We start from the raw sequence: 55,125 nt of genomic DNA, 5'->3' as shown, positions 1-55,125 counted from the left end.
GCCGACGAAAGCCTCATGGAGAAGTCGGGCGTCATGCTCTGCATCCAGGCTGTCTCGTCCTGCCCATGCCTTGATCACCGTCTTCAGCGCGAAGCTCGTCGCGGGATCCGCGAGCAATCCCGGCAACGTCGGGCGATCCGGGTCGCCATTCTCACCCACGACCCCGGCTCCTCGCCGCCGGCGGCGCCCCCGTCCGCACCTCGGTGATCTGGGCCTTGGCCCAGGACCGGAGCAGTCCGCGCGGGTAGTAGGGCCTGGAGCGGATATGGCGGCACGGCGGCCCGTTGGACGCCGTCGACCAGAGGCGCGCCAGGGTCGCGGGTTTGAGCCGGACGCCCAGCAACGCCAGAAAGGCCGAGGCTTCCGCACGGGTCAGCAGATCGTCCTCACCAGGCGACGCTGCGGATTCCAGGCTCGAGACATCGGGGATCATGACGTCGCCCCCTCTGACCGGCACTGGCGCGAGTTCGTGATTGATCGACCCGCGCTCAGCGCGAGGTAGCAGTCGATGCGCGGCGCGATCGTGGCCGGGATCGGCGACGACGCTGACAAGGACGCGGGTCTTCGGCAGAGGTCCCAGGCGCTAGTGTCCGCCATCGTGGATGCAGCGAACGCCCGGCTTGCGGTGCACATGGCCGCGCCCAACCTAGATGACGCCCAGACCAAGGAGGCGCGTGAATGCGCCCACCTGATCGATATCGCCGGCAACGAAATGTACTTCGCGACCGGCGAAGCAGCAGGCAAACGGGACAGCGATCCTGAGCACGGCCATGCTGGCCTCGACGTGTTCTTCCGTGAGAACGCCGATCTCCTGAAACGGATCAGCGCCTACGCGACGCCCCACACCACCTACTATCTGCTGCAACTCGTCGAGCGTCTGGTGGATGTGGACCCGGCCGGTGCCTTCGATCTCGCGGCCAGCTCCCTGCGGGCCGGACGCCAGTCGGGCTATCAGAACGAGTCCCTCGGCGTCGATCTGCTCGTCAAACTAGTCGGTGTGTTCCTCGCCGACCATAAGGAAATCTTCGAGGACGCCGATCGCCGCGCCGCGCTTGTCGATTGTCTGGAGACCTTCCTGGAAGCGGGATGGCCGGCGGCGCGCCGTCTGCTCTACCGACTGCCCGAACTCATCCAGTGAACCGGGCCACGCTGCTCAACCTGTTCAAGCAAGGCCTCGGTGATCTGCTGGAGGCGATCGACCACGCGTTGGCGAAGCCCAACCGCGATCCCTATGCGGTGGCCGATCCCGAGCGCCGCCCGCATGAACACGATACGCGGCTGCTTTTCGTTGATGAGCTGCTGGGCCATCTCGGCTGGAAGCGCGGCGCCGGCGGCAACGTGTTGGAGGAGGCTCGCCTCCAGGACGCCACCACGAAGTTCATGGACTACGTCGGCGTCGTCGATATCGCGGGCAAACCGCTGCTGCTGGTCGAAGCGAAAGCCTGGGACAAACCCTTCGTCTCGGCGCGCGCGGGGGGCGCGTTCGCCAGCGAAGCCGACCTAATCGTGGCCGCTATACAACACGTGCGGGATGGAAAGTCCGAAGAGACGTCGCCCGCGATCGCCGAATGGCACAAATATCTTCGCCAGGTCGAAGGCTATGTCCGCACCCTCAAAGAGCAATACGGACACGACCTGCCGCGGGCGATGATCGTCAGCGGCGAATGGCTGGTGGTGTTCAAGCGGCCGGGCGAGACCTTTCTCGGCGTGGCGGTTCCCGCCGATATCGCGGTCTACCGGCGCGAGGAGTTTACGGCCCAGGCGGGGGATCTCTTCAAGCTTCTCCATCGCTCATCGCTGACGCAAGATGCCCCGATCCCCTTGCGCCCCACGCAGCTTCGACAGTTCATCGAACTGGGCGATATCGCGGGTGCCTTTCGCGGCGTGCATATGGTGTCCGCCAGTTGCGGGATGTCGTCATCGGGCGCCTCGCCATGGCGGAGGTTCTCGGGGGCGACGTCGAGATCGCCGAGGCGCACGACGATCTGACGGCGCGTCTGCGCAGCGGGCATCGAAGCTGGGGACGCCGAGGCGGCGGCTCTTGAAGCGGAACGGGTCATGGGTCTTCTCCCGCCGGTTCGGCGGGGCCTATCCCCGCCCTGCCGGCGCCCCGCTCCGCCCTTCCTCCTCCTCCCGCCCGGTCGCCTCCGCCGCCGCCTCGTTCCAGTCCCCGAAGGGCGCCGGCGGCAAGCGGACCTCGGCGGACGTCCCCCCAGCCCGAAGACGCCTGCATAGTTCAGCGGCCGCAGCCTCCCCGGCCGGGCCGCGATCACCCGCGATCAGAACGCGACGAACTCCCGAAGGCGCAGACCAGCGCGCCAGGTTTCCGGCCGACAGCAGGGCCCAGCCCGGAAGACTGAAGCGCGCCATGGCCGAGAGCGTCGTCGCCACCCCCTCGCTCACGACCATCTCCGCCTCCGGCGGAGAAAGACGCACCGCTACGCCCGCCGGCGCCGATCCAACCGTCTTGCGAGGAAGCCGGATGCGACGCGACGCCCGCCCGTCCAGATCCAGATAGGCGATCTCCACGGCGCTGATCGCATCGTCAGGCGTACGGACCGCCGCGATCAGAGCCGGACAGGTCGGGCCGGTCGGGCGAAACACTGAAACTGGCGCTTCCGGGTGGCGACGCAGATCGTCGGGAAGGGAGTGAAGGCGGACGCCGCGTAACCGGAAATAGCGCAGGCAGAGATCGTCCTCCGCCAACGGCAGGGCGTTGGCCCAGAGCGCCCGGGCGGCGGCTATCCGACGGCGCGGCGACGCCCTCGGGGCCACGGCCGGCACTGACCCGAAGCCGGACGCCGTCGCGCCGGTCAGGCGGCCTCCGTCATCGATCAGACCCAGGTGGTGAAGATGGGCGCGAACGTCGCGCCAGTCGGCCGAACCAAAGCTATGGATCACAAGCCGATCGCCGTCGTGCAGCAGGGAGACGGACCGGTCCGCCTTGCTGTGGCCGGGCGCCGGCACGTTGGCGCTTCGGCCGCCGTGATGGAGGTCGCCCCCCAAGACGACGACGATGTCGCCAAGGCTCATGGCTCGGTTCTGGACGCGGGTCATGACGGGGCCGCCTCACATCAGGCCGAGTGCGCGAAAGCTCTTCGTGCCTTCCCGCCCGACGACCACATGATCGTGGACCCGTATGTCGAAAACCCTGGCGGCCTCGATGATCCTGCGCGTCATGGTGATGTCCGCCTGCGAAGGCGTCGGATCGCCCGAGGGATGGTTGTGGACCAGGATCATGGCCGAGGCCGACAGCTCAAGCGCCCGTCGCACGACCTCCCGGACGTAGACCGGCGCATGGTCGACTGTCCCGTCGGCGCGAAGCTCATCGCGCATCAGGATGTTGCGCTTGTCCAGGTAAAGGGCGCGGAACTGCTCGCGCGGCGCATGAGCCAGTGACGCACGAAGATAGGTCATCAAGGCGCTCCAGGAGGACACCACCGGCCGCCGGCAGGCCTCATCCCGCGCCATGGCGAGGGCCAGTGCGCGAACCCGGCCGAGATCGGCGACGGCGCGGGACGACATGCCCGCGCGCGCCAGGGTGACAGCGTCCGCGGCTCCCACCCCGGCCAGGCCTCCGAACTCGTCGATCAGGCAAACCGCAGCCGCCCTACCGGATCCGGGAAAGGCCCTGTCTTCCAGAAAGGCGGCCAACAGATGAAGGTCTGCCGCCTCCTCGGACGGCGAGATTGGGGTCGTGCGGTCTATTGCGGCGAGCGGGGACATGGCGACTTCCTCTCTAAGCTCCCTATCGGAGCGCCCCCCGCGAGCCCTTCCTTCCCTCCTTGATCAGGCTCCGGTCACGCCTGGTCCGCCATCAGGATCACGGCCTGTTCACCAGTGCGCCCTAACCTCTCCGGGATGTGGATTCCCGGGTCAGTGCGCCGCGTAAAGAGACGACCACGCCGTGACCGGCGCTTTCTGGTCGCGACAGGCTTGATCGCGGCCGTCGCCTTCTTCGCCACCCTGAGCTGGCCGCGGCCGGACGTCCGGCCGCAAGCCCCCCAGCCCGTAGCGGCCCTGGCGCTGGCGAGCCCGACGACGTCGGCGACCGGAGCCGCCGCCTTCCTCTGCGAAGTGGCCCATGTGAACGACGGCGACACGCTGCGCTGCAAGGACGGCGTGAAGGTCAGATTGCACGCCGTCGCCGCCCGGGAGGCGGACGAGACCTGTTCGCCCGGCCATCCCTGCCCGGCCGCCAGCGGCGCTTCAGCCACCGCGGTCCTGAACCGGCTCGCAGCCGGAAAGACACTGACATGCGAGCCGACAGGCCGTAGCTACAAGCGGGTCACAGCCATCTGCCGGACCGCGGACGGCGAAGAGATCAAGTGCGCCATGGTGCGTAGCGGGACCACCCTGATCTGGGACAGGTTCGACAGGCAGCGTCCGCTCTGCAGACAATGATGCGACGGTTCGGCAAGCGCCCGCTCTGGATGAGATCAGGCGCCCAAGGCGAAACTCCCCTCCCGTCCCCTATCGCGTCAAATTCGCCTTCTCAGCGCGCCGTCTCGCCCAACGTCTTGGCCAGAAACCGTCCCGCCGCGGCAGCGCCAGCCGCCTGTAACTCGTGCCCTCCTCCCTCGACGGGGAAAACTTCGACCGGCACGCCGGCCTCGGCCAGAGAGGCGGCGGCGGCCTGCCCCTGGGCTGGGTCAAGGCGCTCTTCACGCTCCCGTAACATCCTCTGCCCGGCGCTCAGGAGCGGCCTGACGTCCCTGCCGGATGTCCGACCTGCGCTTCGGTCGTCGCCGCGGCCGGAACCGGTTCAGCCAGAAGACATAGACGCGAAGCCGCCGAGAATGGTGACGTACACAAAGCTGGTCGTTTCCTTGGTCATGGTCATTCTCCCTCGAGTTCGATTTTCAGGTCGTGGAGCAGGCTGAGCCGCTGGTGTTCGAACTTCCGAACCCACCGCTCGTAGACCTCGTGCAGCGGCACCGGGTTGATGAAGTGCAGCTTTTCGCGACCACGCTTGACCGTGCTCACCAGATTGGCCGCCTCCAGTATTTCGAGATGCTGGGTGGCGGATTGCCGGGCCATATCGAGGTCTTCGCTGAGCTGTCTGAGCGTCTGCCCGTTTTTTTCGCAAAGCCGGTCCAGCAGTCGCCTGCGGGTCGGGTCAGCCAGCGCCTTGAAAACCTTGTCAGCGTCCATCGTCCTCACCGTTCAGCTAGGACCATAATAGGCAGGCAAATACCTGCATGTAAATGCGGGTCTTGCCTGGCGGGGCAGGGGCCTGCCCCTAGTCCCGGTCGGGAGCGCCCAGCGGGAAGTAGTGGCGGAAGCGCCGGGCCTCGTTGACCGCCCGGGCGAAGGACGGCCGCTGCAGCAGGCGCGCGCGGTAGGCCAGGAGGTTCCCGTATTGCTCGGGAACCCTCCGCTTCGTTTGGCGTTGGGGGCTGGCACCGTCGCCCAAATCAAGGAAGCTTACACTCAGCGTGAGGCTGAGTGGGATGCCTGAAGCGACGCGTCTGTCGCTGCCCAAGGCGGCTGCGACTAGAGACTGGAGCAATGGTGAAGGGCAGAGTCCGCTTGCGACAAGCGCATTGGACGCGAGCGCGCGAAAGCAGGACCAACGCATAGGCGCCTTGAAGCGCGCGGATGCCGACTCAACGAAGTCGCGGAAGGCGACGAAGCTCTAGCCTCGAAAGAAAGAACAGCGCTGAAACGCCCTGAACCGACCTGACAATCGCAGGTCCGTTGTGTCCCATATGTGTCCCAAATCAAGGTCGAACAAAGTTCGCCTAAGAACACCATCAGCATCAAACTGATTTGTAAGCGGAAAATGGTACGCCCCCTCGGGCTCGAACCGAGGACCCTCTGATTAAAAGTTTGGCAAGCGCCCTCCCCGCTAGCTTGTCTCAGTTTGTTCTAGCTTGATAAGTCATTTAAAATCAGATGATTGAGCCGTTGTAAATTTGACGTTCCTTGTCCATGCTGTCCGCAGCTTGCTAGCATTGTGCTAGCTTTTGGGTGCGAGGGACCGGAATGGTGAAGCTAACCAAGACCTACATCGATGAAGTGAAACCGCCCGAGAAGGGCTTTGCCATGCACTGGGATGACAAGGTCGCGGGCTACGGCTTGCGGGTCACTGCCGGGGGCGTGCGGAGCTTCATCGCCCAGGGGCGCGTGCGCGGGAAATCGGTCATCGTGACGATCGGCCGATACGGGCTGTACCCCGAGGACAAAGCCCGAAAACGCGCCCAGAGCATTCTGCAAGGGATGCGAGAAGGCATCGACCCTCGGGACGCCAAGAAGGCCGACGAGGCGATGCGCGTGACGCTTGGAGAGGTATGCGAGGCCTATGTCTCCCGGCCGGGCAAGCTGAAGGCCAGCACAAGGACCGAGTACAAGCGGCACGTGGACAAGGTCTTCGCGGCCTGGAAAGACAAGCCCATCGTCCAGATCACTGAGGACGACGTGCGCAAGCGCCACCGGACGCTTGTGGAGGGGGGGCTGGATGGAAAAAAGGGCGCTCCGGCCAGCGCCAACGCCGCGATGGTTACGTTGCGCATCCTGCTCAACTTCGCGGGTCGGCAGTACCGGCGCGGCGACGGGACGCCCCTGATCCAGCGGAACCCCGTCGAGGTGCTCAAGGATCACTGGGCGCCGATGGGATCGCGCACGGACCGCTACATCGACCGACGGAGGATCGGGGAGGTCTGGAACGCCCTGCATGAGGCTCGTGCCAACGCCAAAGACCACCACGCCCTGGCCAGCATTGATCTGACCCTGTTCCTGCTGCTCAGCGGGGCGCGCCGGGACGAAGGAGCCACCCTCACGTGGGATCGCGTCAATATCGACGATGAAGACCCCTCAAACTGCTGGTGGCATCTGGACGAGCGCAAGCGGGGCGAGCCCCTGTGGCTTCCGCTGTCGTCGCAGGCCGTCGCGGTGCTGAAGGGACGACCACGGCTGAAAGACAACCCTTACGTCTTCCCGTCCTGGAGCAAGACCGGCCACGTGACCGAGGCGCGCGCGCCTATGGAACTGGTCAGCACGGTGGCGGGGAAACATCTGAGCCTGCATGACCTCCGCCGCACTTTCACGAACATCGCCATGCGCGAGTGCCTGATCGAAAAGTTCAGGACGGACCTCCTCACCGGCCACAAGCCCGTGCAAGAGGACGTCACCGCCCGCAACTATCTCGACTTGGCCCGCCTCGAATGGCTCCAGCCCGAGGTGCAGAAAATCGGCGACTGGATCGAGCTTCAAGCGCGGGTGGCCGAGGCGAAGGCCAAGGGCGAAAACGTGGTGCCCCTACGCGCATAACGGACATCCCAGCTTCCAAGACGGGTGGTTAGTTGCGCTTTTTCTATATACCGTTGTTTCTGGACATAAAGGAGCAGACATGACGGCGTTGAATCTGGCTCTCATCATCGCCCTTACGACTCCTTCGTGGCAGGACTCGATCAACAAAGACGGATGGGTTCAACTGCGCGCCACGGATGAGATCGTCATGCTTTTGAAGAAAAGCAGTGCGCCCTCCTCGTTTTGGTTGAGGACCGAAATGCCGGAACGGTCAGCGATGGTCCTCATGCGCTATGATTGCGCAGCTTGGACGCTGCAAATCGCCCAGTCGTTCTCTTACTCTCAACCCAATATGACTGGAGATGCTGTCGCTTCATCGACTGTCACCGCTGCCGATGTTCCCCCACCCAACTCACTTCTAGACTCGCTATTGAAAATAGCTTGTTCAAATTAGTTACTGAATGTCAGCAATGGGTCCGATTTTTGGGTTTAGTGCTGATACCGAAAGCGGGCGTCGTAGCGGTGGGCGAGTACCCCTGGCCCTTATCGCCGGCTGGGGCTGATTAGCCGCCGCTACAACCGGGGAGCGGGGAGGCCAGGGGTAGAGTCGCCCCGCAATGAAAGCGGCCATGCGCGCTGGTGCGACAGCGTGTTTGACTACGCTATCGAGTTGCGCCTACATTGATAACGTAGGGCCTTGATGGCTGAGGCCATCTCCGTCCCGTTCCGGCATATGCTGGACAGGGCATTGCTTCCCGTAGGAAGCGGCGACTTACTCAATCCAAACTTGGAAGGACTTGAGTCGCCATGAACTTGAATGCTCTGAATAAAGCTACCACCTTCAGCATTGACGATTTGATTGCCGTCTACGAGATCGTGGATTGCTGGGCGAAGGAACGCGCCGAACTTCGTCACGTCGGTAAGAACGTTAGCATTGTTGGCGCGATGGTAGAGCCTCGTTTCTCAAAGTTGGAGCTTCTGCTCGCCTTTGAGGCGACGCTCGACAGCATTATTCTTGATCAGCTGAACTGAGAATCTTTCCCGCTCGCCAAACCGGCGGGCGGGATTCTATCAAGCTTGGCTTAGAGGCTATGCGTTTGCGCAAGCTATGTTAAGCTAACACCAACCAAGCCTTCCACCTGTGGGAGGATGAAATCCCCGCCACCGCTTGGGTTCTCCGCGGCTAACGCTCGCACGCAGGAGATCAACGGTGAGCGCCAACAGCATGACCCTGGAACAGCTTGCGGAGCTGTTCGGCTATACGCCCAAAGGGCGCCCCCTAGATACGAAAGAGGTCGCTGAAATTCTCGGCGTCCACCCCAATACGATTGACCAGTATCGGTTCAGGGGTGATGGCCCGCGCCATTTCAGCCCGCCCGGCACCCGCCGCGTCTGGTACGCCGAACGCGACGTGCTGGCTTGGCTCGCCTCAGGGGCCCGCCACAGCACCAGCGACACCGTCGTCGCAGCCTAAGACCCGCAAACCCTGAATACCTGTGTCGATCATGGGGAAATGGAATGCGTCCAGTCGGTTCGCGGCCACTGGTGATGAGTCTCCTAGCCCGTCACTAGCCCCATTCGAGAAACGCGGCCGAGCGATGAATGCGCCCAGCCGCTGAAATTGAACTCGATCCACGCAGGGAGCCACCAGCAAACCCATTGAGATTGAAAGCCGATGACCACGCAAATTATGGGGCAGCCCCCCGAAGGTCCGCAACCTGCCGCCCTTTCCGCACGGATGGCGCAGTGGCGTCGAATTCCCGCTGAACTGCGGGAACGCCCCCAGTGGGCGATTGCGGTTGGCGACAAGCGCCCTCAGACGCCGAGCGGGCGTCCTGCCAGCGTTTCCGACCCTTCCACGTGGACGGACTTTAGCACGGCCTGTGAGGCAGCTTCGAGGGCGGGAGGCGAAATCGGCTTCATGTTGTCGGAAAACGACCCGCTCGTCGTAATCGACATGGACGTGAAGGATGACACGCCCCCGGACCATATCGACGGCTACGAGCGTCTGGCGGAGGCGTCTGGCGGATATGTCGAGCGGTCTCGGAGCGGGCGCGGACTACACGCCTGGGTCGAAGGGCATCTTGAGGGTGGCGGTTGTAGGCGGGACGGCGTTGAGGTCTATGATCGCGCCCGCTTCATGATCTGCACCGGCGACGTGCAAACCGACCGACCCATCCAAGATGCACAGCCCTTGCTTGACGTCCTCGTGGAGAAAATGCGGGGGCGAAAGAGCGTTTCTGAGCCGCTAGACGACGGCCCCGAAGCTGAAACCGACGAGGTAATCCTTGAACGCGCGCGTTCCGCCGCAAATGGGGCGCGCTTCACCGCTCACTTCGACGGAAATTTTAACGCCATTGGTCATGTCGACCATAGCCGCGCGGACATGGCGCTTATGTCCATGCTGGCCTTCTATACCCGCAATAACGACCAGTTGAGGCGGCTGTTCTTGGTGTCAGCCTTGGGACAGCGGGACAAGGCAACCAAGCGGCAGGATTACATCGACCGGACCATTCGGGCCGTTCGAGCGTCGCAGGCGACTGGCCCCACCATCGAGCATGGGCGGGAGGTAGCGCTGGCGCTCATGGGAGCGGCGTTCCTTCGGCTGGCTGGCGCGAACCCGCCGGCCATGGTCACGACTGACGACACCGGCCACGCACTGCTCAAACGTCACAGCATCGACTGGGAACAAGGTGACGATGTGGAGGTGCCAGACCTGATTGGCGGGCTAATGGCTGATGAAGATGTGACTCTCCTCGGCGGGCACGGCGGCGTCGGGAAATCGTTCCTGGGGATGCAGATGGCTGCAGCCGTGGCGGCGGGAGATGACGTGCTGAATCGCCCGACGCGGCAGTGCCGCGTGCTTTACTATTCCGCGGAGGATGGGCGAAAGCGTCTCACGCGCCGCCTACGAAATCTCGTCGCGCAGTCCGGCTATGACGCATCCGTTCTGCGCGAGAACCTTCGCGTCGTGGACGCCAGCGAGTTGGAGCCGCTGTATGGCGAGGTTGTTGGGGAAGCCGGTAGTCGCTTCGCCAAAATTCTTGGTCCCCGAACGGACTTCGCCAATCTACAAAAAATGGTCGAAGCGTTCGATCCGCAACTGGTCGTCATCGACGGGGCGTCGGACACATTTGATGGTAACGAAATTGCCCGCCGAGAGGTTCGGGCTTTCATCAAGCTACTTCGGCGCATTCACCCTCAGCGTAAGGTTGGGGTTCTCATGCTGGCACACATCGACCGATCCAGCGCTCGGGGCAATACCACGAATGACGACGGCTATACGGGCAGTTCCCAATGGCACAACTCGTGTCGCCGCCGGCTGTTTCTTCAGCATGTGGTGAAATACGAGTATGAGGACGGTGAAAAGGTTCCTGTCAGCGAGAGTTTCGTCTTGCGTGTGATGAAGAACCAGGACGGCCCGCCTGACCCAGATATGGAATTGGTGCGGGGGCCGTGTGGACTATGGCACCTCGGCAAGCACGCCCTCGGCGACCTCAGCCCTCAGGACGACTCCGCCCATGTCGAGACATTGCTGACGCTGATCGGCGCCTACTACGAAAGAGGCTCGTACATGAGCACGTCGTTTGCGCCTCAGGCGACCACAGGTGTCTATCTGACGCTGAAGGATGATCCGCAGTTTCCACGGGGCCTGAGCCGAAAGCGGACCGAAAAGCTTGTTCGCCAACTGGAGCGGGATGGGCGGCTTGTGAAAGAAGAATACCGACGCTCGAACAGATCGGCGAGCGAACGCTGGGCGGTGGCGTAAAGGCACAAAGTGCACAGGGTCGCGGGCGGTGTCGGTCGTGCAGCATGTGCACTGTGGCCCGCCAGGGGCACACACAGTGCCTGGGGGTATAAGGGGGGAACACTGTGCGCGCCCAACCTGTGCCCCCCGGCTTTTGTCCCAGAGAGGCGCTTGGCAACCAAGGCACTAAGCGGGCGCTGGAGCCGGGCTTGCACGAGCCGCGTGCAGAGCGGAGCACCCCCTCCGCCGCCGCTGAAGCGCGGCCGGCTAGAGGCCGGCTAGAGGCCCCCTAGAGGCCCGTCGTTGCCCCCGCGCGTGGTCACCGTCTATCCAGCCCTGCCATTCGCCCCCATCCATCGACCCGCAAATGTCGAGTATGGCGCTCTTGCTGGAAGCTGAACAGATGTATCCCCCTGTTCAATAATAACTTTGCCCCACTTTTGCTTGCTGAACTTCAGCGTGATCGCGTACCGTAACAGCAAGTAGCAAGCCAAGAAGAGGGTTTTCTAATATGTCAGAAGGCATTGACACCCGAGTTACTCCGTCTCTTCATCCTGACAACGTGAAGGAGGTCGACGGGTACGACGAGCAGACTGCGCCCTATGTCAGTCTCGCGGAGACGGCTTTCAGCGAAGCCTACATCGGGATCGGGCAGGTCCACTCCGCCCGCGAGAAGGCGCGCACGAACCCGACGTGGAACGAAGCGCAGCAGACAATCCATACTCAGGAATTCGCCGACAAGGTTTTCAGCCGGATCGCACGCCAGATGGACGGGGCGATGGCGAGCCTCGACAAGGGCATCGCCGCGCTGGAGGCGCAGTTGAGCGCCCCGGTCACGTCCGTGGCCGCCCAAGGCGTTGCCGTAGAAATCCGCTCGCACGTAAAGGCGCTGCCAAACAACAAGCGGCTGGGCTTCATCCAGAGCGCATTGGCGGCAGGGGACGCGGTGACCGTCTCGTCCGTCCTGGGGGCTCCTTCCTACCTTTCCGGCCTAGACTCCGGGATGCAGGGCGCGCTGCTGCGCCAGTGGCATGAGCGCAATAGCCCCGAGGTCGCCAAGCGCGTCAGGGCGATGAAGGGCGCACGCGATCTCATCACCAACCGGGGCGGGCTAGTGTTCGCGGAGTTGGAGAAGGCCGTCGGCGCCCCGCCCGACAAAGCGAAGGCGCTTCGCGAGGCGAAGACGGCCGCCGAAAAGGCGTTCGTGTTCCGCGACGCTTGATCGGGCGCTGTTGAGATCAGGATGCCAGCATGACCGAGCAGCACGACCAGAACGGTCCTGAGGCGCAGAAACCGGCTCGTATGTGGGAAAGGGGCGGTCCCAGCCCTAACCCGAAAGGCAGGCCGCCGGGCATCGTGGACAAGCGTACCAGGGTCTCGCAGGCCCTATTGGACGACGCCCCCGCTGTGGCCCGTGTGGTCGTTGACGCGGCCCTAGAGGGCGACATGCAGGCGGCGTCGCTGGTCCTGTCCCGCATAGCCCCCGTCCTGCGTGGCCAGATGGAAAAGGTCGCCTTCGAATTCGACACCACCGCGCCCGTGGCCCGGCAAGTTGAGCAGGTGCTGGCAGCTGTGGCCCGCGGTCAGGTGGCCCCAGACGTAGGCAAGCAGATCATCGACGCCGTGCAGGCGCTCAGCACCATCCGCGCCACCGAGGAGTTGGAGGCGCGGCTAGCTGCGCTTGAACAGAAGGAACTGAACAAATGAACAGCTGGATCAATCCAAACCGCATCGTCACCGCCGAACCGCTGCCAAAGGACCTAGCCTTGCTCACCTTCGTCGATGGGAAGTTCGTCGCCCTCCACTCGCCCGCCCAGCATGAACGGGTGACGGCCCACGCGAAACAGATCGCAGAAAAATGCGGGCTGCCGGTAAAGGTGCTGCCAGCCACCCTGCCCGAAGCGCTGAACTTCATGGGCAGCAGCCTTGAGGAGTTTGTCGCCATCGCCTTTGAGGGCGAGCAGGAGCTGCGGGCGTGGGTCGTCCAAAGCCTAAAGGGGGTGGTGCGCGACGAAAACGACGGGGCGGTGCGGCAGGAGGCCTACGACATGCTGGTGGGCATGGGCGAATGGGAGCCCTGACCGTGCGCCCGCCTGTACGGGCCGCGTTGGGCCGGGACTGACCACATGGCGGCCATCAGATCCATGCTGGCGAGAGTAGCCAAGCTTGAGGTGGAGCAGGTGCCACCTCTGCTCGCCAAATTTGGCGGCGAAGAGGGCTGGGCGGCGTTTGAAGCCGAAACGGAGGCGGGGATCGCTGAGGGCCGCTACGACAGCCGGGACATGCCCGTGGTCGTGCGTTGCTTCCGGCGGTGGATACGGCTTTAGCGCCCGACAAACTGTGAGGTGAGCAGGAGGGGCGGCACGAAAGTGCTACCGACTTGATAGACCTTCCAAACAGTCTCCGCTGTGTCAGCCCAGCCTTTTGCGCTTTGAACGCCGTCTTTGAACTTGATAATTATCGAAGTCAGTCCCGATAGAAGCGCTCGCGGGTCGAACGCATCCGGCATGTCTTGGTTTTGGACCACCTCATAGACTTGGAGCACTTCGCGAAACGCTGAGAGAACATAGCCCGCGCCCATCCACCCGATGTTCTCCAGTTGGAAGCGAAACAAACCTAACCCATCTAGGATGGCTTGCCGCACGAAAGGTGGCGCGTCACTCGCCATGGCAACTTCATCGCGATAACGGACTATGAGAGCGATTAGCTCGGCAATCTCCTCGTCATTGAGTCTCGGATAAGCGACGAACTGGCGAACAGTTGGAGACAGAAATTGAATCGGCTGTCCGTGATCTTTCATCAAGGTCAACCCGTGACCGGAATTATTCCAAGAGTTCACGAGCGCACTACCAGCGAATGCTGATCGGAAACCTTCCAAGTGATCTACGGCGTCCCGGATGTGGTCTTCATCCATCGCCGAACGCTGAACGATGGTGGCGACCTGCTCCGCTCGCTCCAGTATACACGCAATGATCTTATAGAAAGACGTGGACCACGGCGCAACGCCGAACGAATTAGCGAGAAACTGGGCTCCCTTAGCGTCATTACCCTTAGTGAGGCGCTTAGCTATCTCGCCTAATTCGCGAGCCGGATCAGTCATGCTTGCCATTACGCACTCTTTCTATTCTGGCGTAACAATTAAGGGTGCAGGCTTTGAGCCAGATAGTCTCGGATCTCATAAAGATTCACACCGAAATTCTCAGCATCTTCTGGCCGAACGACTATCGTCAATCGAGGGGCAAAAACTCTGCCTCGCGAGCCTTCAGCAAACGATTGCGCAATCCGCTCTACCATCTTCTTTCGCGGATAACCCGTTCGACCTCGGCCCGTACCCATCACTGAAATCGATAACGGCTTCAACTCACCGCGCGCGGTGATGAAACGCCACAGCGACTCCAAGGCGTCCTCAATCTCTCGGAGTGACGAACTAGCTGTGCCGTCCGCGCTGAGCCGGGCCATAGCCACGAAATAGAACGTTCGGCCGTGAGATTCCACACGGGCGACTGTTCCGATGGGGTATTCCTTAGTCTTGCCCGGAGCATCTTGCCGTTCAACGTGCTCAATGCCTCTCAACTGGCGGTCAAGCTGCGCGTCGATAGCGCTAGTGTTTGAATTAAAGAACCGCGTTGCGACCTGTCCCTGCAGGCTTTCTGTAGAAATCAAGCCGTTCGCCATATTGGTGTCAAATGTGGTATTCGCACTAACGACAACATCGTTGTCGCCAAAGAATAAATCCCCTATCCGAACCTCAATAACATAATCCCTATTGGGAAGCTTGTACGCAATCCGCGTGATTGGGCGCCTGCTTATAATCACATAACCGATAGCCACCGCGATCAGAGGAAATATTGCAAACTGACTATACTGGTCACGCGTATACAGCTTGAAGAAGTCAAACACCTCCATCAGGAGATACAAGCCACCTACAGTCGCCAGAATACGGGCCGCCGCTGGCGGCGAGAAAATCGCGTGACGCCAGAAGGACCAAGTCGCCATGGACCTGAGGAGATATGGCATTTTACAAGCCCAGTGACGTATAGACGCTGTCGTTGAAATGGTAGGGACCGGTCTCTCCCGATTTCATGTACGCGTCATGGCTGCCAGGCCAATTATTCAGCGCATAGGTAATAATCTTTTCGCCAAATGGAACGTATATTGCCAATGCAGATTTAAGTGATGGCGGGCAAAGTTCGTCGATGCTTCGTTGCCCGTTCAGATTCACAGCAATTATTGGCAAACCCAATCGAATTGCAGTCTCGATTTCCCATCTAACGAACTTGGTAAGGTATCGAGTGCTTTCACCAATCAGTATGATGAACAATTTAGTGTTAGCAAATCGCTCGCTCAGCTGGCGTTTTATGCTCTCTTCTTGGCTAGTGTCACGGGCAGTGTTGAGATCATGAGCGTTGTGAAACTCAAAGTCGAACCGCTCGTTCGCGGACCAAGCGGTCATGAGGCGGTAATAGCTCATGTCTTTGTCGCCATCGAAGGCGATATACGTCTTATTACGGTAAGCCATGGTCCCCCGACCGTCTGCAGCGCCAAAGGTCGGCGCGTTCAAACGCCACGATACCGATAACTGCGTTCGGGGCGCAATGGCGAGACAGCTTCTTAGACCGCGTCGCTGGCTAGCATAACGCTATGATTGATGAGCGGCGTCTAACCACGCCGCACTCGCCACTCAGCTAAGCTACTATTTTTATTGGGGAAAAATGGTACGCCCCCTCGGGCTCGAACCGAGGACCCTCTGATTAAAAGTCAGATGCTCTAACCAACTGAGCTAGGGGCGCACACTCTTTGAAATCAACCACTTGGGTTGTTTCTCGCCAACAAGCGCAGCGCCTGTTTGCGGAGGCGGTTTCTGGTTCATTCGCGGATGGAGGTCAAGGGCCGCAGCGCGGGAAGATGCGCATTTTGTGGGGAAATCGTACGGACCACGGTTATGTCCCCCGCCTGAAAGAAGGTGACGCCGCCTCGCCGTTCCGGTTTAGCTTGGCGGCATGGGACCTCTGGCCGGACTGCGCATCATCGAATTCGACGGCCTGGGGCCGGTCACCTTCGCCGGGATGGTCCTGGCCGACATGGGGGCCGAGGTCCTGCGTCTGACGCGCGGCGGCGCCGCCCCGGCCGCCGTCTTCGACGATGTCGGCGGCGAGGTGCTGCATCGCGGGCGAACCGCCGTGCCGGTCGATCTGAAATCACCCGATGATCGCGACCGTGTGCTTGCCCTGATCGAAAGCGCCGACGCCCTGATCGAGGGCTTTCGTCCCGGCGTCATGGAGCGGCTGGGTCTGGGCCCCGACATCTGCACCGCGCGCAACCCCCGCCTGGTCTATGGCCGCGTCACCGGCTGGGGCCAGACCGGGCCGATGGCGGATCAGGTCGGCCATGACATCAACTACATCGCCCTGTCCGGTGCCCTTTATCCGATGGGTGCGGGCGACCGACCGCCCCTTCCCCCGCTGAACCTGATCGGTGACTACGGCGGCGGGGCCATGATGCTGGTCAGCGGCGTGCTGGCGGCCATGCTCGAGGCCAGAAGCACCGGGCGCGGCCGCGTGGTGGACGCCGCCATGACCGACGGCTCGGCCCTGCTGACCAGTCTGTTCCACGCCCTGCGTTCGCGGGGCCTATGGAGCGACGCGCGCGAAGCCAACCTGTTGGACGGCGGCACGCCCTTCTACCGCTGCTACACGTGCAAGGATGGCGGGTTCGTCGCCGTGGGGGCGCTGGAGCCGCGCTTCTACGCGGCCTTCATCAACGGTCTGGGCCTGACGCCTGACGAAGCGCCGCAGTTCGACCGTTCCAACTGGCCCGCTCTGCAGGCCCGGATCAAAGCCCTGTTCGCCACGCGCGACCGCGACGACTGGGCCGCCCATTTTGCTGGGACTGAGGCCTGCGTCACTCCCGTCCTGACCATGGCCGAGGCCGCCGCCCACCCCCACAACCGGGCGCGCGAAACCTTTGTCGAAGCCGGAATCACTCAACCCGCCCCGGCCCCCCGATTCGCGGAGGCGGCCGCCGCGATCAGCGCCGAACGCCGGGTTCTGCCCCTGGATCGGGCCTTGGCCGACTGGGCCGAGCCATCCGTTCTCGACGTGTCCTAAAAGGTTCAGTTGCGGTTCATTCTCCTTCGGTAAACAAAGGACCGGAACCCTGCGCCCCAGTCGGCGTTTGCCACCCCACAAGGGGGAAGAAGTCAGATGAACCAGTTGATTATGAAACGTTTGCTGTTGGCGACCGGCTTTGGCGCCGCAGCCCTGCTCGCTTCCTGCGACGAGCCGCGCCAATCTGAGTCCTACGAGGTCCAGATCGAGGCGCCGGCTGCACCCGCCGCCGAAGAAGCCGCTGCGCCCGTCGCGGCCGAAGCCGAAGCCGCCCCTGCGACCGACGCGCCAGCTCCGGTCGATACCCTGCCGCCCGAACAACGCACCTCGGAACAGACGGTGCAACCCGAAAGCGATACGCTGTTCTACTGATTCCGCCTGAACGGCGTCCGCTCCCGGTTTTAGCGTCCTGAACCAAGGCTCCAGTTTGACGTCGCGGCCCTCTCTTCTTCTCGCCGGTGTGGCGCTCTGGGTCGTGTGCGGCCAAGCCGCGCTGGCGGCCGAGCCCAAGGCCCAGATCCGCGGCGAGATCGACGCCGAACTGCGCCGTCAGCTGGAACAGGCCGTGGGTCAGGTCGACGCCGCCCCGGCCAACCGGTTCGAGGCGCGCCGCCGCGCGCGCAGCGCCCTGGAAGCCGCACAGGCCCTTCTGCGCTCCGAAGGCTATTATCAGCCCACGCTTCAGGACGACGTCGAAGGCGAACAGACGCCGGTCGCCGTCGTGACCGTCACACCCGGCCGTCGCTTCGCCCTGGGGGAGACCAAGGTCAATTGGGTCGCCCCGGTCCCCGACGCCGTGACCGCCGAGGTCGTGACCAAGAACATCGGCCTGACGCCGGACGAGCCGGGCCGCGCCGCCGACGTCCTGGCCGCCGAAGGCCGCATCGTGGCCGGCCTGACGCGCGAAGGCTACGCCGACGCCAAGGCCGAACCGCGTCGCGTCGTGGTCGATCACGCCAGCTTCACCGTCCAGCCCAATTTCAATATCGCCTCGGGCGCTCTGGTGCGTCTGGACGGGGTGCAGGTCCGCACGCGCGGCTCGACCAATCCCGACTGGGTCGCCGGCCTGGCGCCGTGGAAGGCGGGGGATCGCTATGATCCCGAGGACGTGGCCGAGCTGGAGCGCCGCCTGCTGGACACCGGCGTCTATGACGGCGTCAACGTCTCCCTGGCCGCGCCGGATCAGGCGACGCCCGAAGGCCTGCGCCCTGTCGTTGTCGGCCTGTCCGATCGCGCGCGCAGCCTGCTGGAAGCCGGCGCCACCTATTCAACCGCCGAGGGCGTCGGCGTCGATGTCTTCCAGACCCGTTTCAACCGTCTGGGCCGCGCCGCGACCGTGAAATACGGCGGCCGATACGCCAGCATCGACAGCCGCCTGGGCGGCGAGATCAGCCTGCCTCACTGGCGAAAGCCGGGGCGAACGCTGCGACTGTCCTCCTACCTCGTCAACGAACAGACCGACGCCTATGACCGCAGCGCCGTCAGCCTGAACGCCGACCTGTCGCAACGCATCGGCAAGACCTCCTTCTTCACCTATGGCCTGGGCGTGGACGCGGGCCAGTACACCGAAAACCGCTTCGATCCGGTCACCCAGGCCCCGATCACCTTTGACCGCGACCTGGCCATCGTCACCGGCCGCGCCGCCGCCTTCATGGATCGCTCCAACGATCCGCTGGACCCGACGCGCGGCTTTCGCCTCTACGTCTCGGCCCAGCCGACCGCCGTGGCCGGCGAAGACACGGTCCTGTTCCTCAAGACCGAGGGCCAGGCCACGGCCTATCTGCCCCTGCAGGACGGCGCCGAGACCGTTCTGGCGGGCCGCGCCCGCCTCGGCTCCATCATCGGCGGCGAGGAACTGACCGTGCCGTCGGATCGCCTCTTCTATTCCGGCGGCGGCGGCTCGGTGCGCGGCTACTCCTATCAGAGCATCAACCCGCGCCTGCCCGACAACACCCCGCGCGGCGGTCTGTCGCTGTTCGAAACCTCGATCGAGGTCCGCCACGACATCGGCGCCAAGTTCCAGGCCGTCGGATTCATCGACGCCGGCGCCATCGGCTTCCAGGAAACGCCCAACTTCAACAACATTCGCTACGGAGCGGGCGTCGGCGTGCGTTACAAGCTCCCGTTCGGCCCCGTCCGGGCTGACATCGCCATTCCGCTGGACAAGCGCGAGGGCGATTCCAACTTCCAGCTCTACATCAGCATCGGCCAGGCGTTTTGACCGACACTCCGCCTCACGAACCAGAAGCGGAAGCCGCCGACACGCCGGCCAAGGCGGAAAAGCGCAAGCGCACACGCCTGCAACTGATCGCCTTCGTCAGCGGCATCGTGGTCGCGGTCTTGCTGGCCCTGACCATCGTCCTGGCGGTCGGCGGACGGATGTATCTGGTCTCGGATTCGGGACGTGAGCTGATCACCAGCTTCGTCGCCGGCAAGAAGATCAGCCGCTATGGCCGCATCAACGTCGAGGGGCTCAAGGGCGACCTGTTCGACGACTTCACCCTGGGCCGCGTCACCATGACCGACGCCGAGGGCGTCTGGCTGGAGGCGACCAATGTCCGTGTGGACTGGTCCTACTGGCCGCTGGTGATGCGCCGCTTCCACGCCAGCGAGATCAGCGCCGACCAGATCCGGATCATCCGGCGCCCCCTGCTGGAACCCCGCACCGAACCGGGCGGCCCTCAGGCCATCTCCGTCGATATCGACAAGTTCCGCACCAACGTCGAACTGATGGAGGACTTCTCCAAGGAGTACGGTCGCTGGACCCTCAGCGGCGACGCCGAAATCCCCCGCAAGGGCGACAAGGTGGTCAACGTCGACGCCTTCAGCCTGAACCGCAAGGGCGATCACCTGTTGCTCAAGGCCGTCATCGGCAAGACGCCCGAGGATCTGCGCGTCAACCTGCGCGCCGGAGAGGCCCAGGGCGGCCCCATCGCCGGGGCGCTGGGCTACTCCCCGGACAAGCCCTTCTCGGCCGTCGCCGTGGTCAACGGCGAGATCGTCAACGTCGAGGTCAAGACCGGCGACTTCATCCCCCTGTCGGTCAAGGGCCGCTACGGCGAGGACGGGGCGCGCATCGGCGGCGCCGCCGACTTCTCGGGTTCCGATCTGCTGGCCCCCTTCGTCGAGCGCATCGGCCGCACCGCCCGCTTCGGCTTCGCCACGACGCCCGACAAGACCCGCGAGGGCTTCCAGGGCGTCGCCTGGACCCTCAGCGCCGACAACATCCAGTCCCATGCCCGCGGCCTGATCCAACTCAAGGATCGCAATGCGCCCGACGGGATCAACCTGACGATCACCACCCCGTCGCTGACCCGGCTGGTGGGCTACACCCTGGCCGAGGCCACCACCTACACCGGCGTATTCAAGGGCGACGCCAAGGCCTGGACGCTGCAGGGCTCGGCCAGCCTTCAGAACGCCGACCTGGCCAGCTACCGGGCCGCCCGCATCTCCGGGCCGCTCGACATCGCCGTGAACAAGGGTCAGTTCGACATCACCACCGACGCCCGCGCGGTCGGCGGCTCGACCGCCGGCATCATCGGCGCCTTGCTGGGCGCAACGCCGCGCGTGCAGCTTCAGGGCTCGCGCACTGCTGACGGCGCCTATGTGCTTAGGAAGATCGATGGTCGTGGCCAGGCCCTGACCCTGACCGGCTCGGGCGGACGCAGCCTCACCGGCGGCCTCAGCTTCCGCGGCGTCGCCGACATCACTGACATCTCGCGCATCCGTCCCGGCGCCAAGGGCTCGTTCAGCGGCCCGATCCAGGCGGGCAAGGCCCGTGGCAAGACGCCATGGACGCTCAGCTTCGACGGGCGCGGCTCAGGCATGAGCATCGGCATGGACGAACTGGACCGTCTGCTGGGCCAGACGCCGCGTCTCAAGGCCGCAGGCTCGTGGCGCGGCGGCGTCCTGGCCATCGACAACAGCGAACTGACCGGCGCCGCCGGGCGCATGGGCGCCAAGGGCCTGATCGAGGGCGGCAAGCTGCGCCTGGCGCTTGACTGGGACGCTCGCGGCCCGTTCGGCGTCGGCCCCGTGGCCATCGACGGCGCCATGAGCGGAAACGGCGCCCTGACCGGCACCCTGGCCCAGCCCCGCGCCGATTTGCGCGCGGCCTTCGACAAGGTCTCCGCCAGCGGCCTGGTCCTGACCAACGCCGACCTGATCCTCAGCTTCCGCAAGGGCGCTGACGCCTCGGACGGCCGGATCGTGCTGAACTCCGGCTCCAACTACGGCCCGGCGCGGGCCTCCGGGAACTTCTTCCTCGGCGGCAAACAGCTTCGCCTGTCCGATGTGGACGTCAACGCCGGCGGCGTGACCGCCCAGGGCGCGATCGCCCTGTCCAACAACTACCCCTCCAGCGCCGACCTGACCTTCACCGCGCGCCAGGGCGCCTTCCTGGCCTCGGGCGAGGCCAATGGCCGGGTGCGCCTGACCGACGGCGGCGGCGATCAGAGCGCCGTCCTGGACGTCACCGGCCGCAACGTCCGCCTCGCCGGTTCGACCTGGGTCGTGCGCAACCTATCGCTGAAGGGCCAGGGCACGCTCGAGCGCCTGCCCTTCACCCTGTCCGCCGATGTCGGCGGCGCCACTCCGGTTCAGTTCAACGGCACGGGCGAGTATTCGCGCCAAGGCCCGGCTCAGTCCGTCACCCTGCGGGGCGGCGGGCGCGTGCGCGAGGTCGCCTTCACCACCCGCGCCCCCGCCATCATCGCCCTGAACGGCGACGGACGCGTGGTCCGGGTCGATCTGGGCGTCGGCGGCGGCGTGCTGACCGGCGAGCTGCGTCAGGACAAGGACGGGAGCGTCATCCAGGCCGACATGAGCAACATCGAGATGGGCTCGCTGACCCCCGACCTGCGCGGTCAGATCACCGGCCGCGTCTCGTTGCAGGGCTCGGGCGACAGGCTGAACGGCTCGGCCAACGTCGACCTGAAGCAGCTGCGCAGCATCGACGCTCCGCGCGGCCTGGCCGTGGACGGCGCCCTGAACGCTGACCTGACCGACAACATCCTGCGCATCCGCGCCCAGGCCAACGACGGCACGGCGGTTCAGGCCTCGGCCGACGTCAGCCTGCCGGTCGAGGCCTCCGCCGCCCCGCTGCGTCTGGCTGTCGCCCGCACCCGCGACATGTCCGGCCAGGTGGCGATCAACGGCCAGATCCAGCCCATCTGGGACCTCTTCCTCGGCGGCGCCCAATCCCTGTCGGGTCAGGTCAATGCCCGCGCCACCCTGGCAGGGACGCTGAACGCCCCTCGCCTGAACGGCCGTATGGACCTGACCCAGGGCGCCTTCCGCGACAGCGCCACCGGCCTTCGTCTGGAAGGCGTCACCCTGGCCAGCCGCTTCGACGACAGCCAGGCCGTGATCGAGCGCTTCGAGGCCGCCGACGGCCTCAAGGGCACGGTGACCGGCAATGGCAATCTGGGCCTGCGTCAGGGTTCCGGCTCGACCCTGCGGCTTGAACTGACCCGCTTCCGCGTCATCGACAACGACATCGCCGAAGCCCGCGCCAACGGGGTGCTGACGGCGGTGCGCGGCGCCGACGGCAATATCCAGCTGAGCGGCGACCTGAACATCGACGAGGCCAATATCTCGCCTAACCTGCCCGGCTCCAACGGGGTGGTGAAGATGGACGTGGTCGAGATCAACCGCCCCGGCGGCGATCCCGTCGAGACCGAAACCAAGGCGCGCGGGCCGCAGATCGGCCTGAACCTGAACCTGACCGGCCGCGAGATCCATGTGCGCGGACGCGGCCTGAACGTCGAACTGACCGCCGACGCCCGCGTGCGCGGCACCATCGCCCAGCCTCAGCTCACCGGCACGGCCAGTGTGGTGCGCGGTGACTACGAGTTCGCGGGCAAGCGCTTCGTCTTCAACGACAGTGGTTCAGTCAGTCTCTCTACCGATCCGGCCCGCATTCGCCTGAATCTGGCCGCGGTGCGCGAAGACCCGACCCTGACCGCGACTATCAAGGTCACCGGCACGGCGGCAGAGCCCAAGATCGAGCTGACCTCGACCCCCTCCCTGCCCCAGGACGAAATCCTGTCGCAGGTCCTGTTCGGACGCTCGGCCTCGCAACTGTCCGGCTTCGAGGCGGCGCAACTGGCCTCGGCCGTGGCCTCGCTGGCCGGCGGCGGCGGCTTCGACGTCATCGGAAACCTGCGCGAACTGGCCGGTCTGGACCGCCTGTCCTTCGGCGGCGAGGCCTCCAGCCTCACGGTCGCCGGCGGGCGTTACATCACCGACGACGTCTATCTGGAGATCATCGGCGGCGGCGAAGGCGGCGCGGCGGTCAACGTCGAATGGCAGGTGCGCCGCAACCTGGCCGTCAGCTCCAAGTTCGGCGGCGAAGGCGACGCCAGCCTGTCGATCCGCTGGCGCCGCGAAAGCGACCGCCCCGGCGGCGGCGCGGCGACCGACCGGCGCCGCAACCGCAGCCGCTAGGCCTTCTGCTTCATCCTCCCCACTCGTGGGGAGGGGGACCGCGTAGCGGTGGAGGGGGCGACGCGTCCGATCCACCTCCCCATTTCATGGGGAGGAAGGGAAACGCGCTACAAAACTTCCAGCACGCACTCCACCGGCCGTCCGATGCGGGCGCCCTTGTCGCTCTGGACGATGGGGCGCTCCACCAGCACCGGCTCGGCGATCATGGCGGCGCGGATCACGTTGTCGGACGCCCCGCTCTCCAGCAGTTCGCCCGTCTTGGCCTCGCGCCTGCGCAGCAGGCCCGACAGACCGACGCCCGTCTCCCTGGCCAGCCGGTCCAGCGTCGCCGCATCCCAGCCGGTCTTCAGATATTCGACCACCACCGGCTGAACGCCCTTCTCCTGCAGCAACTCCAGCGCCTTGCGCGAGGTCGAGCATTTCGGATTGTGGAAAAGGGTGACGGTCATCAGTAGGTCCGTTTCAGTTTCTCAAACAGGCGTCCGCCGCGGAAGGCAGCGACATACATGGCGATTGTCACGAGATTGACGAGCCACATCAGCGCACTCACGAAGTCAAACCCATACTCGATCGACGTGCCGATCCTCAACAGAGCGCCGAGTCCGCCCAACAGGCTGTAGGCCATGAAGGCGAGCATGATCGTTGGAATCAGCCAGGTCGCGCGGCGCCACTGCACCACCGCCAGAACAACGTAGAGAACCGCGATCACTATCATGGTGAGTTGCATGAACATGGGCATCACGCCCATCATGGCGTCCTGAACGGCGAGTTGCTGCTCGGAGATGTCTTGGCCCCTCTGCTGTGCGGCCAGCGCCTCGGTCAGCGCCTCGGTTTTCGGCATGCTCAAGAGACCGACAATCGACTGCACGACGCCAATCCCTAAGGCGACTGCCCCCACGCGCGCCGCCCTCTGCGCCTCGGCCATGCCGCGCGGCGGCGTGAAGGGATTGGCCGCCCGCAGCCACAGCTTCGCGGTCCGGTTCATCGTCACACCCTCCCGTTGGAACTTACTTCTTAGAGGGAAGCGGCGCCGCAGCAAACTGCGCCAGCGCCGCCGATCCGCGCAAGCCGCCGATATGCAGGATCGCGCAGGCCAGCATGGCCGTCGCCGCGATCATTCCGCCCCAGGCCGGCACGCCCGCCACGCCCAGCGGCGCCCCGACCATCAGGCTGACACCCGTGGAGCTCAGCTCATACAGGGCCCAGGCCAGGCCGAAGACCGGCAGGATGCGGTTGGGCCGCCGCCATTGCACCCACCCCAGACCCCCGGCGATCAGGGCGAAGAAGATGGCGAACCCCGTCGTCGCGCCCCGGAACTCGGCATAGGCGGCGTCAGAGGCGTACCAGACCAGCCCCGCCTGCATCAGCCCCGCCGCCGCCCACAGCCAGAAGGCCACGGCGCTGAGGCGCGCCATCGCCGCCGCCTTCGAACCCGAATCGACGGGACCGAACGGATTGGGAAAGCTGAAACGACGGTTCATGCGCGACTCCTCGACTGCGGCGGCAAACCTATCCCGCACGGCCCCGCTTTCCCAAGGCCGTGAGCGAGAAACCGCCCCGCCTTCACCTTTGCCTCGCCCCCGTCTAGGGTCCCCGCCATGCGGATCGAACCTCACGACCAGGCTGTCCTCGACCATGTCGCGGCCCAGGGCGACGTGATCGTCGCGCGGACCGTCGACTGGGCTCATATCAACTCCGGCAGCCGCAACGCCGCCGGTCTGGCGCGCATGCTGGACGTGCTGGAGGCCGAGGCCCGCCGCCTGCCCGCCGCCGTCGAGCGCGTGCCGACGAAAGCCTCGACCACCGTGGCCGACAGCGGCGCCGTGATCCCCGAGACCTACGCCGACTGCCTGACCATCACCGCCCGGCCCGAGGCCCCGATCCAGGTCGTCCTGACCGGCCACTACGACACCGTCTTCCCCGCCGACAGCGCCTTCCAGCGCGTCGTCACCCGCGCCGACGGCGCCCTGAACGGCCCCGGCGTCGCCGACATGAAGGGCGGCATCAGCGTCATGCTGGCAGCACTCGAAGCCTTTGAAACGCACCCGGACAAGGCCCGTGTCGGCTGGACCGTGCTGCTCAGCCCCGACGAAGAGATCGGCTCGCCCGCATCGGCCCCCCTGCTGGCCGAACTGGGCGCGCGCGGCCACGTCGGCCTGACCTATGAACCGGCCCTGTCCGACGGAACCCTGGCCGGCGAGCGCAAGGGCAGCGGCAATTTCCACCTGATCGTCACCGGCAAGGCCGCCCACGCGGGCCGCGCCTTCCACGAGGGCGCCAACGCCGTCGCGGGCGCGGCCATGATCGCCGCCCGCCTGCACGGCCTGAACGGCCAGCGCGAGGGCGTCACCGTCAACGTCGCCAAGATCGCCGGCGGCGGCCCCCTCAACGTCGTCGCCGACAACGCCGTGGTCCGCTTCAACGTCCGCGTGCCGGATGCCGAAAGCTCAGCCTGGATCGATCAGACGGTGCGCGCCATCGCCGCCGAGCCCCCCTTCCCCGGCCTGACCATGGATCTGCACGGCGGCATGACCCGCGCGCCCAAACCGATGGACGCGTCGCAAACCGCCCTGTTCCACGCCGTCCGCGACGCGGGCGAACTGCTGGGCCAGACCATCGCCTGGAAGCCTTCGGGCGGCGTCTGCGAGGGCAACAACCTGCACGCCGCGGGCCTGCCCAATGTCGACACCCTCGGCGTCGTCGGCGGCGAGATCCATTCGGATCAGGAGTTCGCCTGGCCCGCCAGCTTCGTCGAACGGGCCCAACTCAGCGCCCTGATCCTGTGCAAGATCGCCTCGGGCGAGATTGACGCGTTGAAACTGAAACAGCTCCGACTGGAGACCATGTAACCGCATGCTCGTTGTTCGCCCCGCCGGTCCCGCCGACCTTCACCACCTGCTCGAACTGGCCATCCTGTCCGGCCCCGGCTTCACCAGCCTACCCGAAGACGCCGATGTCCTGAGCGAGCGTCTGGACCTGAGCCAGGCCAGCTTCGAAGGCCGCGTCCCGCCGCAAGAGGCCTGGTACACCCTGATGCTGGAAGACGGCGACACGGGCGACATCGACGGCATCGGCTCGGTCAAGGCGACGGTGGGGCTGAAACGGCCCTTCTTCTCGTTCCGCGTGGTCAACAACACGGTCCAGTCGCCCTCGCTGGGCGTGAAGCTGAACCATCAGACGCTCGTTCTGGTCAACGAATGCACCGGCTGGACCGAGGTCGGCTCGCTGTTCCTCAAGGCCGACCGTCGCAAGGGCGGCGCCGGCCGCCTGCTCAGCCAGTCGCGCTACATGCTGATCGGGGCCCAGCCCGACCTGTTCGCCGACAACGTCCTGGCCGAACTGCGCGGCGTCTTCACGCCCGACGGCTACTGCCCCTTCTGGGACCATGTGGCGCACAAATTCTTCCCCATGGACTTCGACGACGCCGACCGCATGAGCGGCTCAACCGACAAGCAGTTCATTCTCGACCTGGCGCCGCGCCACCCCATCTACATCGACCTGCTGCCCGAACCGGCCCGCGCCGTGATCGGCAAGGTCCACCCCCAGGGCGTGCCCGCCATGGCCCTGCTGGAAAGCGAAGGCTTCCGTCCCAACGGCCTGGTCGACATCTTCGACGCCGGTCCGACCGTGGCCTGCGGCCGCGACAACATCCGCACCGTGCGCGACGCCCGCGTCCTGACCGCCCGGATCGAGAAGGAGGTCGAGGTCGAACTGCCCTCCCTGGTCTCGACCGACAGCGTCGCCGCCTTCCGCGCCGTCCGCGCCCGCGTCCTGATCGACGGCGATCTGGCCCGCATGACCCCCGACGTCGCCGCCGCCCTGAAGATCAAGGACGGCGCTGTCGTCCGCGTGAAATCCTGAACCGAGTAGCCGCCATGACCCGCTTCGCCTCCACCAACCCCGCCACCGGCGAAACCGTCTGGGAAGGCGAAGCCGCCACCACCGAACAGGTCGGCGCCGCCCTCGAGGCCGCCCGCGCCGCCTTCCCCGACTGGGCCGACCGCCCGCGTCAAGACCGCATCGACGCGGTGAAACGCTATCAGGCGGTGCTGAAGGACCGCGCCCCCGAGATGGCCGAGGCCATCAGCCGCGAAACCGGCAAGGCCCTGTGGGAGACCAAGACCGAACTGGCCTCGATGGCGGGCAAGGTCGACATCTCGATCCGCGCCTATGACGAGCGCACCGGCGAGCGCAGCAGCGAAACCGCCTTCGGCCGCGCCACCCTACGCCACCGCCCGCACGGCGTCTCGGCCGTGCTCGGCCCGTTCAACTTCCCCGGCCACCTGCCCAACGGCCACATCGTCCCAGCCCTGCTGGCGGGCGACACCGTGGTGTTCAAGCCGTCCGAGGAAACGCCCCTGACCGGCCAGTTGATGGCCGAATGCCTGGACGCCGCCGACCTGCCCAAGGGCGTGTTCAACATGGTCCAGGGCGGGCGCGACACCGGGGCGGCCCTGCTGGATCAGCCCATCGACGCCCTGATGTTCACCGGCTCGGGCGCGGCAGGCGCGCACTTCCGGCGCAAGTTCGCCGACGATCCCCACGTCATCCTGGCGCTGGAGCTGGGCGGCAATAACCCGCTGGTCGTCTGGGACGCCGCCGACGCCGAGGCCGTCGCGGGCATCGTGGTCCAGTCCGCCTTCGTCACCACCGGCCAGCGCTGCTCGTGTGCGCGCCGCCTGATCGTGCCGGAAGGCGCGGCGGGCGACGCCATCGTCGAGGCCGTGGCCGCCATGTCCGACCGCCTCAACTTCGCCCCCTGGGACAGCGATCCCGAGCCCTACGCCGGACCCCTGATCTCGGAAAAGGCGGCTCAGGCTGCCCTGCAGGCCCTGCAGCAACGCATCGACCTGGGCGCCAAGGTCATCCGCGCCTCCGGCCCCGTCGACAACCTGCCCGGCGCGTTTGTGAAACCCGCCATCATCGACGTCACCGGCGTCGCGGTCGAGGACGAAGAGATGTTCGCCCCCTTCCTGCAGGTGCTGCGCGTCCCGACCTTCGACGCCGCCATCGCCGCCGCCAACGCCACCAAGTACGGCCTGTCCGCCGGTCTGGTCAGCGACGACGCCAAGCACTGGGACCGCTTCATCAACCGCATCCGCGCGGGCGTGGTGAACTTCAACCGTCCGACCACGGGCGCGGCGGGCGACATGCCCTTCGGCGGCCTCGGCGCCTCCGGCAACCACCGCCCCAGCGCCTTCTACGCCGCAGACTACTGCGCCTACCCCGTCGCCAGCTTCGAGGCCGGCGCGGTCAAGAACATCGAAAGCGAAATCAAGGGACTGCGGGGATGATTGAAGCTGGTCCGTTCAACAAGAAGGAACGGATCAAGCCGGGTGCCCATGCGCGCGCCCGGCGCCTTCGCACCGTCCCGACGTGGACCGAGGCGAAGCTGTGGGAGCGACTGCGCAAGCTCGACATCCGCATCCGGCGTCAGGCCCCGATCGGCCCCTATGTCGCGGACTTCGCCTGCCTGCGCGCCCGGCTGGTGATCGAGGTTGACGGCGGCGTCCACAATCTCACCGACGTCGCCCTGCGCGATCTGAAACGTGATGCTTGGCTGGCCATCGAAGGCTACCGCGTCCTGCGCATCGACAGCCGCCGCATCCCCGGCGACCTCGACGCCGTCGTCGCGGATATCACCAACGCCATCCGCCTCAAAGCCCCCCTTCCCCTCGAGGGGGAAGGGGCCGGGGGATGGGGTGAAGCCGCGCCGCATCAGGTCATAGCGCAAGAGGCGCGGTCGCGTCTCCCGCGCACCACTGACAACCCCCCTGCCAACACCCCCACCCAACCCTCCCCCCTCGAGGGGGAGGGCTCATGAGCATGAAAATGAAGGCCATCGAAGCCAATGCCGACGGTCTGATCGGGCCGACCCACTCCTATGCGGGCCTGTCGCCGGGCAACCTCGCCTCCAGCCTGAACAAGGGCGAGGCGTCGAACCCGCGCGCAGCGGTGCTGCAGGGCCTCGACAAGATGAAGACCCTGGCCGACCTCGGCCTGCCCCAGTTCGTCCTGCCGCCGCATGAGCGGCCCAACATCCCCTTCCTGCGCGCGCTCGGCTTCTCGGGGAATGACAAGACCGTGCTGTCGAAGGCCTGGCGCGACGCCCCGGCCTTCGCCGCCGCGGCCTGTTCGGCCTCGCCCATGTGGGCCGCCAACGCCGCGACGGTGACGCCCAGCGCCGACGCCGCCGACGGCCGCGTCCACTTCACCCCGGCCAACCTGCATACCAACCTGCACCGCTCGCTGGAGCACCAGCAGACGAAGCGCGCGCTGGACGCCCTCTTCCCGGACAAGGCGAAGTTCGCCGTTCATGACGCCCTGCCCGCCGTGGCCCATCTGGCCGACGAAGGCGCCGCCAACCACGTCCGCCTCTGCGCCACGCACGGCGGTCGCGGGGTCAATCTGCTGGTCTGGGGCCGCGAGGCCTTCGAGCCCTGGGACGGCCGCTTCCCCGCCCGCCAGACGCGCGAGGCCAGTCAGGCTATCGTCCGCCGCCACGAAGCCGGCCGCCCCGTCCTGGCCCAGCAGTCGCGCGCGGCCATCGACGGCGGCACCTTCCACAATGACGTGGTCTGCGTCGGCGCCCTGGACACCCTCTTCTTCCACGAGCTGGCCTTCGAGGACACGGACGCCACCAAGGCCGCCATCCGCCGCGCCGCCGACGGCCTGTTCGAGCCTCAGTTCGTCGAGGTCTCAAACGCCGACCTGCCGCTGGCCGACGCGATCAGCTCCTACCTGTTCAACTCCATGCTGATCCAGGTTCCGGGCGAGGATCGCCTGACCCTGATCTGCCCGACCGAGACGCGCGACAACGCCCGCAGCCATGCGGTCGCCGAGAAGATCGCCGCCTCGAACGGCCCCATCGGCCGGGTCGAATACGTCGATGTGCGCCAATCGATGCGCAACGGCGGCGGCCCCGCCTGCCTGCGCCTGCGCGTCGTCCTGACCGAGGACGAACTGGCCGCGACCAACCCGGCCATGCGCCTGACCGACGAACTGCATGGCGCCCTCAGCGTCTGGGCCCTGCGTTGGTATCGCGACAGCCTGACCGCCCAGGACCTGGCCGACCCCGCCCTGCTGGACGAGACACGGGGCGCCCTGGACGAACTGACCGGAATCCTGGGTCTGGGAACGGACTTCTATCCGTTCCAGCGCGACTGACAGACCTCTCCTCCCCATGAAATGGGGAGGTGGATCGACGGCGCAGCCGACGAGACGGAGGGGCCGCTTGGACATGGAGGCCCCTCCACCGCTCCGCGGTCCCCCTCCCCATGAAATGGGGAGGAAAGTGGAACCGGCATCATAACTCGCGCCAGAAAGGCCTGACTTTTCAACCCGCGCCACTCCGCAATCGCCAATCAGCGCGCCTGCCCTTCGCCGTGCGCCATCATCCCCTCCCGAGCCGCGCCAGGGAGGAGATTTCAGACGATTCAGACGAATTGGACTCTGTTTTTCAGCCAGCCTTCATCAGGCCGCGAACCGCCCGCCCTTGGATGCATAGGCCTGCGTCCCGCGCGTATAGACGGTGTCGCTCGGCAGGACGGCCTCGATCGGCAGGTCCTCGGCGCCCTGCAGTCGCTCATAGATCGGCCCGAAGTCCTGCAGGGTGGCTTCCTTCAGTTCCTCGATGCTGTCGATGACGAAATAGACCTGCTGGAAGTCGTCGATCCGGTAGAGGGTCTTCATGACCCGCTCCAGATCGAAGCCCAGACGGTTCGGCGAGGCGTCCTCCAGGCTGAATACGCTCTCGGTCGCCGACGACACGATGCCCGCCCCATAAATCCGCAGGCCGTCGGCCTCCTTCATCAGGCCGAACTCGACCGTGTACCAATACAGACGCGCCAGCTTGTCCAGCATCCCCAGCGACGCCGCGCGCTGCCCGCCCTTGCCGTAGGCCTCCATATAGGCGGCGAAATCGGGGTCGGTCAGCATCGGCACATGGCCGAAGACATCGTGGAAGATGTCGGGTTCCTGCAGGTAGTCCAGCTGATCCGGCTTGCGGATGAACTGACCCGAGACGAAGCGACGGTTGGCCAGGTGGTCAAAGAAGACGTCCTCGGGCACCAGTCCGGGCACGCAGACCACGGTCCAGCCGGTCAGGGCCTGCAGCTTAGGGTTCATCACCTCGAAATCGGGGATGCCGCCGGTGTTGAGGTCCAGCGCGTCCAGCCCGCGCATATAGGCCTCGCAGGCGCGCCCCGGCAGGATCTTCATCTGCCGGGCATAGAGGGTGTTCCACGTCTCATGCTCGACGTCGGTATAGGCCGCCCAGTTCTGAGGGATGGTCCAGTCGGCGGCGGCGCCTTCGGGCGGGGCTTCAAAGACGTGTTCGAAATCGGACATGGGAACGCTCCTCTCGGCTCTGACGGCCGTTGCGGGCAGATTAGCGCGCGAACTGGCCGTCGTCACGCATGGCTATTGCAGCGTTTGCGAACGCGGCGCGTGACGGCCCTGGGCGTCGATGGTGAACCACTCCCGCTCGGCCTCGGGCGACAGGGGTTCGATCTCGGGCGTGGCCACCAGGCAGTCTTCGGCGGCGTAGGCGATGACCCCGCCCTCCGTGTCGGCGATCAGGATGCGATAGAAGGGCTGGTCGCTGGCGACCGCGCCCGTCTCTGCGGCCGGGCCTGCGTAGGTGGCGTCCACATCCATGACCAGGCCGTGGAAGGCGTGGTCGCGATGCCGGACGATCTGTCCGAGGCCGAACCGGGCTGTGTGAACCTGGGTCATGCGACAACAATACGCGCCGCTGGTTGAAGCGGATGCATCCGCGCCGTTCATCTATGCGACAGAATGTCTTGGCTTGGACATAAAGCCCGGTTTAACCTGACGGAGACGGGCGCCGCTTCGGACCGCCCACATGAAAGCTCGGCCCATGCCGGAGACCCCTGGCGCGCCTGCACGGCGCGACGCGCGGTCCCAGCCCAGGAAGTCCCGTGATTCCGGGACTTCCGGTCGCGATGCGCCCCTCTATGGCGCGCTCGACCTGGGGACCAATAATTGCCGTCTGCTGATCGCGCGCCCGTCGCGCGACGGGTTCCGGGTGGTCGACAGCTTCAGCCGCATCGTGCGGCTGGGCGAGGGCCTGTCCCGCACCGGGCGTCTGGACGACCGCGCCATGGATCGGGCCTATGACGCCCTGGCCTTGTGCGCCGAACGCGTGGCCCGCAAGGGTCTGGACGCCGGTCGCCTGACCGCCGTGGCCACCCAGGCCTGCCGCGCCGCCGACAATGGCCAGGCCTTCATCGACCGGGTGCGTCGCGGCACCGGGCTGAAGCTCAAGATCATCGACCCGGCGGAGGAAGCCAGCCTGTCAGTCGCCGGCTGCCTCAACCTATTCGATCCGCGCGTCGAAGCGGTGCTGGTCATTGATGTCGGCGGCGGCTCGACCGAGCTGTCGTGGATGATGCGCGGCGCGCGGGGCTTCGAAAACAAGGGTTGGATGTCGGCGCCGCTGGGCGTCGTCACCCTGGCCGAACGCCACCCCGAACCTGTCGGAAACACCGAGGCCTGGTACGAAGCCATGGTCGCCGACGTCGGCGCTCATCTGGCTGCAGGCGGGCCTAGCGACGAGCGGGTGCGCGGCCTGTTCGAGAGCGGACGGGTGCACATGGTCGGCACCTCGGGGGCCATCACCAGTCTGGCCGGCATTCACCTCGGCCTGCGCCGCTATCAGCGCGATCTGGTCGACGGCCTGTGGATGACGCGCGCGGACTGCGAGGCGGCGGCGGTGCGTCTCAAGCGTCTGGGCCCCGCAGGTCGCGCCGCCGAAAGCTGCATCGGGCCCGACCGCGCCGATCTGGTGCTGGCGGGGGCCGCGATCCTTGAGGCCGTGCAGCGCGCCTGGCCGTGCGAGCGGGTGCGCGTGGCCGACCGGGGCCTGCGCGAAGGCCTGCTGCTGCAAAGGATGCGCGAGGACCGCCAGAAGCCCCGCCGACGCCGTCGTCGGGGCCGCTCCAATGGTCAGGCGGCAGGCGCTCCGGCCACCTGAACCGGCAGATCGATGTCGCAGACCGAGAAGTCGGCGCCCCTGGCCTGACGCACCGCCTCAGCCAGTGCGCGGAACTGCGACGAGGCCGTATCCAACACCCGCGCCGTCGGCCGCTCGGCTTCGGGCAGGTCGGACGCCACGCGCACCCGCGTCATGCGATCCGGTTCGGCGACGATGCCGTCCGGTTTGGGGCTGAACTTCAGGGCGCGCACCACGTCCAGACCCGACACGACCCGGCCCCAGATGGTGTAGCGCTTGTCCAGCGAGGGATAGGGCTGACGCATCAGGAAGAACTGGCTGTTGGCGCTGTCCGGCGCCTCGTCACGCGCCATGCCGGCGACGCCGGGGCAATAGAGGCCCCAGGCGTGAACCTTCTTGTCCGCCGTCGTGGCCATATAGGCGTCGGGCTGGGTCTGGACCGGCAGGGAGTGCAGGAAGCCCAGCACGGCGCCAGCAGGCGCGGCCACGGCCGTAAACGGCGTCTGGCTGTCCCGACGGAAGGTGAACTCGGCCTTCAGGTCGGGATAGGGGCTCTGGCCCTCGCCAGTGCCCAGAGGGTCGCCGGTCTGGGCCATGAACTGGTCGATGACCCGGTGCCACAAAAGGTTGTCGAAGAAGCCGCGCCCGGCCAGCAGCCGAATGCGCTCGACATGGCCCGGCGCAACCTCGGGGGCCAGCTCGACCAGGATGCGGCCCTTGTTGGTGTCGATCACCAGCAGGTTTTCAGGCGCCACCGCCCGCCACTCGCTCGCAGAGGCGGCAGGCGCCGCAACCGGCGTCGCCTCCTGCGCCCATGCCGATCCAGCCAGAATCAGGACGGACGCCGCCGCCAGACCTATTGAAAAGCGCATCCTCGTCCCCTCCCCCAAGATGGATAATCAGCCGCCGGTGACCTCGACCACCGGCTGAACGTCGCAGATGCCGAACTGGGCGCCGCGTGCGGCACGGGCGGCCTCGACGGCGGCGTTGAAGGGCGCCGAGCCGGGCACGGCCACACGCACGCTCGGGCGCTGCCCCTCTGGCAGGGCCGAGGCCAGTTGCACCTTGGTCATGACGTCGGGGTCGGTCACCTTGCCGTCATCAGCGTCGCTGCCGACTTTCAGCGCCTTGACCACGTCCAGCCCCTGAACCACGTGGCCAAAGGTCGTGTAGCCGCCGTTCAGGTTGTCGTTTTGACCCGTCATCAGGAAGAACTGGCTGTTGGCGCTGTCGGGCGATCCGGCGCGCGCCATGCCCGCCACGCCGGGGCAGAACAGGCCCATGGCCCCCACCTTGAAGTCGGCGGTGACGAACATCTGAGCGTCCGGCTGGGTCAGGACCGGCAGGCTGCCCATGATCCCGCGCACGCCAGGCCCGCTGTTCTCAACGGCGGCGAAGCCGCTGTCGCGCCCGCGACGGAAGCTGAACTCGCCCTTGACGTCCGGCAGGTCGCTGCCGCCAGCGCCCGTGCCCTGAGGATCACCGGTCTGGGCCATGAAGTTGGGGATCACCCGATGGAACTTCAGCCCGTCATAGAAACCCTGATTGGTCAGGGTGCGGATGCGCTCGATGTGGTTCGGCGCCGCGCGCGGCTCCAGTTCGACCAGGACCCGGCCCTTGGTCGTATCGATCACCAGCAGGTTGTCAGGCGACACCGTGCGCCACTCACCTGCGGTCTGAGCGACCGCGCCGCCCGCGATCATCGAGACCGCCGCGGCGGCCAGAAGCATCTTGAAGTTCATGTCCATCCTGAAATCTAGCGCTGCACCTTGGCGCGCACCTGAGCGGCGACCGCGGGGCTGACGAAGCTCTCGATCGCGCCGTCCAGCCGGGCGATCTCCTTGACCAGCCGCGAGGCGATGGCCTGATGGCGCGGATCGGCCATCAGGAACACGGTCTCTATGTCGCTGTTGAGGCGCTGATTCATGGCCGTCATCTGGAACTCGTATTCAAAGTCCGCGACCGCGCGCAGGCCGCGCACGATGACGTTGGCGTCCACTTCCTCGGCGAAATGCATGAGCAGGCTGCTGAACGGCCGCACTTCGATGTCGGCGTTGAAGCGCGCCACCTCGGTCTTCAGCATCTCGACGCGCTCGGCGGTCGAGAACAGCGGCCCCTTCTCGTCGTTCTGGGCCACGCCGATGACCAGGCGGTCGACCAGCTTGATGGCCCGTCCGATGATGTCCATGTGGCCGTTCGTGACCGGGTCGAACGTTCCCGGATACAGTCCGATGCGCATGGCCTTCGCCTCCCCGCGTTTCGACCCGTTTAGCAGGTGCGAAATCAACGGCCTAGATCGTCTGACACGGGTTTGATCGCCAGGCGTCGATCAGCCGCGCGATCACGGCCTCGCCCGGAGGAAAGGCGTGGCCGTCGATAGCCGCCACGGCGCATGCGGGCGTGGCGCTGTTGCAGATGAAGGCGGCGTCGAAGCTCGCCAGATCGGACAGATGCACCGGGCGGGTTTCGCTGCTCAGGCCGAAGTCCGCCATCCCGCGCTGCAGCAGGGTCTGGCCCGTCCCCGCCAGCATGGGCGCCTCGGGCCAGACCGCCGTCTCGCCCTGCACGAAGCCGATATTCCAGATGGAGCCCTCGGAAATCCGCCCCTCGCCATCGACGAACAGGGCGTCGTCGAAGCCTGACTGCATCCCCTGGCGCCGCGCCCGGGTCAGGCCAAAAGTGGCGGCGTGCTTCAGGTGCGGGGCTTCACGCGCATAAACTTGAGCTTGAAGCCGCAGCGGCGTGGTCAGCGGTGATGCGGGGGCTGAAAGCGTCGTCAGGATGCGTGGCTGGACCACCGCGTCCGGCGCTCGCAAACTGATCGCGTCCGAGAACAGATTAACCCGCAGGCTGAACCGTCCGGATCGCCCGCCCACAGCCTGCCGCATCCGCTCGCGCAACAGGGCCTTGGGCACGGCGACGCCGAACAGGTCGGCAGCCTCGACCTCCAATCGGGCCAGATGCAGATCCAGCCCCCGCACCGCCCCGTCCTCTACCTGCATCGAGGTGAAGGCGCCGTAGTTGGACAGGACGAAATGGCCCAGGTCGGCGGCGTTGGCGGGCCGGCCGTCGATCTGCATCAGAACGTCAACCATGCCCGCCGTCATGCCGCCTTGAGGGCCGATCAGCCCTCGCCGCCCTCTTCCGAAGCAGCCTCGTCCACGCCGTCGTCGTCGCCGCCCGAGTCGGGCAGGCGCTCGACCGAGACCACCTTCTCGTCCTTGCCGGTGCGGAAGATGGTCACGCCCTGACTGGACCGGCCGACGATGCGGACCTGGCCGACCGGGGTGCGGATCATCTGGCCGCCGTCGGTGACCAGCATCAGGTCGTCGCTCTCTTCGACCGGGAAGGCCGCGGCCAGACGCGTGCCCGCACGACCGCCCAGGCCGTGCGCCGTCAGCCCCTGCCCACCGCGACCGGTGCGGCGATACTCATAGGCCGAGGAGCGCTTGCCGAAGCCGGTTTCCGTGACCGTCAGGATGAACTGCTCGGCCGCGCCCAACACAGCAATACGCTCGGGCGAGATCGGGGCGTCGCCCGCATCCTCGTCGTCCGCCTCGACCGCGACGGCTTCGTCTTCCGCATCCGCGCCGGCCAGAGCCTTGCGCATGGCGTTGGCGTGTTTGACGTAGGCGGCGCGTTCTTCCGGCGAGGCGTCCACCCGGCCCAGGATGGCCATGGAGATGACCTCGTCGCCGTCCTGCAGACGGATGCCGCGCACGCCGGTCGAATCCCGGCCCTTGAAGACGCGCACGTCGTCGGCCTTGAAGCGGATGGCGCGGCCCAGGGCCGTGGTCAGCAGGACGTCGTCCTCGGCGTTGCAGATGGCCACGCCGACCATGCGGTCGCCGTCTTCCAGCTTCATGGCGATCTTGCCCGCGCGGTTCACCGTGGCGAAGTCGCTGAGCTTGTTACGCCGCACGTCGCCCGACTTGGTGGCGAACATGATGTCGTAGTTGTCCCACTCGGACTCGTTTTCCGGCAGCGGCAGCACGTTCATGATGCTGTCGCCCGGCTCGATGGGCAGCAGGTTGACGAAGGCCTTGCCGCGCGACTGCGGATTGCCCAGCGGCAGGCGCCAGGTCTTCAGCTTGTAGGCCTTGCCGTTGGTGGCGAAGAACAGGACCGGGGTGTGGGTCGAGGCCGAGAAGATGCCGGTGATGGCGTCCTCGTCCTTCATGGTCATGCCCGACTTGCCCTTGCCGCCGCGATGCTGGGTCCGATAGGCGTTCAGGGCGACGCGCTTGACGTAGCCGCCGTGGGTGACGGTGACGACCATGTCCTCGCGCGGGATGAGGTCCTCGTCCTCCATCTCGGCGTCGCCCTCCCCGATCAGGGTGCGACGCGGCACGGCGAACTGCTCCTTCACCAGCAACAGGTCTTCGCGGATAATGGCCAGGACGTTGGCGCGGTCCGACAGGATGGTCAGGTGACCCTGGATGGTGTCGGCCAGACCGCGCGCCTCGCCGAAGATGTCGTCACGGCCCAGACCGGTCAGACGCGACAGGGTCAGGGCCAGGATGGCGCGGGCCTGTTCGTCGGTCAGACGGATCTTGTCGCCCTCGACCAGCACCGTGCGCGGGTCGGCGATCAGCTCGACCAGGGCCATCATGTCCCCGACCGGCCAGGCCTTGGCCTGCAGCCGCTCGCGCGCTTCGGCCGGGTCGGCCGAGCTGCGGATGATGTGGATGACCTCGTCGATGTTGGCGACGGCGACGGCCAGACCGACCAGGACGTGGCCACGGTCGCGAGCCTTGGCCAGCTCGAACTTGACGCGGCGAACGACCACTTCCTCGCGGAACTCAAGGAAGAGCTCCAGCAGCTTGCGCAGGCCCATCTGCTCGGGACGGCCGTGGTTCAGCGCCAGCATGTTGACGCCGAACGAGCTTTGCAGCGCCGTATAGCGGAACAGCTGGTTCAGGATGACGTCGCCCGAAGCGTCGCGCTTCAGCTCGATGACGATGCGCATGCCCTGACGGTCGGACTCGTCGCGGACGTCGGAAATGCCTTCCAGACGCTTCTCGCGCACCATTTCGGCGATGCGTTCGATCAGGGTCTGCTTGTTCACCTGATAGGGCAGTTCAGTGATGACGATGGCGTCGCGATCCTTGCGGATCTCCTCGACCGAGGCGCGACCGCGCACAATGACCGAGCCGCGTCCGTCGCGCAGGGCGTTGCGCGGCGCGGTGCGGCCCATGATCTCGCCGCCCGTCGGGAAGTCAGGACCGGGCACGATGTCCAGCAGGGCCTCGTCGCCCATGTCGGGGTTGTCCAGCAGCGCCACGGCCGCGTCGACGACTTCGCCCAGGTTGTGCGGCGGGATGTTGGTCGCCATGCCGACGGCGATGCCGCCCGCGCCGTTGACCAGCAGGTTCGGAATCCGCGCCGGCAGGACGACGGGCTCCAGTTCCTTCTCGTCGTAGTTCGGCTGGAAATCGACGGTGTCTTTTTCGATGTCGGTCAGCAGGGCCACCGCCGCCGGGGCCATCTTGGCCTCGGTGTAACGCATGGAGGCCGGCATATCGCCGTCGACCGAGCCGAAGTTGCCCTGACCGTCGACCAGCATCAGCCCCATCGAGAAGGGCTGCGCCATCCGAACCAGGGCCATGTAGACCGAGGCGTCGCCGTGCGGGTGGAAGCGACCCAGCACGTCACCGACGACGCGCGCGCACTTCGAATAGGCGCGCTCGGGCGTCATATTCAGGTCGTGCATCGAATAGAGGATGCGACGGTGAACCGGCTTCAGACCGTCGCGCGCGTCCGGCAGGGCGCGGCTGACGATCACGCTCATGGCGTAGTCGAGGTAGGAGCGTTTCAGCTCGTCTTCGATCGTGATGACGGAGATGTCGCCGGGCGCCGAAGGTGCGGCGTTGTCGTAGCTGTCGTCGGTCAAGGAAATCGGGCTTTAAATGGCCGGAATCGGAACGTGATCCGCTGTTCCGGTTTCTAGCATCCGGGGGCCGTTGTGGCAAAGAAACGCCGCTGATATCCCCATGCCCAAAAGGACAGGAAAACCATGCGTCTGACTGCTGCCACCCTCACCGCCGTCGCGGCGGCTTCGCTGATCGCCGCCAGCGCCTCGGCGCAGAGCCATGACCATGCCGCCATGGGCCACGGCGCGCACGGCCAGGCCGCCGCCATGGACCATTCCGCCATGATCCCGCGCGCCACGCCGGGCCAGACGGGTCAGGCCGCGATCATCAACGGCCAGGGCGCCGAAATCGGCAAGGCGACACTGACGCAGGGCGCCACCGGCCTGCTGATCAAGGTCGAAGCCACGGGCCTGACGCCCGGCTGGCACGGTATCCACATCCACGCGACGGGCCAGTGCGCCGCCCCCTTCACCTCGGCGGGCGCCCACATCAACCACACCGATCCAAAGACCCCGCACGGCCTGCTGAACGCGCAAGGCCCCGACGACGGCGACCTGCCCAACCTCTACGCCGCCGCCGACGGTTCGGCCCACGGCGAGTTCTTCACCACCAAGGCCCGCATCAGCCAGGACGGCCCCGGCCAATGGCTGTGGGACGCCGACGGCTCGGCCCTGGTGATCCACGCCAACCCCGACGACCACAACAGCCAGCCCATCGGCGGCGCGGGCGACCGCGTGGCCTGCGCCGTCCTCAGCGCCAACTAGGCTCGGATCAGACCTTGGCGGGGGCGCCGGCGCGCAGGCCGCGCTCCCCCAGGGCGACCGTGACCACGCCGATCAGGGCGATGGCCACCCCGGTCAGGATCTGCGGCGTCAGCACGTCGCCCATCCACAGCCAGCCGATCAGGATGGACACCAGCGGCGAGCCCAGCAGATAGGGCGTCACCCGCCCCGCCTCGCGCCGCTGTACCAGCCAGAAGACCAGGCTGGTCGCGAACACCGACGAGATCACCCCGGCCCAGACCACCGTGCCCCAGACGATGGGCGGCGCGATCTGCGCCGCCTCCCACTGCCCCGTCTCGAACACCAGCGACCCGACGGTCAGCGCGGGGAAGGCCATCAGGGCCAGCAGCCCCTGCATCTTCAGCGGCGGAATGGAGGTGGTGCGCCGCGCGATCACCGTCGTCAGCGCCCAGGCCGATGCGCCCAAAGCCCCGACCGCGATCGCCTTCCAGTCCTGCAGGGCGTGCGGGTCCAGCGTCATCCAGGCCACGCCGACAAAGGCGATGACCAGACCGATCGTGGCCATCCGGCTGATCCTCTCGCCCAGCAGCAGGAAGGCGAACAGCGAGGTCAGAGGAATCCACAGCTGGGTCGCCACCGTCACCGGACTGACGTCGTGGGCCAGCCAGAAGGCCAGGTAGATCAGGCCATAGTGGATCGGGCCACCCACCACGGCGATGATCAGCAGGCTCTTCCAGTTCGGGAAGGGCGGCCGCACGAACCAGACCAGACAGGCGGCAGCCACGGCGAAACGCAGGGCCCCGACCATCAGCGGCGGCATGACCTCGGTGGCGATCTTGGCGGCGGCGTTGTTGATGCCCCAGATCAGCATCACGGCGATGATGGCGGCGATCTCGAGCAGGCTCAGCGGGGAATGGCGATGGCTGGACACCGCGCCCTGATGCCACAGGCGGGCGCGAAAGGCCCGTCACGTTCGATGACCGCTCTTTTCCATCGCGCCTGCCCTAGTCTTCGCCAGACAGGGTGCTATGCCCCGCCCCTTCGCGAAACCGAGGCAGACATGAACCGCACCCTGGCCGCCCTGATGATGACCGTCGCCGCCCTGGCGGCCGCGCCCGCTGTGGCCCAGAGCTCCAGAGGACCGACCGCTGTCACCTCGCCCCAGCCCCTGCCCATCGACGACAGCCGCCCGCGCGTCTTCCTCGGCGGCAGCATCGACATGGGCGGCGCGCCCGACTGGCAGGCGGCGATGACTTCGGCTCTGGCCGACATGGACGTCGTGATCCTCAATCCCCGCCGCCCCGACTGGAACCCCGAGTGGCGCCCCGAGGCCGATGAGCCCGAGTTCCGTCGTCAGGTCGAGTGGGAGCTGGCCGCGCTGGAATCCGCCGACGTCATCGTCATGTATTTCGCGCCGGGCACCCAGAGCCCCATCAGCCTGCTGGAAATGGGCCTGCACGCGCGCGGCGGAAAGCTGATCGTCCTGGCCCCCGAAGGCTTCTGGAGGAAGGGCAACGTCGACATTACGGCCCAGGCTTACGGCGTCAAACAGGTGCAGTCCCTGCCCGAACTGACCGCCGCCGTCCGCGAGGCCCTGAGCACAGCCGCGAGCCAGGGCCGGTTCGTCCGCTAGAAGACCGGCTTGGCCACCATCAGGGCGTAGATGCCGATCACGCCCGCGAAGGCCGGCCAGCCCAGGATGAACCAGGCCCGGAACAGGCGGTGATAGGCGGGCGGCAAGGGCCCTCCCGCCGCGACCGCGCCTTTCGCCAGTTGGACCATCCGCCACTGGAACCAGACCACCGGCAGCCAGCAGACGCCGACCAGGACATAGAGAGCGTAGGCCGCCATCAGCCAGGGCTCGGTCAGGGCGTAACCCTGCAGGTGGATCAGGGCCAGACCGCTGAGGGGCTGGATCACCACGGCGCTGGCGGTGAAGACGAAATCGGCCAGGACCACGAACCGCCCGACCGAGGCGACGGTGCGCGGATCTTTCGTGGCGTGCGCCCGCAGCATGAAGAAGGCGATGCCCGCGCCGGTGCCGAACAGGACCGCGCCCGACAGGATGTGGATGATCTTGAGGATCAGATAGGTCATCAGCGCCTCGCGTCCGTCGCCGCCACGAACAGGCACAGCGCCATCATCGGCAGAACCTTCAGCCACGGCCCCAGCGGGTCGATCCAGTAGTGCGGCAGGCTGAGCGTTCCGGCGATCAGATAGCCCACGGTCGACAGGCACATCAGGATGGCGACGCGCGCCGTCCACGGCCGCACGAACAGGGCCAACCCCAGCACCACGTCCAGCAAGGCGCCCCACCAGGCGATCGGCCCTGCCCAACGCCCGAAGCCGCCTTCGTGCAGGATGGCGAGAGCCCCGCTCCAGCCCGGCCCAAAGCTGATCAGGCCGGTGATGAGCCAGAACAGTCCCAGGGTCAGGATGGAAACCGGTCGCACGAACCACAGTCGCGCGTGCCAGACGTCCTGAACCGAGGCCGGGGTCTCGGTCAGAAAGCGCGAGAAGCCGCGCGCCGGCACGCCCAGACGTTCGGCCCAGCCGCTGTCCCGGCCGGACACGTCATGATCCATCTGGCGAATGGCCGTGGTGCGGATCGGCGAGGGCCAGCCCAGCCGTCCCAGCAGGTCGCCGATCACCAGGGCCGGCGCCGCCAGGGCGCGCGGAACCCGGACCACCGGTGCAGATGGCAGGCCCAGCCAGCCGCGATAGAGGCGGACGGTCTCGATCATGGTCACCGCCTCCGGCCCCGGCATGTCGAAGGTCTCGCGGCTCGGCGCGCCCGGCTTCAGAGCCGCGACGACGGCGGCGCCGAGGTCGCCCAAAGCAATGGGCCGGAAGGTCTGATCTCCGCCGACGACGGGGCTGAACAGGGGAAAGGCCGCCAGCGCCCGGATCAGCCCCGTCCCGCCGAAGGCCGCGCGGTCCACCACCAGCGAAGGCCGCAGGATCAGCCAGTCCAGAGCGCTGGCCTCGACCAGACGCTCAGTCTCGGCCTTGGTGCGGGCGTAGGCCGTGCCTGCCGCGTCGTCCGCGCCGACGGCGGAAAGGTGAATCAGACGTCGGACTCCCGCGCGCTCGCAGGCGGCGACGAGGGCGCAAGGCCCCTCGATATGGGCCAGACGGGTGCTGTCCCCTGCCCCGTCCTGCAACACTCCGACGCAGTTGATCACGGTGTCAACGCCGTCCAGCAGCGGCGCCCAGGCCTCGACCGAGGTCAGTCTGGCGAAATCAACAGAGACCCAGTCGAACGTCGGCGCCCGCCGCGCGGCCTCAGTAGGCCGCCGAGCCCCAGCGCGAACCCGCCAGCCCTCACGCGACAGCGAGGCGGCCAGATGCGAGCCGATGAACCCATTGGCTCCGAGAACCAGAACTCGTCCCCCGTAGCTCATCCGTCTATCCCAAAATTCGGTCTTTGAGGTCCGCCGCCGAAGGCGGCAGGGCGCACCAGGCCTGGTTCGGAAAACGCCAGCGATATCGCGCGACAAGGCCGTAGGCCGCATCGCGGATCGGTCGCGGGATCAGTCGGACCGCCACGGCGGCGCGATAAGGAAACGGCAGCGACGCGGCCAGATGCAACACGCCGTCCGAGCGGCTGATCGCCCGCCCGTCCTCGATCACCAGCATGGTCGATGGATCATCGGGCGACAGGCCGTAGTGGACCAGCAGGGCCCGGCCCAGGGCCGACTGCGTCGGTGCCAAACGAAAACGCGGACCATGCTTCAGCAGGGTCCGCGCGGAATGGGAACAGAGGGCGCAATCGCCGTCGAAGAGAACCACCGGCCGGTCGTCCGGAAAGGACGGCACGGCCGGGTCGTCACGATAGCTGTAAGCCCCCCGGCCCACGTCAGACTTAGAACGGGATGTCGTCGTTCAGGTCGTAGCTTTCCTTGGGACCCGAGGGCTTGTTGGCCCCGCCGGTCGAGAAGCCCGACGAGTAGTCGTCGTCGTTGCGGCCGCCGCCGTAGCCGCCGCGATCGCCCATGCCGCCGCCCTGGCTGTCGTTACGACCGCCCAGCATGGTCAGCTGGCCGTTGAAGCGCTGCAGCACGATCTCGGTCGAGTATTTCTCGACGCCCTGGGCGTCCGTGTATTTGCGGGTCTGCAGCGAGCCTTCGATGTAAACCGTCGAGCCCTTCTTCAGGTAGTTCTCGGCCACCTTGACGATGTTCTCGTTGAAGATGACGACCTGGTGCCACTCGGTCTTTTCCTTGCGCTCGCCGGTGGCCTTGTCGCGCCATTGCTCCGAGGTGGCGATGCGCAGGTTGGCGACGCGGTCGCCGCTGTTCAGCGTGCGGATTTCCGGGTCGCGGCCCAGATTGCCGATGAGGATGACCTTGTTGACGCTGCCCGCCATGACCGATGTCCTTTTATGTTCTTGCCGTCGACCCCTAGCGGATATCGACGGAATGTTCCAGTTTTGTTCGCGCCCGAGCGGGCAGGAATTCTAGTTGGGAGCGACGGCGACGGGGCGACCGTCGATCTCGCGCTGAATGGCGCCCGGAATGGCCAGACGGCCGTCGCCAGTGCGCGTCAGGGCGAAGAAGCGCTGCCCCGTCAGCGTCTTGCCGAACTTCACCCCCCCCCGGTCGATGAAGATGAACTGCCCCTGATAGGCGCCGATCATGTCGCGATTGTTGCCGCCCATGCGTAGGAAGCGCAGGCGCATTTCCTCGAGCCGTGCGGCGCAGAACTCGATCTGCGGCTGGTCGCGAGCGACGACATTGACCAGGGCCGCGGACTTGCCGTCCTCGGGCAGGACCACGTGATAGCAGACGCCCGGTTCGGTCGGGGCCTCGAGCCCCTTCTGGGCGCAAGCGGAGACGGTCAGGCCCAGGGCGGCGAGCGCGGCGACGGAAAAGATCTTGCGGTTCATCAACCCAGCTCCGGGAACTGACAGTTGCGGTCCTGTTGAGCCAGGGTGCGGAAGCGGGTGTTGTCGTTCGACTGCTCGACGCGACGCGGGACCAGACGCAGGGTGGTGTCGCCCCAACGGCCGTACTGGGCCTCGCCCGGACGGACGCAGGTGCCGGCGTAGAGAGCCTGGACGCAGGCCCCCAGGCTCATGCCGGCGCCGATCGAACGCCATTCAGAACCGGTGTGACGCATGCAGGCCGTAGCCGAGGCGGTCGGCGGCGCCGAACGGCTGGTTTCGACCGACGATGCGCCGTCCTCTGCCGGCGTCACAGTGACGACCGGCTCGGCGGGCAGTTCCGGCGGCGGGGCGAAGGCGGCCGTCGGCGCGGCGGCCAGGGCCCCGGTGGCGTCCAGACCCACGTCCAGGGCGCTGGTGGCCACGCCGTTGCGCTGAGCGCAGTCGGCCAGGGTGGCCATGCCGACGAACTGGCCGTCGACGAAACAGCGCAGTTCGCGCGCCGGCTCCAGCGTCGGGGCCTCGGCCAGATCAATGGTCAGTCCGCCCTGCGACGCCGGTGGAGCGTCGGTCGATGCTTCGCGCCCGCCGCTGAACACCAGAGCAGCCGCCACGGCGGCGACGACGGCCAGGCCGCCCCCGACGATCAGGACTGTGCGATTGTCTTTCGGAAGGGCCATGCGGGACTCGACGCCAATGATGGCCCCAATAACCCCGCCGACGCCGCATGCGTCAACCGAAAGCGGGGTTTAAGCCGCCTAGCCTGTGAGTCGTGCGAGCGCCGCCTGATAATTGGCCAGTTGCGCCTTGAGGTAGGGCGGCGCCGAGCCGGTGACCTTGGGCTTGCTGCTGTCCGGGTCCAGAGCCTTGTAGGCATCACGCAGGGCCTTGATCGCCAGTTGCAAGGTGCTGGTCGCCGCCTTGGCCGCCTCGGCGTCCTTCAAGCTCAGGGTCTTGGGCAGATCCAGGCCGAAGGTCTTCAGGTCGCTGCTGCTGGGGCCGATATAGCCCGGCGTCAGGCCTAGGCCGGCCAGAGCGTCGCGCCCCGCCTCGCCTGCCCGCAGGACCGCCCCGTCGCGCCCGTCGGCATAGGTGATGGACAGGCGCTGCACGCCGCCCGCCGTGATCTTGGTGTCGCCGTCCAGGCCCGTGACATGGTCCTTGTCGGTCTTGATGGTGACCTTCAGCGTGCGGCCCGACGCGGTTTCAATCTTGCGGGCCAGGGTCTGCAAGGTGTCCTTGGCGTCGATGGTCACGGCCACCGAACGCCCGGTCGTGCCGGAGGTGACGTAGAAACGATCGCCCGCCCGCAGCGAGGTGGCGTCCACCAGTTGCTTAGAATCCGACTGCGGAATCTCACCCTGCGGCAGGCCCAGCCGATCCAGGACGCTGGCCCCGCCCGCCGCCACGGCGATGGTCGTCGGCGCGGCCTGACGATCCGCCCCGGTCCAGGTCTGGCTCCACTCCACCGCCCCGGTCTGCGGGTTCAGACGCGCCAGATAGCCCGAGGTCGGGTCCTCGGCCTTGGCCCCGATGGTTCGGTCGGAGATCCCGGTCAGCCAGACCTTGCCGTCGACGATCTTCACATCGGCGGCCGTGTCGTCGCCCGCTCCGCCGTAATAGGTCAGCCGGTCGTTGGCCGAGGCGCTCAGGTCGCTGTTGATCACCGCCACGAAGGCGTCCGTGCCGCCGGAATAGGCGGTGTTGATCTGGCCGATGTCCAGGGCGCCGTTGCGGGTCGATCCCGCCAGGATCACCTGGCCGTTGGCGACCGAAATGCCTGCGATCTCGCCGCTGGCGTGGCCCAGGTCGCGGCTGGACAGCAGGGTCGGCGATCCGGTGGCGTCAATCTGGAACTGGCGCACCACCATGCGGCCGTTCTCGACCCCGGCGGTGTAGAGCTTGTCGCCGTCCGTGGTCATGGCCTGGACATTGTCGTCCCCAGCCGTGCCGAACTGGTTGATTCCGGTCGCCGTCGCCGTAATCGGCGCCAGGCTGTGGATCTGGCTCTCGCTGAACGCCTGGACATAGCCGTCCCAGCCGCCCGATCCGAGCGCGCCCGGCATGGAGGACTGCGAGCGCCCTGCCACATAGACGCGGCCGTCCGCACCGAACGAGACCGCCGTCGCCTCGTCCGCCGCCTTGGCGCCGCGACGCTGGGTCCACTGCTCCGCACCCTTGGCGTCAAAGACGGTGACGAAGCTGTCCGCCACATTGGCGTCGGCGCCCGAAGCCCCGGGGATCAGGGCCCCGACCACCGACCCGGCCACGGCCACGCGGCCGTCGGCGTCCACGGCGATGGCGTAGCCGCTGGCGGTGGAGGCGGCGCCCAGGGCGCGGCTGAGCACCACCTTGCCCGCCGAATCCAGCTTCATCAGGACGACGTCGCCCTGCCCCTTGATCGGCTGGGTCGAGGTTCCGGCGCTGACGTCGGCCACGATCCACATGGAGCCGTCCGGCCCCGTGGCGCTGGCGCGCACCGTCTCGACGCCGTCCGGCAGGCTGGACTGCCCAACCTGGCCGTCGACCCAGAAGGCCTCGCCGCTGGTCTGGCCGGCGCCTTCCTGGAATTTCAGCACCTCATGACCGCCGCTCTTGCCGACACCCTGCACCACATAGACGGCGTCGGACGAGGTCACGGGCGTGAAGCTGACCTTCTCATAGGAGACGCCCTGCAGGTTCAACGCCCATTTGTCGGGGCCCGCCGGCAGGGTGATGGTGGTTTCGCCCGACTTGATGACCTTGGGTTCCGACGGCAGCTGCTCGCGGCCCATCCTGGTCTCGACGCCGGCCGCCTCCAGCTTGCCGTTGATATAGGTCGTCACCGACTGCAGCGTGCGCGGTTCGGCGCCCATCTCGGCCAGGTCGATGGCGATGACCTGATCGCCGCCAGCCTTCTTGACCGTGATATTGAACTTCACATCGCCTTGGAAAGTGGCGACCTCGTCGGTCAGCGCGCCCGTATGCACCGCGCCGGTGACATACTTGGCGGAATCGCGCGGCACCGCGGCGCCTGTCTGGGCCTTGGTTTCCGACTGCCCCTGAACCATGCGCACGCCGTCGAACTTGGCTGCGCCCAGATAGGCCGAGATTTCAGCCAGACCGGCGTCCATCCGCTTGCTCAGCTGCGAACGCTCAAGCGCCGTCAGGTTCTTCTGCCCCGCCCGGTCGGCGACGGCCTCCAGCATGGTGAGGCCCTGGTACATGGCGAAGATCTTGCGGTAGTCGCCGGACGAGGCGTTCTTCACGTCCAGGACAGCGTTGTCTTCATTGACCAGGCGGCGACCGCTGAGCGCGGCGCGCAACAGGTCGGACTGGCTCTGGGGCTTGACCGAAGTCGACCACGGCGCGGTCGGTTGCTTCTTCACGGCGGCCGAAGTCGAGCCGAGCCCCTCCGAGAAAGTCGAGGTTCCGCCGTACAAACCCAGAAGATAGCTGTTGTTGATCACAGTCCGACGCTCCCGCGTTCAGTCTGCCGCCAAGCTGGTAACGAAGTGTTTAAGATTGACCCAGGAACGGCGACGGTTGACCGGCGTTACCGGGCGATCAACAGGCAAGAGGGTCAAGAACCCATGTCGTACCTGCGTTGGTTGTTCCTGAACCTGGCCAGCCTCTACGGCCTGATGCCACGCCCAAGCCGACGCAAGCCGCCGCCGATTTCACTTGGCCACGGCTCGCCTCGCTACTTCAGATAGATCAGCCCTTGAACAGGGACAGGATGATCTGCGGCGCCTGGTTGGCGATCGACAGGGCCTGTGCGCCCAGCTGCTGCTGGACCTGAAGCGCCTGCAGGCGGGCGCTTTCCTTGGCCATGTCCGCATCCACCAGATTGCCGATGCCGACTTCCAGCGAGTCCATCAGCTTGCCGACGAAGATGTTGTGCTTCTCGATCTGCTTGGACTGAGCGCCCAGTTCCGCCAGCTTGCCGTTGGCGTCGTCCAGGGCCGCCACCACAGCGGTGAAGGCTTCCTGCGCATTCTCCAGGGTGTCCAGCAGCGGCGGGCCAGCCGGGCGCGCCGTCACGACGGGCGGACCGGCCGCGGCAGCGCGTGCGGGAAGCTGCAGGCCAACGCCGTTCAGCGACAGGTCCTGGCGGTTCATCGAAATGGTTTCCGTGGCGCCGACGTTGGCCAGGAAATCCAAAGCCGTCGTGACCGTGCCGTTCAGGATGTTCTCGCCGTCGAAGGTCGCGTTCTTGGCGAAGGAATCCAGCGACTTCAGCAGCGACTGGAACTCGTCGTTGTAAGCCTTGCGCGACGCAACGGTCGCCGAAGGGTCGGCCGCGGCGGTCGCCTTCTCGCGCAGCTCGATCAGCAGGTCCGAGATCTGCGCACCAGCCGCCAGCGAGACGTCGGCCAGCGAGGTAGCGCGGTTCATGCTGGTCTTGACAGATTCCAGAGCGCCCGTGTCCGCCCGCTGGTTCTGGGCGATAGCCCAGGTGGCGGCGTTGTCCTTGGCGCCCTGAACCTTCAGGCCGGTGTTCACTCGGCTCTGGGTCGCGGCCAGCTTGTTGTTCGTCGAATTCAGATTCTGGAGCGCTATGAGCGCGGACGCATTGGTAAGAACGCTGTTAGACATGGCTTCTAGCCCCAGTTTCAATTCTGGAGGCTAGCATTAACCCTGATTCCTGATCGTATGGTTAACGGCGTGGAAACGAACGCGGCGCCGTCCGGCAAGCCGGCGGCGCTGCGGTTCCAAGCTACTGTCGAGGATCAGACCTTGGTCTTGATCACTCCGCCTGCCCCGTAGGCTGGACTGGCGCTCATCTTCATCACCTCTTCACGCGGCAACTGGCGGATAACTTCGCCCGTAACACGATCCAAGGTCTTGTAAACAAAGCCGTTTGGCCCCTCTTCAATCGTCAGCCGATAGCGGCCGGCGTCGGGTTCTTCCCGCACCGGTTTCGGCTGCGCCTCGACGCCCTGACCATAGGCGTCCGGCTGAACGAGGGTCACGCTCGGCAGTCTTGCGACATTATCTGCCATTTCCCCTTAACGCGGCGACGCCGCGCCTCCTGTCTCCTGACGTGCGAACGGAGGCGGGCCCGAAGACCCGCCCCCGACCACTTGTTAACGGAACAGGCCGAGCAGAACCGAGCTCGACTGGTTCGCGATCGACAGCGCCTGCACGCCCAGCTGTTGCTTGGTTTGCAGGGCGGTCAGCTTGGCGCTTTCCTTCGCCAGATCGGCGTCCACCAGGTTGCCGACACCCACTTCAAGGGCGTCTTGCATCTTGCTGGTGAAGCTGAGCGAGCGCTCCAGCGACTTGGACTTGGTGCCCAGGGCGCCCAGTTCAGCCGTGAAGCCCTTCAGCGCCGTGTCCACGGCCGCAGCCGTAGCGCCCGCGCGAAGGATCGCGCCGCCGGCCGTCGCCACCGCCGTAGCGGCGGTCGAAGCCGCCTTCAGGGTGAAGACGTCGCCAGAGCCGGTGCCCGTCTTGACGGAGATGGCGTCAGCCGTCGTCGCCGAGAACAGGTTGACGCCGTCGAAGGTGGCGCCGCCCAGAGCCTTGGTGATTTCATTGCCCAGGGCGTTGAAGTCAGCCAGGTAGGCCGTTTCAGCCGCCGAACCGGCGACCGAGGATTCAATCGCCACCGCCAGGCTCTTTTGCTCTTCAAGCGCCTTCGTGATGGTTTCGCCGGCGGCCAGGGCCACGTCGACGATCGATTGACCGCGTTGCATCGACTGCTTCACGGCGTCCAGGGCGCCCATCTCGGCGCGCTGGTTGGTGGCGATGGCGAAGATGGCGCCATTGTCCTTGGCCGAAGAAACCTTCTGGCCGGTGTTCACACGGTTCTGCGTGATCGCGAGATCACGGCTCGTGTTGTTCAGGTTTTGCAGAGCGACGAGAGCGCCTGCGTTGGTGTTGATGCTGTTAGCCATTTTAGCTTTTCCTTCTTTGTCTTCGACATTTCCGACGCCGTTTTGGCGGTCGGGAGCATTCTGCTCGGGGTGGTCTCATCAAGACCGGGGCCGAAGCCCCGCCCTCAATTCGGTTAGCGGAACAGGCCGAGCAGCACCGAGCTCGACTGGTTCGCGATCGACAGCGCCTGCACACCCAGCTGCTGCTTGGTCTGCAGGGCGGTCAGGCGGGCGCTTTCCTTGGCCAGATCGGCGTCCACCAGGTTGCCGACACCCACTTCGAGGGCGTCTTGCATCTTGCTGGTGAAGGTCAGCGAACGCTCCAGCGACTTGGACTTGGTGCCCAGGGCGCCCAGTTCGGCGGTGAAGGCCTTGATGGCCCCGTCTACCACGCCGGTCAGACCGGTCAGGGTCGTCTTCTCGCCGGCGGTCGGCGCATTGTAGTCGGCCACGGTGACAGCCGTGGCGCTGGCCACGGTGGTCGCGGTGGACGCCGCAGCGCCGCCCTTCAGGTTGAAGCTATCCGTCGCGCCGGTGCCGGTCTTGACGCTGATGGGCGCGCCCGCAGCCGTCGTGTCCGTGAACAGGTTGACGCCGTCGAAGGTGGCGCCGGCCAGGGCCTTGGTGATTTCAGCGCCCAGGGCGTTGTAATCGGTCACATAGGCCTTCAGAGCGTCGCCGGTCGCATTGGAGATCGCGACCGCCAGGCTCTTCTGCTCTTCCAGCGCCTTGACCACGGTCTCGCCGGCGGCCAGGGCCACGTCGACGATGGATTGACCGCGCTGCATCGAGTTCTTCACAGCGTCCAGAGCGCCCATTTCGGCGCGCTGGTTGGTGGCGATGGCGAAGATGGCGCCATTGTCCTTGGCCGAAGAAACCTTCTGACCCGTATTCACACGATTTTGCGTGATCGCAAGATCACGGCTCGTGTTGTTTAGGTTTTGCAGAGCAATCAGGGCGCCTGCATTGGTATTGATGCTGTTAGCCATTTTGGCAGTTCCTTTGTGTTTTACATTTTCGGCGTCATTTTGACGTCGTGAGCGTTCTGCTCGGGGTAGTCTCCTTCATCAAAAACGGGCCCGCAGGCCCGCTTTCAATCTCGTTTTATCGGAACAGGCCCAGCAGCACGGAGCTCGACTGGTTCGCGATGCCCAGCGCCTGGACGCCGAGTTGTTGTTTGGTCTGCAGCGCCGTCAGCTTGGCGCTTTCCTTGGCCAGATCGGCGTCCACCAGATTGCCGATGCCGACCTCGATCGAGTCCTGGATCTTGCCGGTGAAGGTCAGCGAGCGCTCCAGCGACTTGGACTTGGTGCCCAGGGCCCCCAGTTCAGCGGTGAAGGCCTTCAGCGCCGTGTCCACAGCCGTAGCCGTGGCGCCTGCGCGAAGGATCGACCCGCCGGCGGTGGCGACAGTGGTGGCGCCGCCGGTGGCCTTCAGGGTGAAGACGTCGGCCGTGGCCGTGCCCGTCTTGACCTGAACATCGGCGGCCGCGGCCGAATACAGGTTCACGCCGTCGAAGGTCGCGCCCGCCAGAGCCTTGGTGATTTCATTGCCCAGGGCGTTGAAGTCAGCCAGGTAGGCCGTTTCAGCCGCCGAACCGGCGACCGAGGATTCAATCGCCACCGCCAGGCTCTTTTGCTCTTCAAGCGCCTTCGTGATGGTTTCGCCGGCGGCCAGGGCCACGTCGACGATCGATTGACCGCGTTGCATCGACTGCTTCACGGCGTCCAGGGCGCCCATCTCGGCGCGCTGGTTGGTGGCGATGGCGAAGATGGCGCCATTGTCCTTGGCCGAAGAAACCTTCATGCCGGTGTTCACACGGTTCTGGGTGATCGACAGATCACGGCTCGTGTTGTTCAGGTTTTGCAGGGCGACGAGCGCGCCGGCGTTCGTGTTGATGCTGTTGGCCATACTGGTGGTCCTTACTTTTATATGGACGACGCCGTTCTGGCGCCGCGAGCATTCTGCTCAGGGGGAGTGCTTATCGAGAGGCGAGCCTCTGGAAACCCGCCCTTAATTCTTAGCCGCGGAACAGGCCGAGCAGGATCGAGCTCGACTGGTTCGCGATGCCCAGCGCCTGGACGCCGAGTTGTTGCTTGGTCTGCAGCGCCGTCAGCTTGGCGCTTTCCTTGGCCAGGTCGGCGTCAACCAGGTTGCCGATGCCGACCTCGACCGCGTCCTGGATCTTGTTGGTGAAGATCAGCGAACGCTCGAGCGACTTCGACTTGGTGCCCATGGCGCCCAGTTCGCTGGTGAAGGAGGTGATCGAGCCGGTGACGACCGTGGTCAGGCCCTGCATGGCCGTGATGTCGGCGGCGCTGGGCGTCGTATAGTTCGAGATGACCAGGGCGGTGGCGCTGGCCGGGGCCGTGGCGGTCGTGGCGGCGGCGCCGCCCTTCAGCACGAAGTTGTCGGTGGAGCCCGTGCCGGTCTTGACGCTGATGGTGGCGCCCGCGGCCGTGGTGTCGGTCCACAGGTTCACGCCGTCGAAGGTGGCGCCGGCCAAGGCCTTGGTGATTTCAGCGCCCAGGGCGTTGTAGTCGGTGACATAGGCCTTCAGGGCGTCGCCCGTGGCGTTGGAGATGGCGACCGCCAGGCTCTTCTGCTCTTCCAGAGCCTTGACCACGGTCTCGCCGGCGGCCAGGGCCACGTCGACGATCGACTGGCCGCGCTGCATGGAATTCTTGACGGCGTCCAGGGCGCCCATTTCAGCGCGCTGATTGGTGGCGATCGCGAAGATCGCGCCGTTGTCCTTGGCCGAGGAAACCTTCAGGCCTGTGTTCACGCGGTTTTGCGTGACGTTGAGGTCACGGCTGGTCGCATTGAGGTTTTGCAGCGCGATGAGCGCGCCAGCATTCGTGTTGATGCTGTTAGCCATTTTGGCCATCCTTGTGTCTTCGACATGTCCGACGCCATTTTGGCTGCCGGGAGCTTTCTGCTCGGGAAGACACTCAGCAAGGACAGTGCCAGAGACGGCTCAGCCTTCGCATTTTTCAACTCACTGATTTTTATACGTTAGATTTGGTAAACCACGTTTTCCACGCGGCAAGTTTTGCCGGGCGGCGACCTCAACCGGCAAATTTTGCCGACTCACCCGGCAAAAAGCGTATTCTCAGTCGGGTCTGTCCCGTTTATTCCGCCCCTCCCCCGCCTCGGCCCACCGGTCCTGCATCGCCCGTTCGGCGGTCAGCGTCTCGACCGCCAGCCGCCGCGCTCCGTCACAGGCGACGAGCTGAGCCCCGCGCGTCAGATAGGCGGCTTCCAGGTCCGCCAGGCTGGGCGCTTCAGGCAGGGTCGCCAGGGCGCAAGCGCGTGTCGCGGCCTCAGGCAGGGTCAGACGCGGCGACGCAACCGTCGAGATCGGGCGCGAGCCGGCACAATTCGCGGTCATGAGCGCGAAGGCGATCAGCCCGCACAGGGTCCAGGGGTTCATTCGCATCGGAGGCGCTCCTCGCCTGGGTGACGGCCGCGACGGTCGCCCGCTCCACGGCCAGGATCTGTCGGTGATGAATTTCGACGCGCGCGCTCTGCTGCGCCCCGGCCGCCGCCTCGATGCGCCGGGCTTCGGCGTCGCTCTCGGCCTGGGTGGCGCGCGCCTCGGCGGCTTCCATCCGCCGCTGCTGCAAGCCGAACGGATCCCACTTCAACCCCAACCCGCGCCCAGCGATCGCCAGCAGAACGACCGCCATCCCGACCAGCGCCAGCCACCCCAGCGGCGTCAGCGTCCGCACCAGATCGCGCGCCCTCATGGATAGGCCCTCCGATCCAGCTCGAAGTGCGGGCCGTCCCTCAGCCGGGGCCAGTCACCGCCCCAGGTCAGCGGGATGCGCAGATCGCGCGCCGCCGCCTTGAAGGCCTTGGCGATCGCCCCATACAGCGGCCAGTCCCAGCGCACCTGGCCCTCCACCAGGGCGGCGACGTCGACGGCGTGCCCGGTCAGATGCCGCGAGTTCAGCGTGCGGCTGGCCCCCGCCTTGACCAGGGTCGCCTGACGCGCCGCATCGCGCCGCCCCTCCGTCACCATGAAGTCCACCTCGGTCCGGCGGATCGCCGCCTCGACCACGGCGATCAAGTCGGGATGGACGCCCTGCATCCGAGCGCGCGAGCGTTGCGACAGGCGAAAGCTCATCCCTTCCCTCCCGCCGCCAGACGCAGGCGCAGATTGGCCAGCATGGCGATCATCTGCTGGGCCGTCGGCGCCACCAGATAGAGGACCAGCATCAGGGCGATCAGC

59 protein-coding genes and 1 tRNA gene (2 of these 60 running past the window's edge) are annotated in these 55,125 nt (G+C 66.2%); 24 read left to right on the top strand and 36 right to left on the bottom strand.

What is annotated here, in order from left to right:
* Positions 1-159, bottom strand: partial view of a hypothetical protein gene (locus tag RTY13_RS14595; protein ID WP_292084564.1) — the 5' portion only. The gene continues 33 nt to the left of window position 1, outside the view; 159 of the gene's 192 nt are visible here — the first part of the coding sequence; the start codon lies at positions 157-159; its stop codon lies beyond the left edge, outside the window.
* Positions 152-433, bottom strand: coding sequence for a hypothetical protein (locus RTY13_RS14590; protein WP_292084566.1), 282 nt, complete (start codon positions 431-433; stop codon positions 152-154). The genes RTY13_RS14595 and RTY13_RS14590 overlap by 8 nt, the downstream gene beginning before the upstream one ends.
* A gap of 75 nt (positions 434-508) precedes the next feature.
* Here RTY13_RS14590 and RTY13_RS14585 point away from each other — a divergent pair, with 75 nt between their 5' ends.
* Both RTY13_RS14585 and RTY13_RS14580 read left to right on the top strand, forming a co-directional pair.
* The gene (locus RTY13_RS14585; RefSeq protein ID WP_312784469.1) at positions 509-1,138 is read left to right on the top strand and encodes a hypothetical protein; all 630 of its coding nucleotides are present in this window, start codon (positions 509-511) and stop codon (positions 1,136-1,138) included.
* Complete coding sequence (locus tag RTY13_RS14580; RefSeq protein ID WP_312784468.1) at positions 1,135-1,989, top strand: hypothetical protein; 855 nt, start codon at positions 1,135-1,137, stop codon at positions 1,987-1,989. Before RTY13_RS14585 ends, RTY13_RS14580 begins: the two co-directional genes overlap by 4 nt.
* 99 nt (positions 1,990-2,088) lie before the next feature.
* Here the strand turns inward: RTY13_RS14580 and RTY13_RS14575 are convergent, their stop codons facing one another.
* Positions 2,089-3,057 carry a toprim domain-containing protein gene (locus RTY13_RS14575; protein ID WP_312784466.1) on the bottom strand — a complete coding sequence of 323 codons (969 nt, stop codon included), beginning with the start codon at positions 3,055-3,057 and terminating at the stop codon, positions 2,089-2,091.
* A gap of 12 nt (positions 3,058-3,069) precedes the next feature.
* On the bottom strand, positions 3,070-3,726 hold the full coding sequence (locus RTY13_RS14570; RefSeq protein WP_312784464.1) for a RadC family protein: 657 nt from the start codon (positions 3,724-3,726) through the stop codon (positions 3,070-3,072).
* A gap of 210 nt (positions 3,727-3,936) precedes the next feature.
* Here RTY13_RS14570 and RTY13_RS14565 point away from each other — a divergent pair, with 210 nt between their 5' ends.
* Positions 3,937-4,404 carry a thermonuclease family protein gene (locus tag RTY13_RS14565; RefSeq protein WP_312784462.1) on the top strand — a complete coding sequence of 156 codons (468 nt, stop codon included), beginning with the start codon at positions 3,937-3,939 and terminating at the stop codon, positions 4,402-4,404.
* 435 nt (positions 4,405-4,839) lie between these two features.
* Here RTY13_RS14565 and RTY13_RS14560 read toward each other — a convergent pair whose 3' ends face one another.
* Complete coding sequence (locus RTY13_RS14560; protein ID WP_312784461.1) at positions 4,840-5,154, bottom strand: helix-turn-helix domain-containing protein; 315 nt, start codon at positions 5,152-5,154, stop codon at positions 4,840-4,842.
* A gap of 834 nt (positions 5,155-5,988) precedes the next feature.
* On the opposite strand from RTY13_RS14560, the gene RTY13_RS14555 reads away from it, so the two are divergent.
* From RTY13_RS14555 to RTY13_RS14515, 9 genes are all read left to right on the top strand, one after another.
* Entirely contained in the window at positions 5,989-7,272 is a 1,284-nt protein-coding gene (locus RTY13_RS14555; protein WP_312784460.1) for an integrase family protein, read from the top strand.
* Between the two features lie 79 nt (positions 7,273-7,351).
* Positions 7,352-7,705, top strand: coding sequence for a surface-adhesin E family protein (locus RTY13_RS14550; protein WP_312784458.1), 354 nt, complete (start codon positions 7,352-7,354; stop codon positions 7,703-7,705).
* Between the two features lie 353 nt (positions 7,706-8,058).
* A complete protein-coding gene (locus tag RTY13_RS14545) occupies positions 8,059-8,283 on the top strand; it encodes a hypothetical protein (RefSeq protein WP_312784457.1) in 225 nt (74 codons plus the stop codon).
* Between the two features lie 178 nt (positions 8,284-8,461).
* Entirely contained in the window at positions 8,462-8,725 is a 264-nt protein-coding gene (locus RTY13_RS14540; protein WP_312784456.1) for a helix-turn-helix domain-containing protein, read from the top strand.
* A gap of 201 nt (positions 8,726-8,926) precedes the next feature.
* On the top strand, positions 8,927-11,020 hold the full coding sequence (locus tag RTY13_RS14535) for an AAA family ATPase (RefSeq protein ID WP_312784454.1): 2,094 nt from the start codon (positions 8,927-8,929) through the stop codon (positions 11,018-11,020).
* A 490-nt stretch (positions 11,021-11,510) separates the two neighbouring features.
* The gene (locus tag RTY13_RS14530) at positions 11,511-12,221 is read left to right on the top strand and encodes a hypothetical protein (protein WP_312784452.1); all 711 of its coding nucleotides are present in this window, start codon (positions 11,511-11,513) and stop codon (positions 12,219-12,221) included.
* 29 nt (positions 12,222-12,250) lie between these two features.
* The gene (locus tag RTY13_RS14525; protein ID WP_312784451.1) at positions 12,251-12,706 is read left to right on the top strand and encodes a DUF5681 domain-containing protein; all 456 of its coding nucleotides are present in this window, start codon (positions 12,251-12,253) and stop codon (positions 12,704-12,706) included.
* Positions 12,703-13,080 (top strand): hypothetical protein, encoded by a 378-nt coding sequence (locus tag RTY13_RS14520; RefSeq protein WP_312784450.1) that lies wholly within the window; start codon positions 12,703-12,705, stop codon positions 13,078-13,080. The genes RTY13_RS14525 and RTY13_RS14520 overlap by 4 nt, the downstream gene beginning before the upstream one ends.
* A gap of 45 nt (positions 13,081-13,125) precedes the next feature.
* Positions 13,126-13,326 (top strand): hypothetical protein, encoded by a 201-nt coding sequence (locus tag RTY13_RS14515; RefSeq protein ID WP_312784449.1) that lies wholly within the window; start codon positions 13,126-13,128, stop codon positions 13,324-13,326.
* Here RTY13_RS14515 and RTY13_RS14510 read toward each other — a convergent pair.
* The 4 genes from RTY13_RS14510 to RTY13_RS14495 all read right to left on the bottom strand — a co-directional run bounded on the left by RTY13_RS14510 (position 13,323) and on the right by RTY13_RS14495 (position 15,789).
* On the bottom strand, positions 13,323-14,108 hold the full coding sequence (locus tag RTY13_RS14510) for a hypothetical protein (RefSeq protein WP_312784448.1): 786 nt from the start codon (positions 14,106-14,108) through the stop codon (positions 13,323-13,325). The genes RTY13_RS14515 and RTY13_RS14510 overlap by 4 nt on opposite strands.
* 29 nt (positions 14,109-14,137) lie before the next feature.
* Positions 14,138-14,995 (bottom strand): macro domain-containing protein, encoded by an 858-nt coding sequence (locus tag RTY13_RS14505; RefSeq protein ID WP_312784447.1) that lies wholly within the window; start codon positions 14,993-14,995, stop codon positions 14,138-14,140.
* A 22-nt stretch (positions 14,996-15,017) separates the two neighbouring features.
* The gene (locus RTY13_RS14500; protein WP_312784445.1) at positions 15,018-15,518 is read right to left on the bottom strand and encodes a TIR domain-containing protein; all 501 of its coding nucleotides are present in this window, start codon (positions 15,516-15,518) and stop codon (positions 15,018-15,020) included.
* A gap of 194 nt (positions 15,519-15,712) precedes the next feature.
* Positions 15,713-15,789: transfer RNA gene (locus RTY13_RS14495), tRNA-Lys, on the bottom strand.
* 210 nt (positions 15,790-15,999) lie between these two features.
* On the opposite strand from RTY13_RS14495, the gene RTY13_RS14490 reads away from it, so the two are divergent.
* The 4 genes from RTY13_RS14490 (at position 16,000) to RTY13_RS14475 (ending at position 23,553) form a co-directional block, all read left to right on the top strand.
* Complete coding sequence (locus RTY13_RS14490; protein WP_312784443.1) at positions 16,000-17,106, top strand: CaiB/BaiF CoA-transferase family protein; 1,107 nt, start codon at positions 16,000-16,002, stop codon at positions 17,104-17,106.
* A gap of 96 nt (positions 17,107-17,202) precedes the next feature.
* The gene (locus RTY13_RS14485) at positions 17,203-17,478 is read left to right on the top strand and encodes a hypothetical protein (RefSeq protein WP_312784441.1); all 276 of its coding nucleotides are present in this window, start codon (positions 17,203-17,205) and stop codon (positions 17,476-17,478) included.
* A 55-nt stretch (positions 17,479-17,533) separates the two neighbouring features.
* Positions 17,534-19,327 carry an autotransporter assembly complex family protein gene (locus tag RTY13_RS14480; protein WP_312784439.1) on the top strand — a complete coding sequence of 598 codons (1,794 nt, stop codon included), beginning with the start codon at positions 17,534-17,536 and terminating at the stop codon, positions 19,325-19,327.
* Positions 19,324-23,553 (top strand): translocation/assembly module TamB domain-containing protein, encoded by a 4,230-nt coding sequence (locus tag RTY13_RS14475; RefSeq protein WP_312784437.1) that lies wholly within the window; start codon positions 19,324-19,326, stop codon positions 23,551-23,553. The genes RTY13_RS14480 and RTY13_RS14475 overlap by 4 nt, the downstream gene beginning before the upstream one ends.
* A gap of 107 nt (positions 23,554-23,660) precedes the next feature.
* Here RTY13_RS14475 and RTY13_RS14470 read toward each other — a convergent pair whose 3' ends face one another.
* Genes RTY13_RS14470 through RTY13_RS14460 form a run of 3 tightly spaced genes read right to left on the bottom strand, consistent with a single transcriptional unit; the run spans position 23,661 to position 25,034 of the window.
* Positions 23,661-24,002 (bottom strand): arsenate reductase family protein, encoded by a 342-nt coding sequence (locus RTY13_RS14470; protein WP_312784435.1) that lies wholly within the window; start codon positions 24,000-24,002, stop codon positions 23,661-23,663.
* Positions 24,002-24,538, bottom strand: coding sequence for a hypothetical protein (locus RTY13_RS14465; protein WP_312784433.1), 537 nt, complete (start codon positions 24,536-24,538; stop codon positions 24,002-24,004). The genes RTY13_RS14470 and RTY13_RS14465 overlap by 1 nt, the downstream gene beginning before the upstream one ends.
* A gap of 22 nt (positions 24,539-24,560) precedes the next feature.
* A complete protein-coding gene (locus tag RTY13_RS14460; protein WP_312784431.1) occupies positions 24,561-25,034 on the bottom strand; it encodes a hypothetical protein in 474 nt (157 codons plus the stop codon).
* Between the two features lie 117 nt (positions 25,035-25,151).
* Between RTY13_RS14460 and RTY13_RS14455 the strand changes: the two genes are divergently transcribed.
* Genes RTY13_RS14455 through astB form a run of 5 tightly spaced genes read left to right on the top strand, consistent with a single transcriptional unit; the run spans position 25,152 to position 30,720 of the window.
* Positions 25,152-26,402, top strand: a complete 1,251-nt coding sequence (locus RTY13_RS14455) for a hydrolase (protein ID WP_312784430.1) — start codon at positions 25,152-25,154, stop codon at positions 26,400-26,402.
* A 4-nt stretch (positions 26,403-26,406) separates the two neighbouring features.
* The gene (locus tag RTY13_RS14450; RefSeq protein ID WP_312784429.1) at positions 26,407-27,414 is read left to right on the top strand and encodes an arginine N-succinyltransferase; all 1,008 of its coding nucleotides are present in this window, start codon (positions 26,407-26,409) and stop codon (positions 27,412-27,414) included.
* A 14-nt stretch (positions 27,415-27,428) separates the two neighbouring features.
* On the top strand, positions 27,429-28,847 hold the full coding sequence (astD, locus tag RTY13_RS14445) for a succinylglutamate-semialdehyde dehydrogenase (protein WP_312784427.1): 1,419 nt from the start codon (positions 27,429-27,431) through the stop codon (positions 28,845-28,847).
* Entirely contained in the window at positions 28,844-29,377 is a 534-nt protein-coding gene (locus RTY13_RS14440; protein ID WP_312784425.1) for an endonuclease domain-containing protein, read from the top strand. Before astD ends, RTY13_RS14440 begins: the two co-directional genes overlap by 4 nt.
* 2 nt (positions 29,378-29,379) lie before the next feature.
* Positions 29,380-30,720 carry an N-succinylarginine dihydrolase gene (gene astB, locus RTY13_RS14435; protein ID WP_312784495.1) on the top strand — a complete coding sequence of 447 codons (1,341 nt, stop codon included), beginning with the start codon at positions 29,380-29,382 and terminating at the stop codon, positions 30,718-30,720.
* A gap of 306 nt (positions 30,721-31,026) precedes the next feature.
* Here the strand turns inward: astB and phhA are convergent, their stop codons facing one another.
* Both phhA and hspQ read right to left on the bottom strand, forming a co-directional pair.
* Positions 31,027-31,902 (bottom strand): phenylalanine 4-monooxygenase, encoded by an 876-nt coding sequence (gene phhA, locus RTY13_RS14430; RefSeq protein ID WP_312784423.1) that lies wholly within the window; start codon positions 31,900-31,902, stop codon positions 31,027-31,029.
* A gap of 72 nt (positions 31,903-31,974) precedes the next feature.
* The gene (hspQ, locus tag RTY13_RS14425; RefSeq protein WP_312784421.1) at positions 31,975-32,289 is read right to left on the bottom strand and encodes a heat shock protein HspQ; all 315 of its coding nucleotides are present in this window, start codon (positions 32,287-32,289) and stop codon (positions 31,975-31,977) included.
* Positions 32,290-32,434: 145 nt separating this feature from the next.
* On the opposite strand from hspQ, the gene RTY13_RS14420 reads away from it, so the two are divergent.
* Positions 32,435-33,550, top strand: coding sequence for a Ppx/GppA phosphatase family protein (locus RTY13_RS14420; RefSeq protein ID WP_312784419.1), 1,116 nt, complete (start codon positions 32,435-32,437; stop codon positions 33,548-33,550).
* Here RTY13_RS14420 and RTY13_RS14415 read toward each other — a convergent pair.
* Genes RTY13_RS14415 through gyrA form a run of 5 tightly spaced genes read right to left on the bottom strand, consistent with a single transcriptional unit; the run spans position 33,523 to position 39,422 of the window.
* A complete protein-coding gene (locus RTY13_RS14415; protein ID WP_312784417.1) occupies positions 33,523-34,401 on the bottom strand; it encodes a peptidylprolyl isomerase in 879 nt (292 codons plus the stop codon). The genes RTY13_RS14420 and RTY13_RS14415 overlap by 28 nt on opposite strands.
* A gap of 27 nt (positions 34,402-34,428) precedes the next feature.
* Entirely contained in the window at positions 34,429-35,271 is an 843-nt protein-coding gene (locus tag RTY13_RS14410) for a peptidylprolyl isomerase (protein ID WP_312784416.1), read from the bottom strand.
* A gap of 14 nt (positions 35,272-35,285) precedes the next feature.
* The gene (gene coaD / locus RTY13_RS14405; RefSeq protein WP_312784415.1) at positions 35,286-35,768 is read right to left on the bottom strand and encodes a pantetheine-phosphate adenylyltransferase; all 483 of its coding nucleotides are present in this window, start codon (positions 35,766-35,768) and stop codon (positions 35,286-35,288) included.
* A 52-nt stretch (positions 35,769-35,820) separates the two neighbouring features.
* Complete coding sequence (locus RTY13_RS14400; RefSeq protein ID WP_312784414.1) at positions 35,821-36,624, bottom strand: aminotransferase class IV family protein; 804 nt, start codon at positions 36,622-36,624, stop codon at positions 35,821-35,823.
* A gap of 29 nt (positions 36,625-36,653) precedes the next feature.
* Positions 36,654-39,422, bottom strand: coding sequence for a DNA gyrase subunit A (gene gyrA, locus RTY13_RS14395; protein ID WP_312784412.1), 2,769 nt, complete (start codon positions 39,420-39,422; stop codon positions 36,654-36,656).
* Between the two features lie 213 nt (positions 39,423-39,635).
* On the opposite strand from gyrA, the gene RTY13_RS14390 reads away from it, so the two are divergent.
* A complete protein-coding gene (locus RTY13_RS14390) occupies positions 39,636-40,166 on the top strand; it encodes a superoxide dismutase family protein (protein ID WP_409450318.1) in 531 nt (176 codons plus the stop codon).
* A gap of 7 nt (positions 40,167-40,173) precedes the next feature.
* Here the strand turns inward: RTY13_RS14390 and RTY13_RS14385 are convergent, their stop codons facing one another.
* On the bottom strand, positions 40,174-41,076 hold the full coding sequence (locus tag RTY13_RS14385) for a DMT family transporter (RefSeq protein WP_312784408.1): 903 nt from the start codon (positions 41,074-41,076) through the stop codon (positions 40,174-40,176).
* 129 nt (positions 41,077-41,205) lie between these two features.
* Here RTY13_RS14385 and RTY13_RS14380 point away from each other — a divergent pair, with 129 nt between their 5' ends.
* Positions 41,206-41,778 (top strand): nucleoside 2-deoxyribosyltransferase domain-containing protein, encoded by a 573-nt coding sequence (locus RTY13_RS14380; protein ID WP_312784406.1) that lies wholly within the window; start codon positions 41,206-41,208, stop codon positions 41,776-41,778.
* Here RTY13_RS14380 and RTY13_RS14375 read toward each other — a convergent pair.
* From RTY13_RS14375 to RTY13_RS14300, 16 genes are all read right to left on the bottom strand, one after another.
* Positions 41,775-42,242, bottom strand: a complete 468-nt coding sequence (locus tag RTY13_RS14375) for a DUF2269 domain-containing protein (RefSeq protein WP_312784404.1) — start codon at positions 42,240-42,242, stop codon at positions 41,775-41,777. The genes RTY13_RS14380 and RTY13_RS14375 overlap by 4 nt on opposite strands.
* Entirely contained in the window at positions 42,242-43,549 is a 1,308-nt protein-coding gene (locus tag RTY13_RS14370) for an NAD(P)H-binding protein (RefSeq protein ID WP_312784402.1), read from the bottom strand. Before RTY13_RS14370 ends, RTY13_RS14375 begins: the two co-directional genes overlap by 1 nt.
* A 4-nt stretch (positions 43,550-43,553) precedes the next feature.
* Positions 43,554-43,964, bottom strand: a complete 411-nt coding sequence (locus tag RTY13_RS14365; RefSeq protein WP_312784400.1) for a DCC1-like thiol-disulfide oxidoreductase family protein — start codon at positions 43,962-43,964, stop codon at positions 43,554-43,556.
* Positions 43,965-44,010: 46 nt separating this feature from the next.
* Positions 44,011-44,514, bottom strand: a complete 504-nt coding sequence (gene ssb / locus RTY13_RS14360) for a single-stranded DNA-binding protein (RefSeq protein WP_312784398.1) — start codon at positions 44,512-44,514, stop codon at positions 44,011-44,013.
* A gap of 90 nt (positions 44,515-44,604) precedes the next feature.
* Positions 44,605-45,033, bottom strand: a complete 429-nt coding sequence (locus tag RTY13_RS14355) for a hypothetical protein (RefSeq protein WP_312784396.1) — start codon at positions 45,031-45,033, stop codon at positions 44,605-44,607.
* Complete coding sequence (locus RTY13_RS14350) at positions 45,033-45,710, bottom strand: hypothetical protein (protein ID WP_312784394.1); 678 nt, start codon at positions 45,708-45,710, stop codon at positions 45,033-45,035. The genes RTY13_RS14355 and RTY13_RS14350 overlap by 1 nt, the downstream gene beginning before the upstream one ends.
* A gap of 78 nt (positions 45,711-45,788) precedes the next feature.
* Positions 45,789-48,479, bottom strand: a complete 2,691-nt coding sequence (locus RTY13_RS14345; RefSeq protein WP_312784392.1) for a transcriptional regulator — start codon at positions 48,477-48,479, stop codon at positions 45,789-45,791.
* Between the two features lie 247 nt (positions 48,480-48,726).
* Positions 48,727-49,608: a flagellin gene (locus RTY13_RS14340; RefSeq protein ID WP_312784391.1), complete on the bottom strand. Its 882-nt coding sequence runs from the start codon at positions 49,606-49,608 to the stop codon at positions 48,727-48,729.
* A 134-nt stretch (positions 49,609-49,742) separates the two neighbouring features.
* The gene (locus RTY13_RS14335) at positions 49,743-49,985 is read right to left on the bottom strand and encodes a flagellar protein FlaG (protein WP_312784389.1); all 243 of its coding nucleotides are present in this window, start codon (positions 49,983-49,985) and stop codon (positions 49,743-49,745) included.
* 114 nt (positions 49,986-50,099) lie between these two features.
* Positions 50,100-50,912, bottom strand: coding sequence for a flagellin (locus tag RTY13_RS14330; protein WP_312784388.1), 813 nt, complete (start codon positions 50,910-50,912; stop codon positions 50,100-50,102).
* 113 nt (positions 50,913-51,025) lie between these two features.
* Positions 51,026-51,880 (bottom strand): flagellin, encoded by an 855-nt coding sequence (locus RTY13_RS14325; protein WP_312784387.1) that lies wholly within the window; start codon positions 51,878-51,880, stop codon positions 51,026-51,028.
* Between the two features lie 115 nt (positions 51,881-51,995).
* Positions 51,996-52,802 carry a flagellin gene (locus tag RTY13_RS14320; protein WP_312784385.1) on the bottom strand — a complete coding sequence of 269 codons (807 nt, stop codon included), beginning with the start codon at positions 52,800-52,802 and terminating at the stop codon, positions 51,996-51,998.
* A gap of 109 nt (positions 52,803-52,911) precedes the next feature.
* On the bottom strand, positions 52,912-53,769 hold the full coding sequence (locus tag RTY13_RS14315) for a flagellin (protein WP_312784383.1): 858 nt from the start codon (positions 53,767-53,769) through the stop codon (positions 52,912-52,914).
* Between the two features lie 445 nt (positions 53,770-54,214).
* Complete coding sequence (locus tag RTY13_RS14310; RefSeq protein WP_312784381.1) at positions 54,215-54,640, bottom strand: hypothetical protein; 426 nt, start codon at positions 54,638-54,640, stop codon at positions 54,215-54,217.
* Positions 54,637-55,020, bottom strand: coding sequence for a M15 family metallopeptidase (locus tag RTY13_RS14305; protein WP_312784380.1), 384 nt, complete (start codon positions 55,018-55,020; stop codon positions 54,637-54,639). Before RTY13_RS14305 ends, RTY13_RS14310 begins: the two co-directional genes overlap by 4 nt.
* Positions 55,017-55,125, bottom strand: partial view of a hypothetical protein gene (locus RTY13_RS14300; protein ID WP_312784378.1) — the final stretch only. The gene runs 164 nt beyond the window's last position; the window shows 109 of its 273 coding nt (coding positions 165-273); the start codon falls outside the window, past its right edge; it ends in the stop codon at positions 55,017-55,019. The genes RTY13_RS14305 and RTY13_RS14300 overlap by 4 nt, the downstream gene beginning before the upstream one ends.

This window comes from Brevundimonas sp. (genome assembly GCF_032055285.1).
Taxonomy (GTDB): Bacteria; Pseudomonadota; Alphaproteobacteria; order Caulobacterales; family Caulobacteraceae; genus Brevundimonas.
This window is presented reverse-complemented; position numbering and strand designations above follow the sequence as displayed.

What these genes read in the sequence shown, in the direction of transcription:
- RTY13_RS14590 (WP_292084566.1), bottom strand. Translation starts at nt 433, where the DNA reads ATGATCCCCGATGTCTCGAGCCTGGAATCCGCAGCGTCGCCTGGTGAG.
- RTY13_RS14585 (WP_312784469.1), top strand. Translation starts at nt 509, where the DNA reads ATGCGCGGCGCGATCGTGGCCGGGATCGGCGACGACGCTGACAAGGAC.
- RTY13_RS14575 (WP_312784466.1), bottom strand. Translation starts at nt 3,057, where the DNA reads ATGACCCGCGTCCAGAACCGAGCCATGAGCCTTGGCGACATCGTCGTC.
- RTY13_RS14570 (WP_312784464.1), bottom strand. Translation starts at nt 3,726, where the DNA reads ATGTCCCCGCTCGCCGCAATAGACCGCACGACCCCAATCTCGCCGTCC.
- RTY13_RS14560 (WP_312784461.1), bottom strand. Translation starts at nt 5,154, where the DNA reads ATGGACGCTGACAAGGTTTTCAAGGCGCTGGCTGACCCGACCCGCAGG.
- RTY13_RS14555 (WP_312784460.1), top strand. Translation starts at nt 5,989, where the DNA reads ATGGTGAAGCTAACCAAGACCTACATCGATGAAGTGAAACCGCCCGAG.
- RTY13_RS14550 (WP_312784458.1), top strand. Translation starts at nt 7,352, where the DNA reads ATGACGGCGTTGAATCTGGCTCTCATCATCGCCCTTACGACTCCTTCG.
- RTY13_RS14545 (WP_312784457.1), top strand. Translation starts at nt 8,059, where the DNA reads ATGAACTTGAATGCTCTGAATAAAGCTACCACCTTCAGCATTGACGAT.
- RTY13_RS14535 (WP_312784454.1), top strand. Translation starts at nt 8,927, where the DNA reads ATGACCACGCAAATTATGGGGCAGCCCCCCGAAGGTCCGCAACCTGCC.
- RTY13_RS14530 (WP_312784452.1), top strand. Translation starts at nt 11,511, where the DNA reads ATGTCAGAAGGCATTGACACCCGAGTTACTCCGTCTCTTCATCCTGAC.
- RTY13_RS14525 (WP_312784451.1), top strand. Translation starts at nt 12,251, where the DNA reads ATGACCGAGCAGCACGACCAGAACGGTCCTGAGGCGCAGAAACCGGCT.
- RTY13_RS14520 (WP_312784450.1), top strand. Translation starts at nt 12,703, where the DNA reads ATGAACAGCTGGATCAATCCAAACCGCATCGTCACCGCCGAACCGCTG.
- RTY13_RS14515 (WP_312784449.1), top strand. Translation starts at nt 13,126, where the DNA reads ATGGCGGCCATCAGATCCATGCTGGCGAGAGTAGCCAAGCTTGAGGTG.
- RTY13_RS14510 (WP_312784448.1), bottom strand. Translation starts at nt 14,108, where the DNA reads ATGGCAAGCATGACTGATCCGGCTCGCGAATTAGGCGAGATAGCTAAG.
- RTY13_RS14505 (WP_312784447.1), bottom strand. Translation starts at nt 14,995, where the DNA reads ATGGCGACTTGGTCCTTCTGGCGTCACGCGATTTTCTCGCCGCCAGCG.
- RTY13_RS14500 (WP_312784445.1), bottom strand. Translation starts at nt 15,518, where the DNA reads ATGGCTTACCGTAATAAGACGTATATCGCCTTCGATGGCGACAAAGAC.
- RTY13_RS14490 (WP_312784443.1), top strand. Translation starts at nt 16,000, where the DNA reads ATGGGACCTCTGGCCGGACTGCGCATCATCGAATTCGACGGCCTGGGG.
- RTY13_RS14485 (WP_312784441.1), top strand. Translation starts at nt 17,203, where the DNA reads ATGAACCAGTTGATTATGAAACGTTTGCTGTTGGCGACCGGCTTTGGC.
- RTY13_RS14470 (WP_312784435.1), bottom strand. Translation starts at nt 24,002, where the DNA reads ATGACCGTCACCCTTTTCCACAATCCGAAATGCTCGACCTCGCGCAAG.
- RTY13_RS14465 (WP_312784433.1), bottom strand. Translation starts at nt 24,538, where the DNA reads ATGAACCGGACCGCGAAGCTGTGGCTGCGGGCGGCCAATCCCTTCACG.
- RTY13_RS14460 (WP_312784431.1), bottom strand. Translation starts at nt 25,034, where the DNA reads ATGAACCGTCGTTTCAGCTTTCCCAATCCGTTCGGTCCCGTCGATTCG.
- RTY13_RS14455 (WP_312784430.1), top strand. Translation starts at nt 25,152, where the DNA reads ATGCGGATCGAACCTCACGACCAGGCTGTCCTCGACCATGTCGCGGCC.
- RTY13_RS14450 (WP_312784429.1), top strand. Translation starts at nt 26,407, where the DNA reads ATGCTCGTTGTTCGCCCCGCCGGTCCCGCCGACCTTCACCACCTGCTC.
- astD (WP_312784427.1), top strand. Translation starts at nt 27,429, where the DNA reads ATGACCCGCTTCGCCTCCACCAACCCCGCCACCGGCGAAACCGTCTGG.
- RTY13_RS14440 (WP_312784425.1), top strand. Translation starts at nt 28,844, where the DNA reads ATGATTGAAGCTGGTCCGTTCAACAAGAAGGAACGGATCAAGCCGGGT.
- astB (WP_312784495.1), top strand. Translation starts at nt 29,380, where the DNA reads ATGAAAATGAAGGCCATCGAAGCCAATGCCGACGGTCTGATCGGGCCG.
- phhA (WP_312784423.1), bottom strand. Translation starts at nt 31,902, where the DNA reads ATGTCCGATTTCGAACACGTCTTTGAAGCCCCGCCCGAAGGCGCCGCC.
- hspQ (WP_312784421.1), bottom strand. Translation starts at nt 32,289, where the DNA reads ATGACCCAGGTTCACACAGCCCGGTTCGGCCTCGGACAGATCGTCCGG.
- RTY13_RS14420 (WP_312784419.1), top strand. Translation starts at nt 32,435, where the DNA reads ATGCCGGAGACCCCTGGCGCGCCTGCACGGCGCGACGCGCGGTCCCAG.
- RTY13_RS14415 (WP_312784417.1), bottom strand. Translation starts at nt 34,401, where the DNA reads ATGCGCTTTTCAATAGGTCTGGCGGCGGCGTCCGTCCTGATTCTGGCT.
- RTY13_RS14410 (WP_312784416.1), bottom strand. Translation starts at nt 35,271, where the DNA reads ATGAACTTCAAGATGCTTCTGGCCGCCGCGGCGGTCTCGATGATCGCG.
- coaD (WP_312784415.1), bottom strand. Translation starts at nt 35,768, where the DNA reads ATGCGCATCGGACTGTATCCGGGAACGTTCGACCCGGTCACGAACGGC.
- RTY13_RS14400 (WP_312784414.1), bottom strand. Translation starts at nt 36,624, where the DNA reads ATGGTTGACGTTCTGATGCAGATCGACGGCCGGCCCGCCAACGCCGCC.
- RTY13_RS14390 (WP_409450318.1), top strand. Translation starts at nt 39,636, where the DNA reads ATGGGCCACGGCGCGCACGGCCAGGCCGCCGCCATGGACCATTCCGCC.
- RTY13_RS14380 (WP_312784406.1), top strand. Translation starts at nt 41,206, where the DNA reads ATGAACCGCACCCTGGCCGCCCTGATGATGACCGTCGCCGCCCTGGCG.
- RTY13_RS14375 (WP_312784404.1), bottom strand. Translation starts at nt 42,242, where the DNA reads ATGACCTATCTGATCCTCAAGATCATCCACATCCTGTCGGGCGCGGTC.
- RTY13_RS14370 (WP_312784402.1), bottom strand. Translation starts at nt 43,549, where the DNA reads ATGAGCTACGGGGGACGAGTTCTGGTTCTCGGAGCCAATGGGTTCATC.
- ssb (WP_312784398.1), bottom strand. Translation starts at nt 44,514, where the DNA reads ATGGCGGGCAGCGTCAACAAGGTCATCCTCATCGGCAATCTGGGCCGC.
- RTY13_RS14355 (WP_312784396.1), bottom strand. Translation starts at nt 45,033, where the DNA reads ATGAACCGCAAGATCTTTTCCGTCGCCGCGCTCGCCGCCCTGGGCCTG.
- RTY13_RS14350 (WP_312784394.1), bottom strand. Translation starts at nt 45,710, where the DNA reads ATGGCCCTTCCGAAAGACAATCGCACAGTCCTGATCGTCGGGGGCGGC.
- RTY13_RS14340 (WP_312784391.1), bottom strand. Translation starts at nt 49,608, where the DNA reads ATGTCTAACAGCGTTCTTACCAATGCGTCCGCGCTCATAGCGCTCCAG.
- RTY13_RS14330 (WP_312784388.1), bottom strand. Translation starts at nt 50,912, where the DNA reads ATGGCTAACAGCATCAACACCAACGCAGGCGCTCTCGTCGCTCTGCAA.
- RTY13_RS14325 (WP_312784387.1), bottom strand. Translation starts at nt 51,880, where the DNA reads ATGGCTAACAGCATCAATACCAATGCAGGCGCCCTGATTGCTCTGCAA.
- RTY13_RS14320 (WP_312784385.1), bottom strand. Translation starts at nt 52,802, where the DNA reads ATGGCCAACAGCATCAACACGAACGCCGGCGCGCTCGTCGCCCTGCAA.
- RTY13_RS14315 (WP_312784383.1), bottom strand. Translation starts at nt 53,769, where the DNA reads ATGGCTAACAGCATCAACACGAATGCTGGCGCGCTCATCGCGCTGCAA.
- RTY13_RS14310 (WP_312784381.1), bottom strand. Translation starts at nt 54,640, where the DNA reads ATGAGGGCGCGCGATCTGGTGCGGACGCTGACGCCGCTGGGGTGGCTG.
- RTY13_RS14305 (WP_312784380.1), bottom strand. Translation starts at nt 55,020, where the DNA reads ATGAGCTTTCGCCTGTCGCAACGCTCGCGCGCTCGGATGCAGGGCGTC.